The organism is Chromobacterium sp. ASV23 (assembly GCF_016428945.1).
GTDB classification, from domain to species: domain Bacteria; phylum Pseudomonadota; class Gammaproteobacteria; order Burkholderiales; family Chromobacteriaceae; genus Chromobacterium; species Chromobacterium sinusclupearum.
Genome location: NZ_JAELTR010000027.1, coordinates 1 through 54353, shown reverse-complemented (window position 1 = coordinate 54353; position 54353 = coordinate 1). Strand labels below are relative to the sequence as shown.

At 62.3% G+C, this 54353-nt stretch carries 49 protein-coding genes; 19 read left to right on the top strand and 30 right to left on the bottom strand.

The genetic code is table 11. The annotated features are described in order from the left end of the window. The 4 genes from trpB to JHD59_RS12555 all read left to right on the top strand — a co-directional run. A partial coding sequence (trpB, locus tag JHD59_RS12570; protein WP_199154498.1) for a tryptophan synthase subunit beta occupies positions 1 to 913 on the top strand: 913 nt, incomplete at its 5' end. Between the two features lie 12 nt (positions 914 to 925). Continuing rightward, complete coding sequence (trpA, locus tag JHD59_RS12565; protein ID WP_199154497.1) at positions 926 to 1714, top strand: tryptophan synthase subunit alpha; 789 nt, start codon at positions 926 to 928, stop codon at positions 1712 to 1714. A 73-nt stretch (positions 1715 to 1787) separates the two neighbouring features. Further along, positions 1788 to 2657: an acetyl-CoA carboxylase, carboxyltransferase subunit beta gene (gene accD, locus JHD59_RS12560; protein WP_103321585.1), complete on the top strand. Its 870-nt coding sequence runs from the start codon at positions 1788 to 1790 to the stop codon at positions 2655 to 2657. A 452-nt stretch (positions 2658 to 3109) separates the two neighbouring features. Further along, a complete protein-coding gene (locus JHD59_RS12555) occupies positions 3110 to 3661 on the top strand; it encodes a GNAT family N-acetyltransferase (RefSeq protein WP_199154496.1) in 552 nt (183 codons plus the stop codon). A gap of 134 nt (positions 3662 to 3795) precedes the next feature. Here the strand turns inward: JHD59_RS12555 and JHD59_RS12550 are convergent, their stop codons facing one another. The 7 genes from JHD59_RS12550 to JHD59_RS12520 form a co-directional block, all read right to left on the bottom strand. Beyond that, positions 3796 to 6318, bottom strand: coding sequence for a S9 family peptidase (locus tag JHD59_RS12550; RefSeq protein WP_233164059.1), 2523 nt, complete (start codon positions 6316 to 6318; stop codon positions 3796 to 3798). Positions 6319 to 6461: 143 nt separating this feature from the next. Then, entirely contained in the window at positions 6462 to 7352 is an 891-nt protein-coding gene (mmsB, locus tag JHD59_RS12545; protein WP_199154494.1) for a 3-hydroxyisobutyrate dehydrogenase, read from the bottom strand. 30 nt (positions 7353 to 7382) lie between these two features. Continuing rightward, the gene (locus JHD59_RS12540) at positions 7383 to 8501 is read right to left on the bottom strand and encodes an enoyl-CoA hydratase/isomerase family protein (RefSeq protein ID WP_199154493.1); all 1119 of its coding nucleotides are present in this window, start codon (positions 8499 to 8501) and stop codon (positions 7383 to 7385) included. 131 nt (positions 8502 to 8632) lie between these two features. Beyond that, positions 8633 to 9415, bottom strand: a complete 783-nt coding sequence (locus tag JHD59_RS12535) for an enoyl-CoA hydratase (RefSeq protein ID WP_199154492.1) — start codon at positions 9413 to 9415, stop codon at positions 8633 to 8635. Between the two features lie 141 nt (positions 9416 to 9556). Then, positions 9557 to 10717 (bottom strand): acyl-CoA dehydrogenase family protein, encoded by a 1161-nt coding sequence (locus JHD59_RS12530; protein WP_199154491.1) that lies wholly within the window; start codon positions 10715 to 10717, stop codon positions 9557 to 9559. Between the two features lie 117 nt (positions 10718 to 10834). After that, the gene (locus JHD59_RS12525; protein ID WP_199154490.1) at positions 10835 to 12337 is read right to left on the bottom strand and encodes a CoA-acylating methylmalonate-semialdehyde dehydrogenase; all 1503 of its coding nucleotides are present in this window, start codon (positions 12335 to 12337) and stop codon (positions 10835 to 10837) included. 39 nt (positions 12338 to 12376) lie between these two features. Further along, positions 12377 to 13225 carry a 3-hydroxybutyryl-CoA dehydrogenase gene (locus JHD59_RS12520; RefSeq protein WP_199154489.1) on the bottom strand — a complete coding sequence of 283 codons (849 nt, stop codon included), beginning with the start codon at positions 13223 to 13225 and terminating at the stop codon, positions 12377 to 12379. Between the two features lie 136 nt (positions 13226 to 13361). Here JHD59_RS12520 and JHD59_RS12515 point away from each other — a divergent pair, with 136 nt between their 5' ends. The 3 genes from JHD59_RS12515 (at position 13362) to JHD59_RS12505 (ending at position 17090) form a co-directional block, all read left to right on the top strand. Beyond that, complete coding sequence (locus JHD59_RS12515; protein ID WP_199154488.1) at positions 13362 to 13769, top strand: MerR family DNA-binding transcriptional regulator; 408 nt, start codon at positions 13362 to 13364, stop codon at positions 13767 to 13769. Next, on the top strand, positions 13769 to 14953 hold the full coding sequence (locus JHD59_RS12510) for an acetyl-CoA C-acyltransferase (protein WP_199154487.1): 1185 nt from the start codon (positions 13769 to 13771) through the stop codon (positions 14951 to 14953). Before JHD59_RS12515 ends, JHD59_RS12510 begins: the two co-directional genes overlap by 1 nt. A gap of 187 nt (positions 14954 to 15140) precedes the next feature. Further along, positions 15141 to 17090, top strand: coding sequence for a helicase-related protein (locus JHD59_RS12505; RefSeq protein ID WP_233164058.1), 1950 nt, complete (start codon positions 15141 to 15143; stop codon positions 17088 to 17090). A gap of 66 nt (positions 17091 to 17156) precedes the next feature. Here the strand turns inward: JHD59_RS12505 and JHD59_RS12500 are convergent, their stop codons facing one another. The 6 genes from JHD59_RS12500 to glnE all read right to left on the bottom strand — a co-directional run bounded on the left by JHD59_RS12500 (position 17157) and on the right by glnE (position 23724). Further along, positions 17157 to 17870: a hypothetical protein gene (locus JHD59_RS12500; RefSeq protein ID WP_199154486.1), complete on the bottom strand. Its 714-nt coding sequence runs from the start codon at positions 17868 to 17870 to the stop codon at positions 17157 to 17159. 73 nt (positions 17871 to 17943) lie between these two features. Further along, on the bottom strand, positions 17944 to 18534 hold the full coding sequence (locus tag JHD59_RS12495; RefSeq protein WP_199154485.1) for a TetR/AcrR family transcriptional regulator: 591 nt from the start codon (positions 18532 to 18534) through the stop codon (positions 17944 to 17946). 1 nt (position 18535) lies between these two features. Beyond that, positions 18536 to 19570 carry a lipopolysaccharide heptosyltransferase II gene (gene waaF, locus JHD59_RS12490; protein WP_199154484.1) on the bottom strand — a complete coding sequence of 345 codons (1035 nt, stop codon included), beginning with the start codon at positions 19568 to 19570 and terminating at the stop codon, positions 18536 to 18538. A 120-nt stretch (positions 19571 to 19690) separates the two neighbouring features. After that, a complete protein-coding gene (locus JHD59_RS12485) occupies positions 19691 to 19891 on the bottom strand; it encodes a zinc-finger domain-containing protein (RefSeq protein WP_043624705.1) in 201 nt (66 codons plus the stop codon). Positions 19892 to 19993: 102 nt separating this feature from the next. Next, a complete protein-coding gene (locus JHD59_RS12480) occupies positions 19994 to 20917 on the bottom strand; it encodes a branched-chain amino acid transaminase (protein WP_199154483.1) in 924 nt (307 codons plus the stop codon). A gap of 122 nt (positions 20918 to 21039) precedes the next feature. Continuing rightward, complete coding sequence (gene glnE / locus JHD59_RS12475) at positions 21040 to 23724, bottom strand: bifunctional [glutamate--ammonia ligase]-adenylyl-L-tyrosine phosphorylase/[glutamate--ammonia-ligase] adenylyltransferase (RefSeq protein ID WP_199154482.1); 2685 nt, start codon at positions 23722 to 23724, stop codon at positions 21040 to 21042. A 122-nt stretch (positions 23725 to 23846) separates the two neighbouring features. Between glnE and JHD59_RS12470 the strand changes: the two genes are divergently transcribed. The 3 genes from JHD59_RS12470 to tldD are packed head-to-tail and all read left to right on the top strand — an operon-like array spanning position 23847 to position 29935. Further along, complete coding sequence (locus JHD59_RS12470; protein ID WP_199154481.1) at positions 23847 to 27677, top strand: YhdP family protein; 3831 nt, start codon at positions 23847 to 23849, stop codon at positions 27675 to 27677. Then, positions 27674 to 28483, top strand: a complete 810-nt coding sequence (locus JHD59_RS12465) for a carbon-nitrogen hydrolase family protein (RefSeq protein WP_199154480.1) — start codon at positions 27674 to 27676, stop codon at positions 28481 to 28483. The genes JHD59_RS12470 and JHD59_RS12465 overlap by 4 nt, the downstream gene beginning before the upstream one ends. A gap of 9 nt (positions 28484 to 28492) precedes the next feature. Beyond that, entirely contained in the window at positions 28493 to 29935 is a 1443-nt protein-coding gene (gene tldD, locus JHD59_RS12460) for a metalloprotease TldD (protein WP_199154479.1), read from the top strand. 42 nt (positions 29936 to 29977) lie between these two features. Here tldD and JHD59_RS12455 read toward each other — a convergent pair whose 3' ends face one another. Next, positions 29978 to 30508, bottom strand: coding sequence for an ATP phosphoribosyltransferase regulatory subunit (locus JHD59_RS12455; RefSeq protein WP_255521394.1), 531 nt, complete (start codon positions 30506 to 30508; stop codon positions 29978 to 29980). A gap of 496 nt (positions 30509 to 31004) precedes the next feature. Here JHD59_RS12455 and JHD59_RS12450 point away from each other — a divergent pair, with 496 nt between their 5' ends. Beyond that, positions 31005 to 31517 (top strand): hypothetical protein, encoded by a 513-nt coding sequence (locus JHD59_RS12450; RefSeq protein WP_199154477.1) that lies wholly within the window; start codon positions 31005 to 31007, stop codon positions 31515 to 31517. Here the strand turns inward: JHD59_RS12450 and JHD59_RS12445 are convergent. Beyond that, positions 31514 to 32569: a GlxA family transcriptional regulator gene (locus JHD59_RS12445; protein WP_199154476.1), complete on the bottom strand. Its 1056-nt coding sequence runs from the start codon at positions 32567 to 32569 to the stop codon at positions 31514 to 31516. The genes JHD59_RS12450 and JHD59_RS12445 overlap by 4 nt on opposite strands. A gap of 275 nt (positions 32570 to 32844) precedes the next feature. On the opposite strand from JHD59_RS12445, the gene JHD59_RS12440 reads away from it, so the two are divergent. From JHD59_RS12440 to JHD59_RS12425, 4 genes are all read left to right on the top strand, one after another. Continuing rightward, a complete protein-coding gene (locus JHD59_RS12440; RefSeq protein ID WP_199154475.1) occupies positions 32845 to 34026 on the top strand; it encodes a M20 aminoacylase family protein in 1182 nt (393 codons plus the stop codon). Positions 34027 to 34082: 56 nt separating this feature from the next. After that, positions 34083 to 35894 carry a DUF1302 domain-containing protein gene (locus JHD59_RS12435; RefSeq protein WP_199154474.1) on the top strand — a complete coding sequence of 604 codons (1812 nt, stop codon included), beginning with the start codon at positions 34083 to 34085 and terminating at the stop codon, positions 35892 to 35894. A 289-nt stretch (positions 35895 to 36183) separates the two neighbouring features. Then, positions 36184 to 36843: an adenylyl-sulfate kinase gene (gene cysC / locus JHD59_RS12430; RefSeq protein WP_199154473.1), complete on the top strand. Its 660-nt coding sequence runs from the start codon at positions 36184 to 36186 to the stop codon at positions 36841 to 36843. Continuing rightward, complete coding sequence (locus JHD59_RS12425) at positions 36827 to 37894, top strand: sulfotransferase (RefSeq protein ID WP_199154472.1); 1068 nt, start codon at positions 36827 to 36829, stop codon at positions 37892 to 37894. The genes cysC and JHD59_RS12425 overlap by 17 nt, the downstream gene beginning before the upstream one ends. 134 nt (positions 37895 to 38028) lie before the next feature. On the opposite strand, the gene JHD59_RS12420 is transcribed toward JHD59_RS12425, so the two are convergent. The 6 genes from JHD59_RS12420 to JHD59_RS12395 form a co-directional block, all read right to left on the bottom strand. Beyond that, positions 38029 to 38202, bottom strand: a complete 174-nt coding sequence (locus JHD59_RS12420; protein ID WP_199154471.1) for a hypothetical protein — start codon at positions 38200 to 38202, stop codon at positions 38029 to 38031. Positions 38203 to 38623: 421 nt separating this feature from the next. Further along, positions 38624 to 40021 (bottom strand): acyltransferase, encoded by a 1398-nt coding sequence (locus JHD59_RS12415; RefSeq protein ID WP_199154470.1) that lies wholly within the window; start codon positions 40019 to 40021, stop codon positions 38624 to 38626. A 173-nt stretch (positions 40022 to 40194) separates the two neighbouring features. After that, a complete protein-coding gene (locus tag JHD59_RS12410) occupies positions 40195 to 40794 on the bottom strand; it encodes a cupin domain-containing protein (protein WP_199154469.1) in 600 nt (199 codons plus the stop codon). Between the two features lie 62 nt (positions 40795 to 40856). Continuing rightward, positions 40857 to 41891 (bottom strand): aldo/keto reductase, encoded by a 1035-nt coding sequence (locus JHD59_RS12405; RefSeq protein ID WP_199154468.1) that lies wholly within the window; start codon positions 41889 to 41891, stop codon positions 40857 to 40859. Positions 41892 to 41931: 40 nt separating this feature from the next. Next, positions 41932 to 43317, bottom strand: coding sequence for an MFS transporter (locus tag JHD59_RS12400; RefSeq protein WP_199154467.1), 1386 nt, complete (start codon positions 43315 to 43317; stop codon positions 41932 to 41934). 95 nt (positions 43318 to 43412) lie between these two features. Further along, on the bottom strand, positions 43413 to 44030 hold the full coding sequence (locus JHD59_RS12395; protein ID WP_199154466.1) for a TetR/AcrR family transcriptional regulator: 618 nt from the start codon (positions 44028 to 44030) through the stop codon (positions 43413 to 43415). Positions 44031 to 44452: 422 nt separating this feature from the next. Between JHD59_RS12395 and JHD59_RS12390 the strand changes: the two genes are divergently transcribed. Then, the gene (locus tag JHD59_RS12390) at positions 44453 to 45211 is read left to right on the top strand and encodes an ABC transporter substrate-binding protein (protein ID WP_199154465.1); all 759 of its coding nucleotides are present in this window, start codon (positions 44453 to 44455) and stop codon (positions 45209 to 45211) included. A gap of 19 nt (positions 45212 to 45230) precedes the next feature. On the opposite strand, the gene JHD59_RS12385 is transcribed toward JHD59_RS12390, so the two are convergent. The 9 genes from JHD59_RS12385 to JHD59_RS12345 form a co-directional block, all read right to left on the bottom strand. Next, on the bottom strand, positions 45231 to 46238 hold the full coding sequence (locus JHD59_RS12385) for a substrate-binding domain-containing protein (RefSeq protein ID WP_368671581.1): 1008 nt from the start codon (positions 46236 to 46238) through the stop codon (positions 45231 to 45233). A gap of 563 nt (positions 46239 to 46801) precedes the next feature. After that, positions 46802 to 47074: an AlpA family transcriptional regulator gene (locus tag JHD59_RS12380; RefSeq protein ID WP_083339090.1), complete on the bottom strand. Its 273-nt coding sequence runs from the start codon at positions 47072 to 47074 to the stop codon at positions 46802 to 46804. 123 nt (positions 47075 to 47197) lie between these two features. Continuing rightward, positions 47198 to 47578, bottom strand: coding sequence for a hypothetical protein (locus JHD59_RS12375; RefSeq protein WP_199154464.1), 381 nt, complete (start codon positions 47576 to 47578; stop codon positions 47198 to 47200). Between the two features lie 273 nt (positions 47579 to 47851). Then, on the bottom strand, positions 47852 to 50107 hold the full coding sequence (locus tag JHD59_RS12370) for a replication endonuclease (RefSeq protein ID WP_199154463.1): 2256 nt from the start codon (positions 50105 to 50107) through the stop codon (positions 47852 to 47854). After that, the gene (locus JHD59_RS12365; protein WP_199154462.1) at positions 50104 to 50571 is read right to left on the bottom strand and encodes a hypothetical protein; all 468 of its coding nucleotides are present in this window, start codon (positions 50569 to 50571) and stop codon (positions 50104 to 50106) included. The genes JHD59_RS12370 and JHD59_RS12365 overlap by 4 nt, the downstream gene beginning before the upstream one ends. Before the next feature lie 16 nt (positions 50572 to 50587). Beyond that, a complete protein-coding gene (locus JHD59_RS12360; RefSeq protein WP_199154461.1) occupies positions 50588 to 50767 on the bottom strand; it encodes a hypothetical protein in 180 nt (59 codons plus the stop codon). Positions 50768 to 50860: 93 nt separating this feature from the next. Continuing rightward, positions 50861 to 51148, bottom strand: coding sequence for an ogr/Delta-like zinc finger family protein (locus tag JHD59_RS12355; RefSeq protein WP_199154460.1), 288 nt, complete (start codon positions 51146 to 51148; stop codon positions 50861 to 50863). 5 nt (positions 51149 to 51153) lie between these two features. Then, a complete protein-coding gene (locus tag JHD59_RS12350) occupies positions 51154 to 51600 on the bottom strand; it encodes a YmfL family putative regulatory protein (RefSeq protein ID WP_081571676.1) in 447 nt (148 codons plus the stop codon). 47 nt (positions 51601 to 51647) lie between these two features. Beyond that, positions 51648 to 51797 carry a hypothetical protein gene (locus JHD59_RS12345; RefSeq protein ID WP_199154459.1) on the bottom strand — a complete coding sequence of 50 codons (150 nt, stop codon included), beginning with the start codon at positions 51795 to 51797 and terminating at the stop codon, positions 51648 to 51650. Between the two features lie 411 nt (positions 51798 to 52208). Between JHD59_RS12345 and JHD59_RS12340 the strand changes: the two genes are divergently transcribed. From JHD59_RS12340 to JHD59_RS12330, 3 genes are all read left to right on the top strand, one after another. Continuing rightward, positions 52209 to 52532: a helix-turn-helix transcriptional regulator gene (locus JHD59_RS12340; protein ID WP_199154458.1), complete on the top strand. Its 324-nt coding sequence runs from the start codon at positions 52209 to 52211 to the stop codon at positions 52530 to 52532. Positions 52533 to 52668: 136 nt separating this feature from the next. Continuing rightward, complete coding sequence (locus tag JHD59_RS12335; RefSeq protein ID WP_199154457.1) at positions 52669 to 53058, top strand: hypothetical protein; 390 nt, start codon at positions 52669 to 52671, stop codon at positions 53056 to 53058. A 162-nt stretch (positions 53059 to 53220) separates the two neighbouring features. Further along, on the top strand, positions 53221 to 53937 hold the full coding sequence (locus tag JHD59_RS12330) for a hypothetical protein (RefSeq protein ID WP_199154456.1): 717 nt from the start codon (positions 53221 to 53223) through the stop codon (positions 53935 to 53937). The last annotated feature ends 416 nt before the right edge of the window (positions 53938 to 54353 follow it).

Here is a 54353-nt window from a genome sequence, read left to right as displayed (position 1 = left end):
CGGCCAGGCGCTGCTGGCGCGCCGCATGGGCAAGAAGCGCGTCATCGCCGAAACCGGCGCCGGCCAGCATGGTGTGGCCACGGCCACCGTGGCGGCGCGCTATGGCATGGAGTGCGTGGTGTACATGGGCGCGGAGGACGTCAAGCGCCAGTCGCCCAATGTGTTCCGCATGAAGCTGCTGGGCACCACCGTGGTGCCGGTGGAGTCTGGCTCCAAGACGCTGAAGGATGCGTTGAACGAAGCGATGCGCGACTGGGTGACCAATGTCGATTCCACTTTCTACATCCTGGGCACGGCTGCCGGCCCGCATCCGTACCCGATGCTGGTGCGCGACTTCGTGTCGGTGATCGGCGAAGAAGCCAAGGTGCAGATGCCGGAAGTGATCGGCCGCCAGCCCGATGTGGTGGTGGCGTGCGTCGGCGGCGGATCCAACGCCATCGGCATGTTCCACCCGTATATCGACGTGCCGGGCGTGCGCATGGTGGGTGTCGAGGCCGGCGGGCACGGCATCGCCAGCGGCAAGCACGCCGCGCCGCTCAGCTCGGATGCCAAGGTGGGCGTGCTGCACGGCGCCAAGAGCTATCTGATGCAAGACGAGGACGGCCAGATCATCGAGACGCATTCGGTGTCGGCAGGCCTCGATTATCCGGGCGTCGGCCCGGAGCACAGCTATCTGAAGGACATTGGCCGCGCGGAATACGTGGCGATCAATGACGACGAGGCGCTGCGCGCCTTCCACGACTGCTGTCATCTGGAAGGCATCATCCCGGCGCTGGAGTCCAGCCACGCGCTGGCCTGGGCCGCCAAGGTGGCGCCGACCCTGGGCAAGGACCAGGTGATCCTGGTCAACCTGTCCGGCCGCGGCGACAAGGACATCAATACTGTTGCCGGCCTCTCCGGCATTACCTTGTAAGGGGGACGCCGCATGTCACGCATAGAAAAACGCTTTGCCGAGCTGGCGGGCAAGAAGGCCCTGATTCCCTTCATCACCGCCGGGGATCCCAATCCCGGCCTGACCGTGTCGCTGATGCACGGCCTGGTGGAAGGCGGCGCCGACATCATCGAGCTGGGCGTGCCATTCTCCGATCCGATGGCCGACGGCCCGGTGATCCAGCGCGCCTCCGAGCGCGCGCTGGTGCACAAGGTGGGTTTGCGCCATGTGCTGGAAATGGTGGCCGAGTTCCGTCGCTCGGATGAAGTGACGCCCGTTGTGCTGATGGGCTACCTGAACCCCTTGTGCGCGATGGGCTATACCGAATTTGCCAAGCGCGCCAAGGCTGCCGGCGTGGACGGCGTGCTGACGGTGGATTGTCCGCCGGAGGAAGCTGTCGATCTGCAGGCGGCGCTGGATGCCCAAGGACTGGACACGGTGTTCCTGATCGCGCCCACCACGCCGCCGGCGCGGGTGGCGGAAATCGCCAAACTGGCGCGCGGATACGTTTATTATGTGTCGCTGAAGGGCGTCACCGGCGCGGGACATCTGGACATTGACGACGTAGCGCGTAAAATTGCTGCCCTCAGACAACAATTGCCGCTGCCGATAGGCGTGGGCTTCGGGATTCGCGACGCCGCGACTGCCAAGGCCATCGCCACCGCTGCCGACGCGGTGGTGGTGGGCAGCAGGCTGGTACAGGAAATTGAGGCGGCGACACCCGAAACTGCCAAAGAGCAGTTAACTCGTCTGGTGGCCGAACTAAAGGCCGCCATCCGCTAGAACACCGACGGGGGCCATCGCCCCCGTTCATGCGCCGGGAACCGTCCCGCGCATTTAGATTCAAGGAGTCAGCATGAGCTGGTTGAATAAGCTCCTCCCGCCGAAGATCAAGCGCGAAAACCGCGCCGACAAACCTTCCGCGGTGCCCGAGGGGCTTTGGAGCAAGTGCCCGGAATGTGAAGCCGTATTGTATTACACCGACCTGGAGAGCAATCTGCAGGTCTGCCCCAAGTGCAGCCATCACCATCCGCTGACGGCGCGTCAGCGCCTGAACCTGCTGCTGGATGAGGAAGGCCGCCGCGAGGTGGGCGAGGAAGTCAAGCCGGTGGACATCCTCAAGTTCAAGGACAGCAAGAAGTATCCCGACCGCCTGAGCGCGGCCAAGAGCGATACCGGCGAGGATGACGCGCTGGTAGTGATGCAAGGCAGCATACACTCCCTGCCAGCCGTGGTGGCCGCGTTCGAATTCCGGTTCATCGGCGGCTCCATGGGCTCGGTGGTGGGCGAACGCTTCGTGCGCGGCGTGCGCGCGGCAGTGGAGGCCAAGGCGCCGTTCATCTGCGTGGCCGCTTCCGGCGGCGCGCGGATGCAGGAGGGCTTGAACTCGCTGATGCAGATGGCCAAGACCAGCGCCGCGCTGCAACTGTTGTCCGACCACAAGCTGCCGTTCATCTCGGTGCTGACCGACCCGACCATGGGCGGCGTATCGGCCTCGTTCGCCTTCCTGGGCGATGTAGTGATGGCCGAACCCAAGGCGCGCATCGGCTTCGCCGGCGCCCGCGTGATCGAGCAGACCGTGCGCGAGACCTTGCCGGAAGGCTTCCAGCGCGCGGAGTTCCTGCTGGATAAGGGCGCCGTGGACATGGTGGTGGACCGCCGCGAGCTGAAGCGCAAAGTGGCCAGTATGATTACCTTGCTGATGAAGGAGCCGTCGGCAGTCTAACGGCGACGCTCTCTTATCGGATTCCAAGCCCGCTCCGTCACATGACGCGGCGGGCTTTTGCTTGCCGTGCACGCCCGGCCTCTGGATTGTCACGATGACTTGAATTTCATATGGCATAATTTTTCATCATTCAAAAGTCATAAGGAGTCCAGCCGATGAGCCAATTCAATCTTTATGCGCAGGAGCAAGGCGGCGGAGTGGTGTTTCAATGGATTTTCGCTTAAAGCATTTTCTTCAGTTGTAATCGGCGCCGTCAGGCAGCCGCTCCCCGCTCTTCCCCTTCCATCGCATCCGCGCGGTGACTTAAGCCTGCTCGTCAGGCGCATTTTCCCTATGCATCTCCTCGCGCTAGCCAGCCAGCTGTTTTCCCGTGTCGGGCGGCATGGCCATGGCTGCGGGTTGCGGGTAGTTTGGCGGGCGCGTGCAGCGTGAATCCCAATCAGGAAGTTTGTATGCAACAACTGGATATTTCGGCAATTGGCACGGCTGTCCTAAGCGAACGACTTTGCCTGGAGCCTTTGCAGGCGGAGCATGCGACGGCATTGTTTCCCTTGTTCCAACATCCGCGCATCTACGACTGGATATCGATACGGCAGCCGGCGTCTGTCGAGGCGCTGGCAAAAGCCTGGCGCGATCTGCCGTTTAAAGCGGCGGGCGAGCCTGATGAGTATGGGTTCGGATGGGCGGTGAGGCGGCTGGAGGACGGCGCATGGCTCGGCAAGATGGATGCCGATGTCCGCGCCGATGGCATCGCCAGCAATGTCGGCTATTGGTTTGCCCCGGATTACTGGGGGCAAGGTTATGCCAGCGAGGCGGTCGCGGCTTTGGCGCGCCATCTGGCCTTGCATGGGGTATATGAGCAACGGGCCACCGTGACGGTGGGCAATGAAGCCTCGCTGAGGGTGCTGGCGCGCGCGGGCTTTGTTCAAACGCGGGTGTTGCCGGATAACGATACCGTGGGCGGACGCCTGGTCGACGATGTCGAGCTCGTTCGTTTCGCTTGAGGGTTGAGCGATGCGTGAGATTCGCGCGGGTGGAAATGGAAACGGATTGCAGCCGGGCGTGAGCCGGCGGCAATCCGTTTGTCTGCGGCTTTGCGCGGAAAGGCGCGTCCCGGGATTGCCGGGACGCGTGGACATCAGGGCTGCGGTGCTGGCGGTCCGGCTTGCGCGGTCTTCTGCGCGCGCGGCGGGGTGTTCTTCACGTACTTGTCGAACCAGTTGAGCATTTCGTACACCAGTTGCTCGTTGGATTCGCGCGCGGCGTACCAGTGCGGCTCGTGCGGCAGCATCACCAGCCGGGTGGTGCCGCCGTTGCCGCGGATGGCCTCGAAGAACTTGGAAGCCTGCAGCGGCGTGGTGCCGGGGTTGGCGTCGTCGGTGCCGTGGACGATCAGAATCGGCGTCTTCAGCTTGTCGGCGTAGAAGAAGGTGGACACTTTGCGGTAGACATCCGGCGCTTCCCATACCGAACGGCGCTCGCTCTGGAAGCCAAACGGCGTCAGCGTCTTGTTGTACGAGCCGCTGGTGGCCGCGCCGGCGCGGAACAGGTCGGTATGCGCCAGCAGGTTGGCCGTCATCAGCGCGCCATGGCTGTGGCCGGTGACGGCCACGCGGTCCGGATCGACTACGCCCAGTTTCACCGCCTCATTCACGGCGGCCTCGGCATCCATCTTCAGCTGGTCCAGATAGCTGTCGTAGGCGGCCTTAGGGTCGCCCACCACCGGGAACGAGGCCTGGTCGATGATGGCGTAGCCTGCCAGCAGCAGGTATTTGTACTGGTACAGGCGGGTGAAAGTCTGTTGCGAACCGCTGACCTGGCCGGCGCTGGCGGCGTCGGCGTAGTCCAGCGGGTAGGCATTGAGGATGGCCGGGATGCGGGTGCCTTCCTTGTAGCCGGGCGGCGTATACAGCGTGAACGACAGTTCCAGCCCATCGGCGCGCTTGTATTTGACCAGCCGTTTCTTGATCTGGCGCAGTTCCGGCGTCGGGTCGACGATGTGGGTGACCACGGCCGGCGTGGACGAGAAAACGGCTTCGCCCTTGTCGGCGCTGATGGGGCTGCCCAGTTTGCGCAGGAAGGCGTTGGGCGCTTCGGCCGGCGTCTGGCGCCAGGTCAGGAAGCTGCCGCTTTGACCGGACAGGCCGATGAAGCGCTCATAGGCGGATTTGTCGCTGCGGAACAGGCGCTGGCTTTCGCCGGTTTTCAGGTTCAGCTTGTCCAGGAAGGGGCGGTTGCCTTGCGGGGAGGCGCCGGCGCCGGCCAGATAGATGGCGTCGCCTTCCAGCTGGATCACCCGTTCGCCATTGGCCAGGGTGCGGTGCACCGGGCTGCCCGGATCGGCGTACTTGTTGTCGAAGGACATGTCCCACAGCAGTTTGCCAGCCTGTTTCGCATCGTCGATGTTGACGATGCGGGTCTGCCGCCAGTGTTTGTTCAGATCGATCTCATGCACCAGCGCGGTGTCGGCGCGCTCGGTCCAGTCTATGCCGGCGAAACGCTGAGTGGTGCGCAGGATTTCCACCGGCGCGGCGGTGAACGGCGCTTTTTGCATCATCACCTTGTCGCGCGCCGGCACGGTGTTCTGCCAGTCGCCGCCATCCAGCGCCTCGGCCCAAAGCAGGGTGGCCGGCTCGGTGGCGCGCCAGAAGAAATCGCGCGGGCCAAGCGGCTCGCCATGCACCGGCACGCGGTCGGCCAGCGGCAGTGAGGCGACGGTATGGATGGCGATGCGGCCAGGCTTGGAAATATTCCATACCTGCACTTCATGCGGGAAGCGTTCGTAAGTGGTGACGTAGGAATAAGGCTTGCGCACGCTGCTGACCAGGATGTGCTTGCCGTCCGGCGCCGGCGCCACGCCATCGTACAGGGCCGCTTGGCCAAGCGGCGTGGCTTTGCCGCTGGCGGCGTCCACCAGCAGCAGCTGCGAGGCGGCATAGTAGTCGAACAGCGCTTCGTCGTGCGGGCTGTTCAGCGTATCGCGGGTTTCATAGGTGCTGCTCTGGCCCTTTTCGCCATCGGCTTCCTGCACATTGGGGCCTTCCGGGCCCGCATCCTTCACCGGCGGCGGTCCGAGTTTGGCCGGCACGGCCTTGACCAGCAAGGTTTTCTGGTCCGGCATCCATTGCAGTTCATCGTTGAGCATCGGGTTCAGGCGGATGCCGGGAAGCTTGCGGATCTGGCCGCTGGCGACATCGCCCACCCAGACTTCTACCGCATTCCTAGTGGTGTTGGCGAAGGCGAAGCGTTTGCCGTCGGCGGACCAGATCGGCGCATCCGGGCAGGCGCCGGCCGGCAGCGCGATCGGCGTTTCCTTGCCGCCGGGGAGGGTTACCAGCTTGAAGCTTTCGGCGCACGGCGCGATGCCGTAGCCGCCTGGCGTGTCGTGCTTGCTGCGATTGGCTGGCTCGACGCGGGTGCCGGCCAGTTTCAGGTAAGGCGCGGCCACGCGGGCGATGGAGGGATACTCCTGCCAGGCAACCAGCAGCATGCTGTCCTTGGTGGGGCTGATGCTGGGGCCGGGCAGCGACGGCGCGCGCATCACTTTGAGGATGTTGGCCGGCGGTTGCTGATAACCGGCAGCGGATGCGGCGGCGGACAGCATGGCGCAGGCCGCCAGCGTGGCGGCGTTGATGCCCTTCAGAGCGTGCAATGGAAACATGGTCATCCTTGTAGACATCTTGTTGTGGTGATTGTCCGTTCATCAAGCGCCAACGGGAGGCTGCTGACACGGCCTCCCGTTGGAAAGACACAATGACAAATTTATCACATGTCATATGTGTTGGGGTGATGGTCTTGACCTGTTCAATTCACCGTATGAAAGTATTTGACGATGCTGGAGAAGTCCAGCTTGCCATGGCCCTGATGCACATGCTCTTCGTACAGATTGCGCGCCAGCGCGCCCAGCGGATTGGCGGCGTGGCTTTGCAGCGCGGTTTCCTCGGCCAGCCCCAGGTCCTTCAGCATCAGCTCGGACATGAAGCCGCCGGCGTAGTTGCGGCTGGCCGGGGCATTTTCCATCACGCCGGGCCAGGGGTTGTAGAGTTCGGTAGCCCAGTTGCGGCCGGAGCTTTTGCTGATGATTTCGGACAAGACTTTCGGGTCCAGGCCGTTTTTCACCCCCAGGGCCAGCGCCTCTGCGGTGCCTGCCATCAGGATGCCCAGCAGCATGTTGTTGCAGATCTTGGCGGTCTGGCCGGCGCCGGCGCCGCCTGCGTGGAAGATGTTCTTGCCCATCGCTTCCAGCACCGGGCGGGCGCGGGAAAGGTCTTCCGCCGCGCCGCCGACGATGAAGGTCAGGGTGCCGGCCGCCGCGCCAGCGGTGCCGCCGGACACCGGCGCGTCCAGCATGGACAGGCCGCGCGCTTGCGCGGCTTCCGCCACTTGGCGCGCCGTGCCGGCGTCTATGGTGCTGCAGTCTATGACCAGCGTGCCCTTGGGCAGCTTGGCGAACAGGCCTTCATCGCCCAGGTACAGGCTGGCTACATGTTTGCCTGCAGGCAGCATGGAGATCACCACCCCCGCGTCCTTGGCCGCGTCGGCGGCGCTGGAAGCGGCCCGGCCGCCGGCCGCGGCTACCTTGGACAAGGCTTCGGCCGACAGGTCGAAGGCGTCGACCTTGAAGCCCTTGTTCAGCAGATTGACGGCCATCGGGCCGCCCATATTGCCCAGGCCGATGAAGGCGATGTTTTCCATGCTGCTCTCCTCTGTTTGGTTCTGTTTGTTTTATTTCAGCGCGGCCAGGGGGTGGTCCCCATCACGCCATGGCGATTCGAAGTGCCCATCCACCCAGGCCTGGTCGATGTCCGGCAACTGGCGGCTCCAATGCGGATTGCGGTCCTTGTCCACCAGCAGCGCGCGTACGCCTTCCGGGAAATCCGAGCGGGCGCAGAAGTTCACCGACAGCACCAGCTCCATCCGCAAGGCCTCGGCCAGCGACATGTGTTTGGAGCGGTTCAGGATTTCCCAGCTGACGGCGGCGGAGGTGGGGCAGCCGTGGGCGAAATTCTTGGCGGCGTCGGCGAGCCACGGGTCTTCGAACGCCGTTTCGGTCAGCGCGGAGGCGACGGCGGCCAGGTCGCCCTTGTTCATCAGCCGGTGCACAGCCAGCAGATTGCGCTCGACGTTGGAGGCGGGCAGGGCATCGCCCAACTGGCCTTCCAGCTGGTTCAGCAGCGCGCTGGCTACCGCCGGGTGACTATGCGCGTCGCCGCTCCAGTCGGCCTGCTGCAGCGCTTGCAGCAGCGCCGGATAGGCATCTGCGGCCAGCACATGATCGGCCAGATTGGCGATCAGCGCGTCGTGGGCGTTCAGCGGCGCGCCGGTCAAGGCCAGGAACAGGCCCAGGTGCGCCGGCATGCGTTGCAGGAACCAGCTGCCGCCCACGTCCGGGTACAGGCCGATGGTGATTTCCGGCATGGCGATGCGAGTGGCGGGCGTGACCACGCGGTGGCTGGCGCCGGCCATCAGGCCCAGGCCGCCGCCCATGACGATGCCGCCGCCCCATACAATCAAGGGTTTCCTGTAGCGGTGGATGCGGTAGTCGAGCGTGTACTCCTCGGTGAAGAAAGCCACCGCGTGCGGATGCGGGTAGTGCGACTCGGCTACCAGTTTTTCGCGCAGGCTGCGTACGTCGCCGCCGGCGCAGAAGGCGCGCTCGCCGGCGCCGCGCAGCACCACGGCGACGATGCCTGCATCGCGCTCCCAGATGGTGAGGCGCGAATCCAGCAGCCGGATCATGTCCAGCGTCAGCGCGTTCAGCGATTTTTCGGCATTGAGGGTGGCGATGGCGATGCGATGGCCGTCGCCGGTAGGTAGTTCGTCAAACAGTACCACGTCATGCATGGGGAGGCTCCGGAAAGGCTGTTGTTAACCACGAAAGACTGCAGGAAGGCGGCGAGCCGCCGCCATTGATCCGGGGCCGCGGCTCGCCGCTTTCGCGGTTTTCGTGGGGTTTGTGGCCATGTGTTTTGAGCTCAGGCGTTCTTCCAGTTCGGCGCGCGCTTTTCCAGGAAGGCGCGCGTGCCTTCGCCCTGGTCGTGGGTGTCGAACAGCTTGATGAAGGCCTCGCGTTCCTTGATCAAATTCCAAGCCGGCGGCTGGGTGCGGGCGGCCTGCACCAGCTGCTTGCACACGCCGACCGACGACGGCGACTGCTTGGCCACGCCCTCGGCCAGCTTGATGGCGGTTTCCAGCGCCTCGCCCTTGGCCACCACCTGCTCCACCAGGCCGATGCGCTCGGCGGTGGCGGCATTGACGCGCTCGCCGCACAGGATCATGCGCTTGGCCCAGCCTTCGCCCACCAGCCAGGGCAGGTTCTGGGTGCCGCCGGCGCAAGGCAGCAGGCCGACGCCGGCTTCCGGCAGCGCCATCTGGCTTTGTTCTTCGGCGATGCGGATGTCGCAGGCCAGGGCGCACTCCAGGCCGCCGCCCATGGCGTAGCCGTTGATGGCGGCGATGCTGACGCCGCGGAAGCCGGACAGCGCCTCAAAGGCTTCGCCGAACAGCATGGTCATCTCGGTGGCCACCTTCTTGTCGCCGTCGGCGAACATATTCAGGTCCGCGCCGGCGGAGAAGAACTTCTCGCCCTGGCCGGTGATGACTAGCGCGTAGATGTCGCGGTCGGCGTTGAGATCGGCCACCAGCTGCTTCAGCGCGGTCAGGCTGGCGCGATTCCAGGTGTTGGCCGGCGGATTGTCTATCGTCACCACGGCGGTGTGGCCGCGTTTTTCCACGTTCAGGTGGGCGTAGTTTTGCATCTGAATTCCTTTTCTTCAGCCACGAAAACCACGAAAAGACACGAAAGAGACCGCTCTTGCCTTGGCCGCAAGCAGGAGGCGTGATCCGAAAGCGCGATAGTTCGTGTTCTTTCGTGGTTTTCGTGGCGGTCAAATAAGCTGTTAACGCAGCGTTTCCAGCGCGCCGTCCTGCAGCATCTTGCGCGCGACTATCATCCGCATCACCTCGTTGGTGCCTTCCAGTATCTGGTGCACACGCAGGTCGCGCACATGGCGTTCCAGCGGGAAGTCTTGCAGGTAGCCGTAGCCGCCGAACAGTTGCAGCGCGTTGTTGGCAATATTGAAACTCAAATCGGTGGCCAGCCGCTTTGCCATCGCGCAATAGGCGGTGGCGTCGGCGCTGGCGTTGTCCAGTTTCCAGGCGGCCAAACGCACCATCTGGCGGGCGGCCACCAGTTCGGTCAGCATGTCGGCCAGTCGGAACTGCACGGTTTGCAATTCCGCCAGCGGATGGCCGAATTGCTGGCGCTCCTGCACATAGCGCTGCGCGGCGTTCAGCGCGGCCTGGGCGGTGCCGACGGCGCAGGTGGCGATATTGATGCGGCCGCCATCCAGCCCCTTCATGGCGAAGGTGAAGCCCTGGCCTTCTTCGCCCAGGCGATTGGCTACCGGGATTTCCACGTTGTCGAACGTGATGGCGCGGGTGGGCTGGCTGTTCCAGCCCATTTTCTTTTCCTTCTTGCCGTAGCTGACGCCAGGCGCGTCGGCCGGCACCACGAAGGCGGAAATGCCCTTGGGGCCGGGGCCGCCGGTGCGGGCCATGACCACCAGCACCTGAGTGCTGCCGGCGCCGGAGATGAACATCTTGCCGCCGTTCAGCACGTAGACTTCGCCCTTGCGTTCGGCGCGTGTTTTCAGCGAGGCGGCGTCGGAGCCGGCGCCTGGCTCGGTCAGACAGTAGCTGCCCAGCACCTCGCCAGTCACCATCTTGGGCACCCACTGCTCGGCCAGCGCTTTGCCGCCAAAGCTGGCGATCATCCAGCTGACCATATTGTGGATGGTCAGGTAGGCGGCAGTGGAGGTGCAGCCGGCGGCCAGCTCCTCGAACACGATGGCGGAGTCGAGCCGCGACAGGCCCAGGCCGCCGTAGGCTTCCGGCGTGTAGAGGCCCAGAAAGCCCATGTCGCCGCTCTTGCGGATCACGTCCAGCGGGAAGATGGACTCGGCGTCCCATTCGGCCGCGTGCGGCGCCAGTTCGCGCTCAGCGAAATCGCGGGCGCTTTGTTGGAAGGCGACCTGATCTTCGTTCAGTTCGAAATTCATTTACAACTCCTGTTTGCCACGAAACCCACGAACAACACGAAACCAAGGCGTCGATCATTCAAGGGCCGGCGCTCGGCCGTCATTCTTTTGTGTCATCCCGTGGCCAGTAAAACCGGTTTAACGCAGCGAGATGGTGGTGTGTACCTTGCCGCTGCTGGCCTCGTCGTCGAACCAGCGGCTGGTGACGGTCTTGGTCTGGGTGTAGAAGGCCACCACCTGCTTGCCGTAAGGGCCGAGGTCGCCCAGTTTGGACGCGCGGCTACCGGTAAAGCTGAACAGCGGCACCGGCACCGGAATCGGCACATTGATGCCGACCTGGCCGACGTCGATTTCCTCCTGGAACTTGCGCGCCGCCGCGCCGCTCTGCGTGAACACGGCGGTGCCGTTGCCGTTGGGGTTGGCATTGATGATGGCGATGGCTTCGTCCAGCGTGTCGGCCGCCATCAGGCACAGCACCGGGCCGAAAATTTCCTGATGATAGATCGCCATCTCGGGTTTGACGCCGGAGAAGATGGTCGGGCCGACGAAGTTGCCATGTTCGAAACCGGCGACTTTGACATCGCGGCCGTCCAGCTCCAGCTTGGCGCCTTCCTCCACGCCGCGGGCGATCAGGCTCTTGACGCGGTCCAGCGCGGCGCAGGAGATCACCGGGCCGAGGTCCGGATTGTCCTTGCCGGGGCCGATTTTCAGGCCCTTGGCCTTGGCCACCAGTTCCGGAATCCATTGCTGCGCCTCGCCCACCAGCACCGCGACGGATAGCGCCATGCAGCGTTGGCCGGCCGCGCCGAAAGCTGCGCCGGTCAATTGGTTCAATGCCTGCTCCTTGTTGGCGTCCGGCAGCACGATGGCGTGGTTCTTGGCGCCCATCATGCACTGCGCGCGCTTGCCGCTGAGGGTGGCGCGCTGGTAGACGTGGGTGCCTACCTTGGTGGAGCCGACGAAGGACACGGCCTTGATGTCCGGGTGGTCGCAGATGGCATCGACGACGGAGGCCGCGCCGTGCACCACGTTCAGCACGCCCTTGGGGATGCCGGCTTCCAGCGCCAGTTCCACCAGGCGCATCGTCACCATCGGATCTTGCTCGGATGGCTTCAGCACAAAGGTATTGCCGGTGGCGATGGCCATCGGGAACATCCACAGCGGAATCATGGCCGGGAAGTTGAACGGCGTGATGCCGGCGCACACGCCCAACGGTTGCTGCACGGTGTAGGTGTCCACGCCTCCGGCAACGTTTTCGGCGTATTCGCCCATCTGCAGGGTGCCGATATTGGCGGCGTGCTCCACCACTTCCAGGCCGCGGAAGACGTCGCCTTCGGCGTCGGCCAGGGTCTTGCCTTGCTCGGCGGTGAGGATGGCCGCCAGCTCTTTCATGTTTTCGCGGATCAGTTGCTGGTATTTCAGAAAGATGCGGGCGCGGGCGCCGATCGGCGTCTTCTTCCAGGTTTTGAACGCGTCCTTGGCGGCGGCGACGGCGGCGTTGACCTCGTCGGCGGTGGCCATCGGCACGCGCGCCAGCACTTCCTGGGTGGCCGGGTTGACGATGTCGCGCCATTCCGTGGTTTTGGACTCGACGAATTCGCCGCCTATCAACAGCTTGATATTTGGTACTGACTGGCTCATGGCACTGCCTCCTCTATTTGTTCGGGCTGATGGCGCTGCTCAGTTGTAGCTGTAGAAACCCTTGCCGCTCTTGCGGCCAAGATGGCCGGCCTGCACCAGTTGGGCCAAGAGCGGGCAGGCGCGGTATTTGCTGTCGCGGAATTCGTGGTACAGGATGTCCATGATGGACAGGCAGGTGTCCAGGCCGATCAGGTCGGCCAGCGCCAAGGGGCCGATCGGGTGGTTCATGCCCAGCTTCATCACGGTGTCGATGTCCTCGGCCGTGGCCAGATTTTCATACAGCGCGAAGGCGGCCTCGTTGATCATCGGCATCAGTACGCGGTTGGAGACGAAACCGGCGGCATCCTTCACCGTGACCGGCGTCTTGCCCAGCGCTTGGGATAGGTGGAAGACGGTCTGGTAGGCTTCGTCGCCGGTTTGGAGCGCGCGGATGATCTCCACCAGTTGCATCACCGGCACCGGGTTCATGAAGTGCATGCCCACCACGCGCTCCGGGTGGCTGACCCAGCTGGCGATGCGGGTAAGGGAGATGGACGAGGTGTTGGAGGCGAGGATGCACTTTTCGCCGACGGCGGCGTCCAGGTCGCGGAAGATCTGTTCCTTGATGGCGCCGTTCTCGGTGGCGGCTTCGATCACCACGTCGCAGCCGGCCAGGTCGGCCAGCTTGGTGGTGGCGCGGATGTGGGCGACGATGCCAGGGATGTTGGCCTCGGCGATCAGCTCCTTCTTGGCCATGCGCTGCAGGCTGATATTGATATTGGCCATGCCCTTGACCAGGGCCGCGTCGTTGACGTCGGCCAGCACCACCTCGAAGCCCTTCATTGCAAAGACCTGGGCGATGCCGTTGCCCATGGTGCCTGCGCCCACCACGCCGATTTTCTGGCTCATCTGTTTCTCCTGGACTGTTTGCTCTAACTTTTGATCACGATAACTTGACGTTTACGTCAACGTCAACAGACAATGGTCACAAATGCAGGCGACTGTGGCGCGCGTGGCCGCAGCGGGAGAATCGGGGTACAGACATATGGGCGAGCAGGTTTTCAATATCACGGAATTGGCGCAGGAATTCGACGTCACCACCCGCGCCATCCGCTTCTACGAGGATCAGGGCTTGCTGGAGCCGGCCAGGGCCGGGCAGCGCCGCATCTACAACCGGCGCGACCGCGTACGGCTGATGCTGATCCTGCGAGGCAAACGCATAGGCCTGTCCCTGCAGGAGATCCGCGAGCTATTCGCGCTGTACGACGCGGCGCACGACGATGCGCCGCAGTTGCAGGAATTCATCCGCATCCTGGCGCGCAAGGAGCAGCAGCTATTGGAGCAGATGGAAGACATCAAGGTGGTGCTGACCGAAATCGGCCAGCTGCGCGCCCAGTGCGAAAAATCGCTGGGCAAGCGCAGCAACGGCCACAATCGAGCAAAGGAGTTGTGATGCAACAACAGGAAATCGTGATTGTGGGCATGGCCCGCACCGCCATGGGCGGCTTCCAGGGCGCGTTGTCCGGCCTGACCGCCAGCCAATTGGGCGCCGCGGCCATCCGCGCCGCCGTGGAGCGCGCCGGGGTAACCGCCGGCGAGGTGGACGAGGTGATCATGGGTTGCGTGCTGCCGGCCGGCCAGGGACAGGCGCCGGCGCGCCAGGCTGCGCTGGGCGGCGGCTTGCCGCTGGCTACGCCGTGCACCACCATCAACAAGATGTGCGGCTCCGGCATGAAGGCCATCATGCTGGCGCACGATCAACTGTTGGCCGGCAACGGCAATGTGGTGGTGGCCGGCGGCATGGAAAGCATGAGCAATGCGCCGTATCTGGTGCCCAAGGCGCGCGGCGGACTGCGCCTGGGTCATGGAGAGATCAAGGACCACATGTTCCTGGACGGCCTGGAGGACGCGTACCAGAAGGGCACGCTGATGGGCGTGTTCGCCGAGCAGTGCGCCGAGAAATACGGCTTCAGCCGCCAGGACCAGGACGAGTTCGCCATCGCTTCGCTGACGCGCGCGCAGCAGGCGATCAAGGGCGGCCAGTTCAAGGACGAAATCGCGGCGGTGACGGTGCCGGGCCGCGGCAGCGACACCGTGGTGGATACCGACGAGCAACCGCTGAAAGCCAACCTGGACAAGATCCCCACGCTGAAGCCGGCGTTCAAGAAAGACGGCACGGTCACGCCGGCCAATTCCAGTTCCATTTCCGATGGCGGTGCCGCGCTGGTGCTGATGACGGCGGCCGAAGCGGCCAAGCGCGGCCTGAAGCCCATCGCCCGCGTCGTCGGCCACAGCAGCCATGCTCAGGAGCCGGGCTGGTTCACCACCGCGCCGGTGGGCGCGATGCAGAAGTTGTTGGCCAAGACCGGCTGGAAGGCAGAGGACGTCGATCTGTTCGAGATCAACGAGGCATTCGCCGTGGTGACGATGGCGGCGATGCACGACCTGAAGCTGCCGCACGACAAGGTAAATGTGCACGGCGGCGCCTGCGCGCTGGGCCACCCCATCGGCGCGTCCGGCGCCCGCATCGTCATCACGCTGCTGTCGGCATTGAAGCAGCGCGGCGGCAAGCGCGGCGTGGCCAGTCTGTGCATAGGCGGCGGCGAAGCGACCGCGCTGGCGGTTGAACTGGTGTAAGACGTAGTCGAAAACCGCAATTGCAGGCCGCCGGCATGTGCCGGCGGTCTGTTTTTTTGCAGCGCATCAAGCCGCGCTTGCATTGCCCGGAATCTTGATGGATGGTGATAGCAAGCCTGGGCGGCTGGCGCATCTTCGCCGGCTGCTTTATCATCGCCCGCCTTTAGCCCTGCAAACGAATGCCGCCATGACCGATACCATCGAAGCGCTGCCGCCCGAGATCCAACTCGACGATTATCTGGCGGAACACAACGCCACCATCGTCACCACCGAGGGCAGCCATGCGGTTTCGGTGCATGGCGAACTGGAGCTGGAAGGCCACCGCATCCCCTATCACTTGGTGCCGGACGAGGGTTTCCTCGGCAAGAGCGGCAAATGGCGCAAATTGGATGCAGAAGCGCGGCTGGCGCTGGTGAAAGAACGCTGGAACGACGCGGCGCGGCAGAAGTTGGAAGCGCAGTTGATGGCCTGCGCGCGCGATGTCTTCGCGGTGGAGGGCATCGAGCCGCTGCGCGTGCTCAGCGCCTTCATGGCCAAGTACGAGCGCGCCAAGGTGCGTTGCACCATCGCCCAGGACCGGGTGGCCGCAGCGCGCAGCCGGCAAAGCGCCGACAAGGCCGCCGCCAAGACGCGCGACGCGGTCAACCTGTCGCGCTATCCCGAGTCGTTCGCCACGGCTTATGCGATGCAGCGCCATTTCATCGCAGTATTGGGGCCCACCAACTCCGGCAAGACCCATGCGGCGATGGAGCACTTGCAAAAGGCCAAAAGCGGCGTCTATCTGGCCCCGCTGCGCCTGCTGGCGCTGGAGAACTATACCCGGCTGCAAGAGGCCGGCATTGCCGTCAGCTTGATCACGGGCGAGCAGCGCAAGCTGCACCCGGATGCGACCCATGTCGCCAGCACGGTGGAAATGCTCAATCCGGAGCGGCAGGTGGAGGTGGCGGTGATAGACGAAATTCAACTGCTGGATGATCCGGACCGCGGCGCGGCCTGGACTGCCGCCGTGTGCGGCGTGCCGGCGCAGACCGTTTACCTGGTGGGCGCGCCGGAGGCGCGCGAGGCGATTGAGTCGCTGGTGGCGCGCGTGGGCGGCACGCTGGAAGTGCGCACGCTGGAGCGCAAGACCGCGCTGCAAATGGACAAGGCGCCGCTGCTGTCCTTGAAGAATCTGAAGCCGGGCGACGTGCTGATCGCCTTCTCCCGCCGCGAGGTGCTGAACTGGCGCGACAAGGTGATAGAGCAGGGCTTGAGCGTATCGGCCATCTACGGCAACCTGTCGCCGGAAGTGCGCCAGGCGCAGGCCGAACGCTTCGTTTCCGGCGAAACCCAGGTGGTGGTGGCCACCGACGCCATCGGCATGGGGCTGAACACGCCGGCGCGACGCATCATTTTCACCACCGCCAGCAAGTGGGACGGCTACGCCGAGGGCATCATCGCCGCCCCGCTGGCCAAGCAGATCGCCGGCCGCGCCGGCCGTTTCGGCAAGCATGAAACCGGCTATGTGGCCGGCTTCGACGGCCTCACCCACAAGACCATAGGCGCGTTGCTGCGGCAAAAGGCCGAGCCGCTGCCGAATAACGGCTTCTTCGTCGCGCCCAGTTTGAAGTATCTGGAGGCCATCTCTCAGGCGACCGGCGAGGTTAAACTCAAGGCCTTGCTGGGCTTGTTCGCCAAGCATATCAATGTGCACGACGAATTCTTCCTGCCTGCCAATTTGTCCGACCAAATGGAAAAGGCCGAGTGGTTGGACGCTTTGCCCCTGAGCCTGGCCGATCGCTACACCTTCAGCCTGTGCCCGATCTCGACCAAGATTCCGATGCTGGAGAGCGCGCTGCATGACTGGGCCGAGCACCGGGCCCGCGGCAAGGCCGCGCCGCTGTTGCGGATGATGGGCACCGGGGGGCGCAACGAGCTGCAATACCTGGAAGACAGCTGCAAGCTGTATGCCGCTTACGCTTGGCTGGGCTATCGCATGCCGGACACCTTCCCAGATGGCGAGATGGCGCAGCTGCTGATGCAAAGCACCTCGGAACGCATCGATGCCTTGCTGCAAGTGCAGAACGCGCAGAAGCGCAAGAGCGGCAAGGGAAATGGCTTCGAGAGGCGCAAGCCGGGCGTCCGTCGCCGCAGTTGATGCTGCGCAATAAAGCCAAATCCCCGCGTGCTGCGCGGGGATTTTTATTTCACATCGCCAGAGGCGTTAGGCCTTGGTGGAGATATGGGTGGTGGAGACGCTGGGTTCCAGCAAAGACTGGGTAGCCTGATACTGCGCCAAATCTTGCCTGCCGCTGCCAATCAGCTGTTGAGCCCGGCTGACGCTCTGCGTGGCCAGGGTGGCTGGCGCGGTAGCAGTCTGCGCCGGAGTGGGCGGCGTAGCGGCCTGTTGCGTCTGGGCCGGTTGGTTGGCGGCGCGGGTGGTTTGCGTAGCGGCGGCGGTTGCGCCATTGTTGTTGGCCGCATTGTTCTGGGCCGGCGCAGCAGTCGGAGCGGTATTGCCGTTGACCGCAGGCGCGATGGCGGCGGCGGTGGCCGGCTGCGGATTGGTCGCCAGAACGGCCGCAGTGTTATTCACCTGGGTGGGGTTAACCTGAGGCGCAGCTGGGGCCCTGGCTTGCGCGGTGTTGGCATTCGCCGCCTGTGCCGTTTGCGCCGCCTGGTTTTGTTGAGCGCGTTGCGTTTGCTGAGCGCTCTGCAGCGCCTGCTGGCTGCGGCTATTGGTCAGCTGTTGTTGCAGTTGCTGTTCCACGCGGGCGGTGTCCGGGTTCTGCCGGACCGCGCTCTGAGTTTGCGGTTGGGTGGTGGCTTGCTGGACAGCGGGCTGGGCAGTGTCCAGCGACGACTGCACCTGCCGCGTGTTCGACACGGCATAGAGCGGTTGCGTCGTCGTGTTGCCAACGCTGGCGATGTTTGCCATGGCTACAGTCCCAATGTTCCTATATCGCTGATATTAGTACATTTTTCGACTGATGGCGTGATTTCTTTACTGTCTATTCGGTTAGCACCAGCTGCAGCATGTGCCGAGCCAGATCGTCGACGCTGAGTTCGCCATCGCGGCGATACCATTGCACGGTCCAGTGCAAGCTGCCCAACAGCGTGCGGCGCAGCAGGCGGGTATCTTGCTTGATCAGTCCGACGGCAGCAGCCTCGTCCAGCACTTGTTGCCATAGCGCTTCGTAGCGGTCGCGCAACACTATCAGTCCGGGTTTGGCGGTTTCCGATACGCTGCGCCATTCGTACAGCATCACCTCCAGCGCGGCCTGGTTGTCGCCCAGCAGGGAGTTCAGGTGCACACGGAACAGGGCGGCCAGCTTGTCGCGCAGAGAGGCGGCCTCTGCCAGCGCCGCGGCCAGTTGCTCGGTGGTGCTGGTAATGCCCAGCGCCATCACCGCCACCAGAATCTCTTCCTTGGTGCGAAAATGGTAGAACAGGCTGCCGGATTGCATGCCGACGGCGCTGCCCAGGTCGCGCACGGTGGTGCGCTCGTAGCCCTGGTCGCGAAACAGCACGGCGGCGGCGCGCACCAGCGCCATGCGGCGGTTGTTTTCTTCGGGCGGTCTTGGGGGTTCCACTACGCTCATATCATTCCTGGGGGGCGGTCAAAGCCGGCAGTAGAGTCTGTGACGCCTGCCAGACCATATCGGGTTGCATTTTTTCCAGACAGTCGGTGTGTCCGTACGGACAGCTGCGCTCGAAACAGGGGCTGCAGTCCAGATTCAGCGACACGATGGCGGCGCGGTCGGACAGCGGCGGAGTGAAGTCCGGGCTGGACGAGCCGTACAGCGCCACCAGGGGCTTGTCGAGCGCCGCGGCGACATGCATCAGGCCGGAATCGTTGCAGACGGCTAGCGTGGTCAGCCCGATCAGGTCGATCGCTTCCTCCAGGCCTGTGGCGCCGCACAGGTTGATGGCGCTGCCGGCGGACAGGCGGGCGATTTCGTCGCCGATCTCCTTGTCTTTGCCGGAGCCGAACAGCCATACCGCGTAGCCGGCGGCATCGAAGCGGCGCGCCAGTTCGGCGAAGTGGCGAGCGGGCCAGCGCTTGGCCGGGCCGTATTCCGCGCCGGGGCAGAAGGCGATGGCCGGGCGCGTCAGGTCGAGACCCAGGCGCGCCGCGACCTGGCGCTGGATGGCTGGATCGGTGCTCAGCTGCGGATTGGGAATGGGGCGCGGCAGCCCCGAGCGCTTGTCTTCGGCCAGCGCGCAGAAGCGCTCCACCATCATCGGCAGCGCCTGCTCGTCCAGCTCGCGCGCGTCGTTCAAGAGGCCGTAGCGCGATTCGCCGAGAAAGCCGGTGCGCAGCGGAATGCCGGCAAACAAGGGGATGAGCGCGGATTTCAGCGAGTTGGGCAGCACGATGACCTGGTCGAAGCCTTCCTTCGCCAGCTGTCGCGCCACTTTCCAGCGCTCGGCCAGCCGCAGCGCGCCGTGGCCGAACGGATTCAGATGCGACTTGGCCACTTCCGGCATCCGCGCCAAGAGCGGCAGGGTCCAGGATGGCGCGAACACATGCAGTTCCAGCTGCGGGTGGCGCTGGTGCAGGCGGCGGTACAACGGTTGAGCCATCACGCTGTCGCCGACCCAGGACGGGCCGATGACGAGGATTTTCTTTTTCATGCGGGGTGCTTCCGGTTCCAAACGCAAGCCGGCTGGGGCAGCGCGGCTTGCGTTTGGCGGCGGCAAGCAAAAAAGGGGTGGCCCGCGCCACACCCTTTGCCGTCGATGCGGGCGATGGCCTCAGTGGTGATGGCCTGCAGGGCCGATCAGCTTGTACTGGGTGCCGCAGTAGGGACAGAGCGCCTCGCCGGTCTTGGCCACCGGCAGGTAGACGCGGGGGTGGGAGTTCCAGGCCTTCATGTCCGGCATCGGGCAGTGCAGCGGCAGGTCGTGCTGGGTGACTTCGATGTAGCGTGCGGTGTTTTCTTTCAGTTCTGCCATGGTCGTTCCTTGTTGCAGCGAGCGGGCTTCCGACAAAAGCGCCGCCAGCAGGACGGCCGGAGGGCCGCTCGCTGCTGGCGCGCGAGATGCGGATTCTACCGCTTATTTTACGTAAGTGAGCCAGTGCCGGTGTTCGGCATCCTGGCCCTTGACGATGCTGAAGTAGCGCTTCTGGATTTCGGCGGTGATCGGGCCGCGGCCGCCGTCGCCTATCGGGCGGCGGTCCAGTTCGCGGATCGGGGTCACTTCGGCGGCGGTGCCGGTGAAGAAGGCTTCGTCCGCGCTGTAGACTTCGTCGCGGGTGATGCGCTTTTCCACCAGTTGCAGGCCCATTTCACTGGCAATTTGCACCACGGTGTCGCGGGTGATGCCTTCCAGCGCGCTGGTCAGGTCCGGAGTATATAGCTTGCCCTTGCGAACGATGAAGATGTTTTCGCCGGAGCCTTCGGCCACGAAGCCATCCACATCCAGCAGCAGGGCTTCGTCGTAGCCGTCCGCCGTGGCTTCGTTATTGGCCAGGATGGAGTTCATGTAATTGCCGTTGGCCTTGGCCTTGCACATGGTGATGTTGACGTGGTGGCGGGTGAAGGAGCTGGTCTTCACGCGGATGCCTTTTTCCAGGCCCTCGTCGCCCAGATAGGCGCCCCACGGCCAGGCGGCCACGATCACCTGCACGTCGTTCTTCATCGGCGCCACGCCCAGCTTGCCGGAGCCGTAGAAGGCCATCGGACGGAAATAGCAGGATTTCAGGCCATTGGCCTTCACCACGTCCAGGTGGGCCTGGTTGATCTGTTCCGGAGTGAATGGCAGGTCCATGCCCAGGATCTTGGCGGAGCGGAACAGACGGGCGGTGTGATCCTGCAGGCGGAAGATCGCCGGACCGTCAGCGGTTTCGTAGGCGCGCACGCCCTCAAATACGCCCATGCCGTAATGCAGCGTGTGGGTCAGGACGTGGGTGGTGGCGTCGCGCCAGTCCACCAGTTTGCCGTCATACCAAATATATCCGTCGCGATCAGCCATCGACATCTCGGTTCTCTCCTGTGTTGTGCTTTGTCCGGGCGCGCGGCCCGCGTCTTGCCATGGCGGCCTGTCGCCGCCTGTTTAATGGATCAGTGTATACCGCAGCGCGCGGCTTTGTGAACCGACTGTCAGGAAAAATCGAGCGCTTGCTCGAAAACCTGTTGCCAAAGCTGCTTGCCGCAGTGGTAGGCGGCAAGCAAGGCGGCGTCCACGTCCACATTCTGCCTGTCGTTGAGGCGGGCCGCGTGCTGCAGGCGGCGGAACAGGCGGTAGGCGTCGCGCGCTTGTTCCGCCTGCGCCGGGTCTATCAGTCCGGCCTGCGCCGCCACGGCCAGCAGGGCGATATTGCCGGTATTGCCGGTGAAGGCAGGCAGATGGTGGGCGTGGGCCAGGATCAAGTACTGCACGATGAACTCGATGTCTATGATGCCGCCGCGGGCGTTCTTGACGTCGTCGTCGCGCGCGGGATGGCTCTCCAGCATGCGCTGGCGCATGGCCAGGACTTCATCGCGCAGCTTGGCCGGCTCGCGCCGCAACGTCAGGATGGCGTGGCGCTCGGCCTCGAACTGCGCGCCGATGTCCGTATCGCCGGCGACGAAGCGGGCGCGCGTCAGCGCCTGATGTTCCCATACCCAGGCCTGGTTTTCCTGGTACTGGCGGAAGGCGGCGATAGAGCTGACCAGCAAGCCGCTGGCGCCGTTGGGGCGCAGCCGCAGGTCGATGTCGTACAGCACGCCGGCTGCGGTGGCGCTGGTCAGCCAGGTGGAGAGCTTGCGCGCCAGGCGGGAGTACAGGTCAGGCGCATCGGGGTGCGGGTCGTCGTACAGGAAAATGATGTCGAGGTCCGAGGCGTAGCCGAGTTCCTTACCGCCCAGCTTGCCGTAGCCGATCACCGCGAAGCGCGGCGTGTCGATGTGGCGGGCCGGAATGTCGCGCCAGGCGTGGCGCACCGCCGCGTCCAGCACCAGGTCGGCCAGCCGCGACAGCTCGTCGGACAGCGCTTCCAAGGTCCACATGCCGGCCAGGTCCTGCGCCACCAGGCGGAAGGTCTGGGCATGCTGGAAGTGGCGCAGCGCGTCCATTTTGGCTTCGACGTCGCCCTCGGCCTGGTCCAGCTGCGTTTCCAGCTGGGCGGCCAATTGCGGCCAGTCCGGCGCGGCGTACAGCACGCGCACGTCGAGCAACTCGTCCAGCAAGATGGGGTGGCGGCTGAGGTAGGCCGATACCCAGGCGCTGGCGGAATACAGCGAGGCCAGCCTTTGCAGCGTCTGTGGGTATTCGGTCAGCAGCGCCAGGTAGGAAGCGCGGCGGCTGATGGCTTCCATCAAGCCGATGATGCGCGCCAGCGTGTCGTCGGCGTTGGGGAAGCGCGAGGCCACCTCGATCAGCGCCGGCATCAGCGCGTCCAGCTTCTTGCGCCCCGACAGCGGCATTTGCAGATAGCGCTGGCTCTGCGCCAGGCCCTTGAGCTGGCGGGAGACCGCTTGGGGATCGGCATAGCCGAGTTCGGCCAGCTTCTGTTCCGGCGCCTGCTCCGACACGTCCAGCCATAGCTCGGACAGCGGATGGTCCGGGCTGTCCTCGCTGGGGAGGATGAACACCTGCTCAAAGTGGCGGCTGACCTTGGCGCGGACCGCAGCCAGCGCCTCCTCAAAGGCTGGCCAATCGGCAAAGCCCATGCTGGCGGCGATCTTCTGCCGGGTGTCGGGCGCGGTGGGCAGGGTCTGCGTCTGCTGGTCGTCCAGATACTGCAGGCGATGCTCCAGATTGCGCAGGAAGGCGTAAGCAGCCTGCAGCTCCTCCACGGCGTCCGGCTCCAGCAGCCGCAACGCGGCCAGCCGGTCCAGCGTGGCGCGGGTGCCGCGCAGCTGCAGGGTGCGGTCGCGGCCGCCGCGGATCAGCTGGAACACCTGGGCGATGAATTCGGCTTCGCGGATGCCGCCGGGTCCGAGCTTGATGTTGTCCGCCATATCGCGCCGCGCCACTTCGCGGCGAATCTGCGCGTGCAGTTCGCGCATCGCGCCGTAGGCGTTGTAGTCCAGATATTTGCGGTAGACGAAGGGCCGCACCAGCTGGTTCAACGCCTCGGCGTCGCCCGTCAGCGCCTTGGCCTTGATCCAGGCGTAGCGCTCCCACTCGCGGCCCTGGCTGAGCAGATAGTTCTCCAGCGCAGCGAAACTCATCACCAGCGGGCCGGAGTCGCCGTAGGGACGCAGGCGCATGTCGACGCGGAAAACCTGGCCGTCCGGCGTGATGTCGTTGAGCAGCGCGATCAGCCGCTTGCCCAGCTGGGTGAAGTACTCATGGTTGCTGATGCGGCGCGCGCCGTCGGTTTCGCCGCCTTCCGGGTAGATGAAGATCAGGTCGATGTCCGAGCTGACGTTCAGTTCGCCGCCGCCCAGCTTGCCCATGCCGATGACGATGAGTTGCTGCGGCTCTCCGCTGTCTTCGCCTATCGGCTGGCCATATTGCGTCAGCGCGGCCGCGGCGCAGGCCAGCGCCTGGCGCACGGCGAATTCCGCCAGCTGGCTGATGGTGCTCATGACTTCATCCAGCGAGGCCAGGCCGTTCAGGTCGCGGCAGATCAGCCGCGCCATGACCGCCTGGCGCAGCTGGCGCAACGCCGGCCCCTGCTGCTCCGGCGCGGTCAGCGCCGGCCAGTCGACGAAAGTCTGCATTTCGTCCAGGGTGAAGGGCTGCTGCCATTTCTGCCGCAGGCGCTGGGCTTGCTCGGGGCGGGCGCTCAGCAGACGGTGTAAATACTGGGAAAACTCGCAACTGCGGGCAATGGCATCACTCGTGTTTGCTGGCATAATAGCTCCGACGGCTTGGCGCGTGGCCGGGTGACGGCGGCGCCAGGGGCGGGCTGCAGCCGGTTTCGCGCCGTATCTCTCACTCATGCCATTGTAACGGTTTGCCATCGTTGAAAAAGCCCTTGTCGCCGTTGTCTCATATTCATGTGCTGCGCCTGTTGAAGCGCGGCCTTTTGCTGTTCGCGGCGGCGCTGGCTGTCGCCGGCAGTTTGCTGTGCGCGGCTTTTGCCATCTTTACCTTCTGGCTGCTGCCGCGTCTGGATCAATACCGTCCGCAGCTGGAGAGCAGCCTGTCCGCTTCGCTCGGGCATAAGGTCGGCATCGCCAGGCTGTCCGGCCAATGGGACGGCGTGGCGCCGCGGTTTGAATTGAATGGCGTGTCCATCGCCAATCCGGTTTCCGGCCAGGCGCTGACCTTGAGCGCCGTGACGGTGCAACCATCCTGGACCTCTTTGCTGGCGGGGGAGCCGCGGCTGTCGGTGTTGGCCGATGGGCCGTCGGTGGAGTTGCGCCGTGATCCTAACGGCGTCATCTATCTGAACGGCTTCGATCTGAGCAGCGGGCCGTCGCACGACAACGCTCTGGGCAACTGGTTGCTGCGCCAGCCTTCGCTGGAAATCCGCAATGCCCGCCTGAGCTGGGTGGATGAGCGCCTGGGCCTGCCGCGGCTGGATCTGCAGCAGGGCCGGCTGTTGCTGGAGCGCACGCTGCTGGGGCACAAGCTGCAATTGTCCGGTTTGCCGGCCGCCACGCTGGGCAAGGGCTTCGAGCTGAGTGCCGGCTGGCGCGGCGACGACATCGACCACTGGCAGGATTGGTCCGGCACGCTGCGCGTGGCCCTGAACGGCGCGCGCGCCAGCGTCTGGTCGCGTTATATGCGCGATCTGGGCGTGCTGCGCAGCGGCGAGGGCGACGGCACCTTGGAAATGGCGTTTTCCGATGGCTCCATCAGCAGCCTGCAGGCCGATGTCAGCGTGCGAGACGCGGCCTACACGCCGCCCAGCGCGCGCGAGCTGGTGTTGCCGCAATTGCAGGGCAAGCTGCAGCTGGATCGGCAGTCGGGCGGCAGCTACCGCATCGCGGCCAGTGATTTAACCTTGGCCAGCGCCACAGGGCTGGCCTTCGACAAGTCTTCCATCAAGGGCGAGTGGCGTCCCGGCGCGCAAGGCGGCGGCGAATTGACGCTGGATAATGTCGATGTCGGCAATCTGAACCCCTTCATCCATGCCCTCGGGCTGGACCGCAATCCCTTGTTCGCCCGCTTCGCGCCGCGCGGCGCGCTGCATGACCTGACCGTGGGCTGGCAAGGCCCGGTGGAGGCGCCGCACAGTTTCAAGCTGAAGTCCCGTTTTGAAAAGCTGGCTTGGCAGCCATTTGCCGACGTGCCGGGCGTGTCCGGCGTCAGCGGCAAGGTGGCGTTCGACGAGCATGGCGGCCGCCTGCAATTGGATACCGGCCAGTCCGAAGTGGTGTATCCGGAATTGTTCGGGCACAGCCTGCCGTTTGACAAGCTGGTGGCAGACGTTGAGTGGACGCAGAAGGGCGCAGGGCTGGATATCGCGTTGCGCAAAGTAGTCTTCGCCAATGACGACCTGAACGGCCAAGTGAGCGGTAGCTACCATTATCCCGGCAACAGCGCCGGCCTGATCGACCTGAGCGGGACGATAGACGCGGTCAAGGCGACGCGCATTCCCTCCTATTTGCCGCATCAGGTGGGCGAGCGCACCACAAGCTGGCTGAGCAAGGCGCTGCTGGATGGGACGGCGAAAAACCTGACGTTGAAGCTGAAGGGCGATCTGGAAAAATTTCCGTTTGCCGGCGGCAATGGAGGCGAGTTTTTGGTGGAGGCCGATGTCGAAAAAGCCAAGCTGCTGTATGAAACCGGCTGGCCGACGATAGACGATATCGACGCCAAGCTGCGCTTCCACAACGAATCGATGCTGGTGGAAGGCAAGCGCGCGTCCACGGTGGGCGTGCCGCTGCAGAGCGTGACGGTGGCCATCGAGCAACTCGGCGCCGACGTGCCGTGGCTGAAGATCAATGGCCGGGCGGAAGACCGGCTCGACCGCATGCTGGCTTTCACCACCAAGAGTCCGGTCGATGGCTGGCTGGGAGGCTTTACCGGCCAGATCAAGGCGGAAGGGCCGGTCGGCCTGAAGCTGCAACTGGCCGTGCCGTTGGATGGAGATGAATCCACCCGAGTGCGCGGCGACCTCGAGTTCAAGCATAACGCATTGCAGTTCAAGCGATTGCCGCTGCCGGCGCTGGAGGCGGCGCAAGGCGTGCTGACCTTCACCGAGCGCGGCGTGGACAGCAAAGGCCTGACCCTGCATGCCTTTGGCGGACCGCTGAAGCTGACGGCGCATACCGGAGCCGACAAGCGCATGCGCTTCGCGCTGAGCGGCGAGGCGGACGGCAAGGCGCTGATGCAGCAATATCTGCCGCTGGCGGCGCCGCTGGTGTCCGGCCGTATGCAGGTTGATGGACGCTTCGTCGTGCACGATGGGCTGGAGAGCCTGCAGCTGGACAGTACCTTGCAAGGCGTGGCGCTGGACGCGCCCGCGCCGTTGGGCAAAACGGCGAATAGCGCCATGCCGCTGCAACTGCAGTTGCAGCCGGCGCCGGCCCGTTTTGGCGGCGGGATGCGGCTGGAATTCGACCTGGGCGGCGCGCTCGCCGGCAAACTGCGGCTGAATGATGATGGCGATTTGCAGACCGGCGCGCTGGGTTTGGGCCGCCGGCCGGGCGAGTGGCCGTCTTCCGGACTGGCTGTGCGGGCGCAGTTGCCCAAGGTGGCGCTGGACGAATGGTGGAGCGGTTTGTCGCGGCTGGACGCGCATGGCGGCGACAAACCGCTCGGCATGCCCTTGCAGCTGCAACTGAATACACAGGAATTGAGCTTCGCCGGCTTCGTGCTGCACCAAGCCGATGCCCAGGTTTCGAACAATGGACAGAACGGCCTGTGGAACGTGGGTTTGCGCTCGCGCGAGGCGGATGGCGCCGCCAGCTATCAGTTGGGGGACGGCGCCGGCCTGCTGCAGGCCAATCTGGAGCGCCTGGCCTTGAGCTGGCCTTTGCGCGCCGAGGGAACGGCAAGCGCCGCCAGCGCGCAGCAGCAGTTGCCGGCGATGAAGGTGCATATCGGCGAACTATCCTTGCAGAACCGCAAGATCGGCCAACTGGACATGACGGCGCGGCGCAACGGCAGCGTCTGGTTGATGGACCCCTTGCGCCTGAGCGCGCCGGAAGGCACGCTATCCGGCAGCGCGCGGGTGGATGAGCAGGGCGTAGGCCGGGTGGAGACGCGTTTCCAGCTGGACGTATCGAATGCCGGCAAATTGTTGGAGCGCTTTGGCCAAGTCGATGTGTTCCGCAATGGCCAGGGCAGTTTGTCGGGGCAGTTGAGCTGGCCGGGCGGCTTGAGCGATTTGGACGCCGCACATCTGTCCGGCCAGATGGCGCTGGATTTCAAGAACGGACGCTTTGCCAAGGTGGATCCCGGCGTGGCGCGTTTGCTCGGGGTGCTGAGCCTGCAATCGCTGCCGCGGCGGATTCGGCTGGACTTTACTGATGTCTTCAGCGACGGTTTCGCCTTCGATGCGCTGCAAGGCAAGGCCAGCGTGCGCGATGGCGTGTTCCGCTCCGACAAGGTGGAGATGCGAAGCCCTGCGGCCGAGGTCGGCATCGCCGGCAGCGTGGACCTGGGCCGCGAGACGCAGACCCTGCAAGTCAAGGTGGTGCCGCACGTCGCCGAAAGCGTGGCCCTGGCGGCCGGCGCCGCCTTGCTGAACCCGGTGGTGGGCATCGCCACCCTGGCGGCGCAAAAGGTTTTGCAGGATCCGGTGGGCAAGATACTCACGCTGGAATATTCTGTGACAGGATCGCTGAAGGACCCGCAGGTGAAGCGGGTGAATGTCGGCGAGCCGGTCAAGTTCAGAGGAAACCAACCATGATGCAGAAATTCATCGCCGCGGCGGTGCAAATGGTGTCCGGCCTCAATGTAGAGGCCAATCTGGCCAAGGCTGACCAGCTGCTGGCCGAGGCGGCCGCGCGCGGCGCGCAACTGGCGGTGCTGCCGGAATATTTTTGCCTGATGGGCGCCAAGGATACCGATAAAGTGGCGCTGCGCGAGGCCTTTGGCGATGGCCCGATTCAGCGGGCGCTGTCCGCCATGGCGCGCCGCCATGGCCTGTGGCTGCTGGGCGGCACGGTGCCGCTGCGCTGCGAAGAGGCGGACAAGGTATACAACAGCAGCCTGCTGTTCAGCCCTCAGGGAGAAGTGGCGGCGCGTTACGACAAAATCCACCTGTTCGGCTTTACCGGCCAGGGCGAGAGCTATTGCGAATCCAACACCATCCGTCCCGGCCAGACCCCGATCAAGGCCGAGACGCCGCTGGCCGACATCGCCCTCGGCATCTGTTACGACCTGCGTTTCCCAGAGCTATTCCGCCTGCTGGCGCCGTTCGATCTGCTGATCCTGCCAGCGGCCTTCACCGCCACGACCGGGCAAGCCCATTGGGAGGCTTTGCTCAGAGCGCGGGCGATAGAGAATCAATGCTACCTGATGGCTTCGGCCCAGGGCGGCACGCATGAAAACGGCCGGCATACCCATGGCCACACCATGATCATCGACCCCTGGGGGCGCATCCTCGCCGAGTTGCCACGCGGCGAAGGCGTGGTCACCGCGGAGCTCGATCCCGAATTGATCCACTCGGTGCGCAGCGGCTTGCCTGCGTTGGCGCACCGGGTCATACGCTGAAAGAACACCATGCAAGACGCCTTCACCATCGCAAACGATCTGCTGCTCAAGCCCTACGGCCTGGATGAGGCCGCGCTGGAGCGCACGCTGTCGCATATGCGCCATCACGCCATCGACTATGCCGACCTCTACTTTCAGTACACCCGCAACGAGGGGTGGCATCTGGAAGAGGGCATCGTCAAGTCCGGCAGCTTCAGCATCGACCAAGGCGTCGGCGTGCGCGCCGTCGCCGGCGACAAGACGGCCTTCGCCTATTCCGACGCGATCCATCAGGACGCGCTGACCCGCGCCGCAGAAGCGGTGCGCGCCATCGGCAGTGCCGGCGGCGATGGCAGCGCCGGCGCGGTAGAGAAGCGCAAGCCGCAGTCCCTGTATCCGTCCATCGATCCGTGCCACAGCCTGGAGGCCGCGGCCAAGGTGGCGTTGCTGGAAAAGGTGGAGAAGCTGGCCAAGGCCATCGACCCGCGAGTGATCCAGGTGATGGCCGGCCTCGCCATGGAGTACGACGTGGTGTACGTCGCGCGCCATGACGGCGTGCGCGCCGCCGACGTGCGTCCGCTGGTCAGGCTGTCCGTCATGGTGATCGCCGAGCAGAACGGCCGGCGCGAGCAGGGCTCGTCCGGTGGCGGCGGCCGTTTCGATCTGGCCTATTTCGACGACGCCGTGGTGGAGCGTTATGTGCGCGAGGCGGTGAAGCAGGCGCTGGTGAATCTTGACGCCCGGCCGGCGCCGGCAGGCCAAATGACGGTGGTGCTGGGGCCCGGCTGGCCCGGCGTGCTGCTGCACGAGGCGATCGGCCACGGTCTGGAAGGCGATTTCAATCGCAAGGGTACTTCGGCCTTCTCCGGCATGGTGGGCCAACGGGTGGCCGCCCAAGGCGTCACCGTGGTGGACGACGGCGTGATGGGCGGGCGCCGCGGCGCGCTGGCCATCGACGACGAGGGCAATGCCACGCAGCGCACGGTGTTGATCGAGGACGGCATCCTCAAGGGCTATATGCAGGACGCGATGAATTCGCGCTTGATGCAGGTGGCGCCCACCGGCAATGGCCGCCGCGAATCGTATGCCAGCATTCCGATGCCGCGCATGACCAATACCTATATGCTGGCCGGCCAGCGCGATCCGCAGGAAATCATCGCCTCGGTCAAGGATGGCCTGTACGCGGTGAATTTCGGCGGCGGCCAGGTGGACATCACCAGCGGCAAGTTCGTGTTCTCCGCGTCCGAAGCGTGGCGCATCGAGAACGGCAAGCTCAGCTACCCGGTCAAGGGCGCCACCTTGATTGGCAGCGGCCCGGAAGTGCTGAATTACGTCTCTATGATAGGCAACGACCTGGCGCTGGATCAGGGCGTCGGCGTGTGCGGCAAGGAGGGCCAAAGCGTGCCGGTCGGCGTGGGCCAGCCGACGCTGCGCATAGACGGCGGGCTGACCGTCGGCGGCACCGGCGGCTGATCGTTTGATGACGCGGCCGGGCAGCAACCCGGCCGTTGCACATCAAAGCGGGATGCCTTGCGCCTCAAGCGCGAGCGCCAGCCTGTCCAGGCCAACGCCGAAGCCCGCTCCCTCGCGGTAGGCGCCGCCGCCCACCACTTGTTTTTGCGCGCCCAGCTCAGGCACGCGCATTTCGAATCCCTCGCCATTCAGGTAGTAGCTGAGTCCGCGCCGCGCCGCGCTGTCGAGCTGATAACGCAGCCCCAGGCTGTCCAGGAAGCCCTGGCAGAGCTGCCGGCTCATGCGGCTGGCTGCAGCCGGGTCGGCACTCAGATACTCGAAGCCCAGTTGGGTGAATTCCCGATAGCGGCCGCCTTGCGGCCGCTCATAACGGTAACAACGCGCGACATAGAAGAATTTGGCTTCGCGCCGGCCGTCCAGAAATTCCTTGCTTCTTTCCTGAAACAGCGCGGTGGCCTCCGGTATCAGGCAGCAAGGCCTGCCTTTGCGATCCGGGAAGGCCCACATTTGTTCGAGTATTTCGCTGCCGCCGGCTTTAGCGATGAAGGTGTCCTGTCCCCACAAGGCGGGCAGGATGGCTTCTTCCGCGCCTGCGTCAATGAAGCCAGCTCCGGAAACGGTTTTCCAGTTGGCGAAGGGTGGCGGCCTGTCGGCCGCAGACGATGCGGGTGCCTCTGATCATGGTCATGATGTTTTCCTTTGCATGCGCGATAGTCGCGGGAAATAAAAAAGACGCCTTGCGGCGCCTGTCTGGTGGTGGCTGACGGATGGGATGAGTCAGCTAATGCGTCTCCTCCCAATCGACATGCACCCACCCGGCGCGCTTGAGCTGGCCGTGATGGTGGTGGCGATGGCGGAGAGAGGTTTTCATGTCTTTATCATGTTGTCGCTGGTTCCGCATGTCAAGGCCCTGATAAGGCTGGCCTTAAAGCCAGGCGCTTTGAATGGCTGGGCCGCAGGCTGATCCAGGTCAATCATCTCATGCCTTCATCATGACATTTTATGTTTCGAAGTCGGGGCCGGGCGGCCGCGATTTCGCTTCTGACAAACATAAGATGGGAATTCCGAGATGAGCAAGATCAGCAAGATTCAGGCCGGCGCGGCATTGGCGCTGGCATTGGGCTGTGTCGCATCCGCAGGCGCCGTGACCATTACGCCGCCAGGCGCCGGCGGCGCGGCCATTCCGTTTTCCGCAGTGGGGCCGGCCACGGTCAGCAAGGGCGGGGTGGATGTCGATTGCAACGCCGTGTTCAGCGGCACGGTGGATGGTGCTGGCAATATCCGGATCACCAGCGCCGCGTTCAAGGGCATTCCGGTATGCCGGATGATCAAGGCCAGCGCCACCGCCGCCACGCCGTGGGTGGGGCGAGTGACGGCGCAGAATCAGCTGGCCATCGTCGGCGTGATGGTGGACGTCCAGGCGCCTATTCTGGGCGGGCAATGCGGGCCAAGCCAGATCGCGGGAACGATAGGCGATAACGGCAGCGAAACCACCATAGGCCTCTCCTCCGCGCCCTTGGCCGGCGGCTGCGCGATTTCCGCCAAGCTGAACACCACGCCGTACATGCATGTAACGCCTTAGCGGTCTGTCCGGAGCGGGGACGGCGTAGAGGGCATCTCGTCCTCTGCCCGCCACCAGCGCCGGGCGGCACGCAAGGCGTAGGCGCGGCGGTAGGCGGTGGGAGTAAGGCCGGTCAGCCGGCGAAACAGGCGGCGAAAGGCGCTGGCATCCTCATAGCCGCATTGTTCGACGATGCCGGGCAGGTCTACCGTCGTGACTTCCAGCAATAGCTTGGCGCGTTCCACGCGCAACTGGTGCAGGTAGTCCAGCGGCGTCATGTCCGCCACTTCGCGGAAGTGGCGCAGCAGGGTGCGGCTGCTGACCGCGGCGGCGGCGGCCACCTTTTCCAGATCGTAGGGTTCCGACACATGTTGTTCCAGCCAGCGGCGGGCCTTGAAAACCGCGCTGTCGCGGGTGGAAGTATTCAGCAGCGACAGCGCCTGGCCGGATTGCTCGAAGCGGGCGGCTTGATATAGCAGGCCGTTGGCGCAGCTTTGCGCCAAGGTCTCGCCGGCGAAGTGGCGCACCAGCTCCACAGCCAATTCGATGATGGAAGCTGGCGCGCCGCTGCAGATGATATTGCCGTCCACCGTCACCGGGCGGTCCATCAGCAGCTTCACCTTGGGGTGGCTGTTGGAGAACCAGCCTGCTATCAGCCAGGTGATGGTGGCGTCGCGGCCGTTCAGCACGCCGGCGCGCGCCAGCATGGCGGCGCCGTTGTAGTTGGTGGCGATGATGTCGCCGGCGGCGTGACGACGGGCGATCAGCGCCAGGGCATCAGCCGACTGATCCAGCTGCTGTTTCAGATGAGGGACGCTGTGCATGTCCAGCCCGGGCACCAGCAAGGCCGTTTTGCAATTTGCCGGTACCGGACCGGGCTGGTGCGTCAGCCATGGCGGCAGCGCCATCTCGGCGCCGGAGGCATCCAGCAGGCGCCAGCCAAACAGCGGTTTCTGTTGCCGCGGGTGGTGCAGGTGCCACAGTTTGTTGGCGGCATGCAGCACATCGATCACCGAAAACAGTGTGCCGCTGAGGCAATTCGGCAGATAAAGCAGGTCTATGCATGCGTTCATAATGGTCTGCCATGGCGATTTCAGCTTTAAATTTGGCGAAATCTGCCGGTAAAGTCCATGTCAAATTTCTGTCATTTCCTTAGTCATCGCTGAAAACTTAAGGTTTCCATCACTTTCATGCCATGAAGCTAGCTGGCGAAAACGGCTTGTTTAATGGCGGTTTTCGCCGATCAGGATTGCGATAATCCATCTCTAGACTGGTGCTCAAGGCGGCAGGTTTGCGCTATCCAGCCCGCTTCGCCTGTTTCTTCCCCCTTTTGGAAACGGAGCCTCTTATGTCCCAGCCGCAAGGAATCATCGCCGCCATCCGTGACGGCGAGCCAGAGTTCATCGCCATCCGCCATACCATTCACGCCCATCCGGAGCTGGGTTTCGAGGAGGAAGCCACCAGCCGGCTGGTGGCCGAGTCGCTGCGCAGCTGGGGCTATAGCGTGACCACCGGCCTGGGCGGCACCGGCGTCGTCGGCCAGTTGCAATGCGGCAGCGGATCCCGTCGCCTGGGCATCCGCGCCGACATGGATGCCTTGCCCATCCACGAAGAGACGGGTCTGCCTTACGCCAGCAGATTGCCCGGCAAGATGCATGCCTGCGGCCACGACGGCCACACCGCCATCCTGCTGGCGGCGGCGCGTTATCTGGCGCAGTCCCGCAACTTCGACGGCACGCTGAATTTGATTTTCCAGCCGGCCGAGGAGGGGCAGGGCGGCGCGGCGCGCATGATGGCGGAAGGCTTGTTCGATCGTTTCCCTTGCGACGCAGTGTTCGCGCTGCATAACGGCCCCACGCTGCCGGCCGGCAGTTTTGTCGTGCAGCCGGGGGTGCTGGCGGCCTCCGCCGATTCGGTGACCATCACGCTGACCGGCAAAGGCGGCCATGGCGGCATGCCGCACACCTGCGTCGATCCCGTCGTGGCGATGGCCTCCGTCATCCTGTCGCTGCAGACCATTGTGTCGCGCAATCTGGCGCCGGATCAGCCGGCGGTGGTGACGATAGGCGCGGCACTGGCCGGTTCCGCCTGCAATGTGATTCCGGACAGCGCGCGGCTGGAGTTGACGGTGCGCACTTTCAGCCCCTCCGTGCAGCAGCAGATCGAGCAGCGCCTGCGCGAGCTCGTGACGCTGCAGGCGCAGAGCTTCGGCGTGACGGCCGAGATTGTCTGGCAGCCGGTGACGCGGGTGCTGATCAACTCCCCGGCGGAAACCCGCATCGCGCGCGAGGTGGCCGAAGCGATGGTCGGCCCGCAGGGAATCGTGCCGTTGCCGGCCGGCGCGATGGGCGGGGACGACTTCTCCTGGATGCTGGAGCAGGTGCCCGGCTGCTACGTGGTGCTGGGCAACGGCATAGGCAGCAAGGGCGGCTGCATGATCCACAACCCTGGTTACGACTTCAACGACGAGATTCTCAGCGTAGGCGCCAGTTACTGGGCCAGATTGGCCGAGGCATTCCTGCGCGGATAGCAGCATGCACCGCGCCGTTGTCGGCGCGGTGACGACAACAAACAAAGGAGAGCGATATGAGGAGAACCATCATCTGTCTGAGCCTGCTGCTGTGGGCGGGCGCCAGCCGGGCGGGGGACATCACGGTCAGCACGCTGCCTTCCGGCCTGGGCGAGGGGAGCCGCTTTGATCTGGGCGGGGCGAAGTTGGTCGTGAAGGGGGCGATGTCGATCGGCAGCGTCTATCGAATGGATAATCCTGATCCGACCTTCACCGGTCACGCCAATGCGATGGACACGCTGAACGACGGCGATTTGAACTACCGCAAGGGCGATGTGATTTCCGAAGCCTGGCAGGGCTATCTGCAGGGCGATCTGAGCTATCGCGACGTGGGCGTGTTTGTCAGCGCCAAGGCCTGGTACGACTATGGCCTGAGTCACAACGGCGTGCCGCATGGCCATTCGCCCAACGGCTATCAGCCAGGCGCGCAGTTGAATGACGGTGGTTTTACCCAGCTGGACCGTTTCGGCGGCGTGGCGCTGGATGACGCCTACGTTTATGGACGCGCGCAGATGGGGCAGTCGTCGCTGTCGCTTAGGCTGGGGCAGCAGGTCATCCCTTGGGTGACGCCCACCACCATTCTGGGGGGCATCCAGCGCGTCAATGCGATGGATTTCAACGCGCTGGGCCGCGCTGGCACCATTCCAGAAATGGTCAGCATCCCGGCGCCATCGTTGTACGCCAAGTTGGATGTGACGCCCAAACTGGCTGTGGACGGCTATTACCAGTTCCAGTTCAAGCCGAATGCTTACCCTGCCTGCGGCACGTTCTACTCCGGCAATGACTATGCCCAGCTTGGCTGCGACAAGCTGACGCTGAACGGCAGCCTGCTGAGCTTGTTGCGGAGGCGGAACATCGTCACCAGCGATCAGCAATCGGCCGCCAATTCTCTGGATTACATTGCGCGCGTCGCCGACGACAAGCCTTATGGCGGCGAGTACGGCCTGAGCTTGAGCTATCTGCTGGACAATATCGGCCAGCTGGGATTGTTTTATTCCAATCAGACCAGCCCGGAGAGCGTCACCCAGATGATACGCACCGGCCCCGGCGTGCTGTTGCCGGCTGCGGCCAATCTGGGCCTGGCCCAACCGACCGGCATTGCGGGGGTGTATCGCCGCAGCTTCCCGGACGACATCCATATGTTCGCCATCAATTTCAAGACCCGCCTGCCCAGCGGCACCGGCATCTACAGCGAGCTCAGCTATCGTCCCAATCAACCGGTGGCCTGGAACGGAGCCGATTTCCTGTATGGCGTGCTAAGCGGCAGCGGCCCGCTTGGCTACTTGGCGCACACGCAGACCGGCTATGTGGCGCGCGGCTACGATACCTTCCATAGCAGCCAGTTCAATTTGGGAGCGACGCAGCCGCTAGGGCGGCTGCTGGGCGGCGATGCGACGCTGTCCGGCGAAGTGGGCGTGAAATACCTGGCGGGCTTGCCTGATCCCTATGTGATGCGCTATGGCCGCGTGGGTTTTGGCCAGGCGCCCAGCGCCGCCACACCGTCCTGTGGCGGGACCGGCCCGAGCTGCGCGCTGGATGGCTTTGTCACGCCTATGGCGTGGGGCGTGCGCGGCAAACTGGAGGAGCGCTATGGTGGCGTGCTGCCAGGCTGGGAGCTGATGCCGTCGCTGCTGCTGGCGTATGACGTGAAGGGCTATTCGCATGACGGCCAGTTCATCGAAGGGCGGCACAGCATGTTGTGGCGGGTCCAGGCGGAGTACCGCAAACGCTATCAGTTTGAGCTGCTGTATCTGGCCACGGCCGGCGGCCAATACAACACACAGTCAGATCGCAGCCTGGCGATGGTGAGCGCAGGGATCAAATTTTAATGGCGGCGGCGCGGCTAGGGGCCGCGCCGCTTTTTTACTGCAGGGGATGGGCCGGTTTTGGCGCATGCTGTCGCAGCATGATTTCAGCGTGGATGATTTGAAAATAATACATATGAATGGCAGTCTGATCTTAAATATGAATCGAATGATCCGTGCAAATACTGATCTGGACTTTTTCATTGGTATTTTCCGCTGGGTTCGCGCTATGACCAATATATCTAGCGCGTGACTGCTGCAAAGCTCTTGTCCTTTCCCTTGGTTTGCATCTGCTCACGGCAAGGGTGGGATCATGACTACGCTTTCTCCTAACGCAGGCCTTCCGGCCAATATTTTCAGGGCTCGCGGCCGCATCCGGCTGGTGGACCGGCAGCGCTTGTTCGGCCATGCGGCTTTAACCCTTTGGCTGACAGGTCTTAGCGGCGCGGGCAAATCCACCATCGCCTATGCGCTGGAAGACCGGCTGGTGCATGCCGGCATTTCGTCGACCGTGCTGGATGGAGACAATCTGCGCCATGGCTTGAATCGCGACTTGGGGTTTTCCGCCGTGGACCGGCGGGAGAACATCCGCCGCATGGCAGAGGTGGCGCGGCTGATGAACGATGCCGGGATGATCGTGGTGTGCGCCTGCATTTCTCCTTTCCGCAGCGACAGGGAAATGGCGCGCGAAATCATCGGCGAGCGGTGTTTTGCCGAGATTTATGTCAGCACTGCGCTGAACGTTTGTGAGGCACGGGACTGCAAGGGTCTGTACGCCAAGGCCAGGGCGGGGCAGGTCGCCCATTTCACCGGTATTTCCGCGCCGTACGAGCCGCCATCGCATCCAGCCTTGGCGCTGGATGCCGGCTCGCTCAGGCTGGAAGAATCGGTGAACAGCCTGTTTGGCTTGGTGCTGAGCTGTTGTGGACCTGCGAGCTTGGGAGAAGGGGCTGAACATGACTACTTCATCTGAAACGCGCCGGCCGTTGCCGGTATTGATGATTCCATTGCGGCGCTGCGGCAGCCACGCGCTGCGGCTGCGGCTGAATTTCAGCCGAGAGTTCTATTCGCCGTATCCGCTGCATGTCGTTGATCTGATGCCATTGCTGCCGCTGTACGGCGATCTGTCCGAGGATCGCAACTACTTCCAGCTGGTGGTGGATGTGGTGGGCTTGCAGGCGGCGAGCATGGTGAAGTGGCCGGATATCGCGTTCGATCCGGTAGGGATTTTCGAATCCCTGGCCGAGCAGCCGCGCAGCGTGCATCGCATCGCGTGGGAATTGCTGTTGCGCGCCGGCGAGAAGCAGCAGGCCAGGGTGGTTATGGATAAGTCGTTGGATTGCGTCTGCTACGCTGATGAGCTATTGCGCCTGTTTCCGAATATGCGCTTTTTGAACGTGGTGCGCGATCCGCGCGCCCAGGTGGCGTCGATCAATCGGGCGATCATTCACGATTTCGACACCGAGCTGAATGTGCGTATCTGGTTATCGGCGTACAAAGCGGCGGATCGCCTATTGGCTGAGCATCCGGAAAAGGTGCTGACGATACGCTATGAGGATTTTCTGCTGGATCAGCAGACGGTGCTGCGTCAGGTGTGCGATTTCTTCGGCATCGCCTTTTTGCCGCAGATGCTGGACATCGGCAGCTCGACCGAGGCCGCGAAGATTGCCCAGCTATCATCGTTGTGGTCATCCAACCATTTCCCGCCGATTGCCGCGCATGCCGACAAGTTCAAGCAGCAACTATCGATGCGCGAGATCGAAATCATCGAAACAGCATGCAGAGACTATATGGAACGCTACGGCTATACCTTGCTGACCGCCGCGCAACTGCCCTTGAACGATGAGTTGATCAAGGCGGCGGAAATCCGCTCGTTGAAAGCCCGCGCGCAAGCCTGGGGCGATTTGCGCCGCAACAATTACCGTGATTACATGCTGCGGCAGTGCCGGGCCGATTATTTGGCTGGAATCCGGCGGCGGCTGCAGCGCGACCGCCAACTGGAGCAGTCTTCCCTGGAGATGTGATCGGATTTGGCTGGCGCTAAGTCTAAAGCACGTAGGAATCCCATTGATAGCCAGCGTTTGCGGTCGGCTCAGATCTCAGTCTTTGCCAAATCTTCGCACGTTAGAGAAAAACAAAGCCTCGCCGCTCTGCGTTTTCATCCACATGAAGGATAGGGTGGAGAGCATTCTTCCACCATTTCGCGGTCGTGGCTGATTTCCACCATCAGCCCGCCGCGCTCTTTCAGGAAATCCGCCGCGCGGCGCAGGATTTCGCGGACGGCGTCCGGGCCTTCCTCGTCGGAGCCAAGGGCAATTCCCGATTCGTGCAAGTACTCTTCCAGCTGCGCATCCACTGATTCGGCGTCGATATAAGAATGACCAGACCGCCCGAGCCGGGATGGTGACCGAGTTGATCCGATCCATGGGAAGGCTGGTTCGCCGCTGCTGTAGGGCTTTGCACTTGAATGCCCAGCAGGTGATCCCGGTCTTGCTCATGAGGGTGGCGCAGACCGCCAACAGGTTGGCCTGGACCTCTTCAATCAGCGACACGACTTCGTCAGCATTTCATTGCCAGTAATGCAGCACGTCGGCCAGCAAGATTTCGTCTTTGTTGAGGGAGTAGGCTCGCGGCAGTTCCTCACCGCACTCCGCCAATTGATAGGCCTCCGGGCTGGAAGTGCACTACGGTAGCAACGGCTGGTCGTTTCAAGCAGTTTTTCAAATCACTCAATGAATGGGAGTCGTCACCTTCTACCCAGTTTTATGGGATAGCACTCTCAAGTTGCGCGATCTGAAATGATGCAAAATTTTTCTCATCATCGGGGCTTCTACATATCGATACATGAAAGACGCGCACGTGACTGACAAGATCAGCGCCATGGCGATCAGCGCGATGCCTGCCGGCAAACTGAACTTCTTGCCCGATATCAGGTTCAAGAAGCAGAACAGCACCAGAAAATGAACCATGTAAAACGCGTAGGAAATCTCCCCCAGCCATACCGAGGTTTTTGCGCTCAGAAAGCTTTTCCTGGCTTCGAGATCATCGTGGGCGATCGAGACGATCAGCAGACTCACGGGAACGATATAAACCACGCTCATGCTGAACTGGAATGGGATGAACATCGCCCCAACATAGCTTGTTAGCAACAAGGCGAGCGCGGCGGATTTTGGCATGACGGGCGCCCGGCCATCCTGCAGCAGGCGCGCGATGAACATCCCGGCAAGAAACTCAAACAAACGAGTAGGCGGGAAGATGTACGAGGCCCAGAACTGTTGTTGTGAGATCGGGAAGGCACGCATCATCTGATTCGGTTCTACCCATATATAAATATATCCTTGCACCAATAGGGCACCTATCGTCACTAGCCCCCATGCCGGCAAGTCGAACCGCCTGGGTATCGCCTGCATCAGATTCAACAGGAAAGGAAACAGCAGATAGAAGAAGGCCTCGATACACAGAGACCAGCTAGGCCGATTGGCCACAAAGAAGAATTTGACGTCGTTTACCCAGGTATTCGCCAGCAGGAGGTTCGATGACCAAAGTTTATACCCTCCCACTGTCACTGCGCCGATGACAAATGCCATCGCCCAGGTCAGGCAATGAGTCGGGTAGATCTTTGCGAACCGCCGCAGATAAAAGTCGCCAACGGTGTCATGGTCCTTGGCGGACCATACCATGATGAACCCGCTGAGAATGAAGAAATACGAAACGCCCAGCCAGCCGCCCTTGCTGACGATCAGGGCGAACACACTTTGGGTGGTTGGATCGGCAAACGGGGCGAGGTCGCTTGGCAAAGAGGCGTGGAATAGGAAAACCAGAAGCGCCGCCCAGAATCGAGTGCCTGTGAGCGAGGGCAGTTTCGGGCGAACCGGCGGCTTGCCTCCCTGGATGGCCTGATCGACCTCGTGCTTGCCGAGCCCCTTATCTTCTGCGCCGACCGTTGTTTCACTGATCGTTTCCGAACTCATCGTTTTCCTTTGCTGCCGTGCGTTATATTTTGTATCCGGGTAGAAATCGGTGGGGTTTGTATTCGTATTGAGCGCGCCTGCCGACGGTCGCTTGAAGAGAACGCCAGTTGCCAGCGCACGTTGCTTGGCGCTGCGATATTGCGTTATGGAGAAGTCCTGGTCGAGTCTGCGCGTGGACAAGGCATAGCGCTAGCCATGCGCTTGGGCGATCAATGCCGCTCGTGGCAAAGTCGCCGCTCGCATGTCTAAATAGCCGACAAGGCATTGCCATCGGACGCGGTCGAGACATCCGTCCGGGGCAGTGGGGCGGCGCGGCATATCCGCCTCCCCGCCGCGCGGATGTGGAACAGGTGTCAATGCAAGACGATTTGGTTGCCTGCGCTGGTTGGGTAACTGGAGCCGGACGGGGCTTGCAGTTCGATATGGTCCTGATATTTGCTGCGGATTTCGGCCAGTTCGGTGGGCTTCAGCGGCGTCACCGGCTGTCCGGCTGGGACGGACGTGGCGCGAACGTAATCCTCAAATCCCGGTTGGGGGAAAATCCAGATGACGGTTGCCGTGCTGTTGGATTTGTTGGCGATATTCATCCAGGTGTTGGCGGGCGCGTAAATGATGCTGCCGGCCGGCACTTTGCGTGTTTGATCGCCAATGCGGGCTTCGACCACGCCGGATTGAACGATGACGACCTCTTCCGAGTGATGGTGGCGGTGCGGCGGTATCGCATTGCCGGGAGCGATATCTTCGGTGCCGATGGAGAAATTCTTTGAGCCCGTGGTGGCCGGGGAGACTTTGATCGTCATCGGATAGCCCCAGCGTCGAGTCAGCTGTTCGCCTTCATCAGGAGCCAGGATGGCGATGGTGGGTTCCATCGCGCTGGCTTTTTGGATGCTGGTGGCGAATGCGAACATCAGGCTCAGGCCCTGCAGGGCCAGACATACGAGAGATTTTTTCATTTGATCATCCTTGTTTCATCATTGTCGTGGCGTAGGTCGCCATCTGGGTTTGGGGAGCGTGGTCAGCGGCCTATCATGCGGTCGTGGAAGTCGCTGTAAACTTGGCTGCGGCCGAGAGGTGACTGCAGATAGGAGTAGGGGAATATCGGGTCGGGCTGGTTAATGGAGTCAACCTGCCGCAAAATCTCGGCCGTAATGTCTGTTTGCAGGCACGCCAGATTCTGTTCCAACTGCGCCGCGCTTCTCGATCCGACAATAGGAATGGCGGTGGGGAAGCGGAATTGAATCCAGGCGAGTGCGAGGTGGGGCATGGGGATCGAGGCGGCTTGGGCGATGTCGGCAAGGCGCTGACTGATGGTTAGGTTGCTTGCATCGGCCTGCTGCAGCCATTTGAAAGTATCCAGGCGCCGCGGCGCCGAATCGGATGCTGGCTGATTGTATTTTCCAGTCAGAAGGCCTCCGCCCAAAGGACTCCAGACGACAGGGGTCAGCCCCAATTGTGCTGCCATGGGCAGCAACTCAAGCTCGGCGCTGCGCTCGATCAGGGAGTATTCGAACTGGACGCCGGCGAACACGGTCCAGTTGCGCAGTTCTGCGATGGCATTGGCGCGCGCGATCCACCATGCCGGCGCATTGGATATGCCGAGGTGTAGAACCTTGCCAGCGCGAACCAGATCGTCGAGCGCCCGTAACGTCTCTTCGGGCCGGGTATGAGCGTCCCAGGCATGCAGCCATAGCAGGTCTAGGTAGTCGGTATCCAGGCGCCTCAGCGAGTTTTCCACCGATTGGACGAGGTTTTTCCGGGCGCTGCCAGACGCGTTGATGTTGGCGCGATCCGTCGTCAGGCCATATTTGCTCGCCAAGACCAGAGACTGTCGCCGAGACTTGGCGAACCGACCGATAAAGCGCTCGCTGCTGCCGTCGGTATAGGTATTGGCGGTATCGATGAAATTCCCGCCCAGATCGATATAACGTTGGAAAATCCTTTCGCTCTCTTCCTCAGTCGCGCCTACGCCTCGTTCTATGCCAAAGGTCATCGTGCCCAGCGCAAACTGGGAAACTTTCAGACCTGTTTCTGCTAGATTGACGTATTTCATTTAGCGTTCACGTCCTTTTCTACGTTTTTGCCATCGCCACTTAATGGCTGGGGCGCAGTACGGTGTCGTCGCTGATTGCGGCCCGCCAAGTCATCACGCTGGCGATGGCTAGGAAAACGACGACGATGCCCAGCGCCAGGCCGAGTTGTGGTTGATTGGGATGCGATGTGGCGATGGCGCCTAGTATCGATGTGCCCAATACACCGCCGGCCTGTCTGGAGGTATTGATCAAGCTGCTGGCGGCGTTATGGTCCTGCTTGTCGCTATGGCTGAGCACCATATTGGTCATGGCTGGCACGCACAGGCCGTTGCCTAGCGCAAAGACGACAAATCCCAGCGCGGCATAAAAATAGGGGGAGCTGGCCTGATAAGTCATCAATGGAATCGCCCCCAAAGCAGACCATGAGGTCGCTGCAATCACCACGGCAGCTGCGCCATACTTGGCCATCACTTTGCCCGCGACGAGTCCGCTCATCATCGCGCCGACTACCGTCAACGGCATGAAGGCCAAGCCAGTCGCCAAGGCGCTGTAATGGCGCGTGTTCTGGAACAGCAAGGTGAAGACCAGCAACAAGCCGTATAGGCAGAAGTTACAACTAAAGGCAGTGAACAGGCCGGCCCGAACCAGTCCCTGGGTCAGCAGGGCGGGGGGGATAACGGTCTCTCGCCGCTGGGCGACGGCTTGGCGCTCATGCGCGATGAACAGCGCAGCGCTGATCAGGGCGATCAGGAAGCCCGCAATCACGTTCGGTTGCTGCCAGCTGGTTTCGCTGCTGGCGATGATCGAATACGTTGCCGCGGCCAGGGCCATCATGGCCGCGAATTGGCCTTTTAGGTTCCAGCTGCGCGGGTGCCTCTCCATCTTGGGAATGTTGGGCGCGCTGAGCAGCAGCGACAGCGCGCAAGTCGGCAGATTGATGAAGAATATGCTGTGCCATCCCGCCAGGGCGATCAGCGCGCCGCCCACCACCGGCCCACCGGCAAAGGCGATGCCAGTGACGCCGGCCCACATGCCAAAGGCGCGCGCCCGCTCTTTCGGTTCGGTATAAATGTGGCTGACGATGGACAGGCTGCTGGTGGCGACCAGCGCGGCACCCAGACCCTGCAAGGCACGCGCGGCGATCAGCCATGTCGTTTCGTTGGCGAAGGCGCAGCCGGACGATGCCAGCGCGAACAGAACCACGCCCCAAATGAAGGCGTTACGCCGTCCAATCCGGTCGGCGAGCGTGCCGCATAGGATCAGCAGACAGGCCAATGCCAGCGTGTAGGCATTGAGAATCCACAACAGGGAGTCAAACGAGGCATGGATGCTGGCGCGGATATTGGGCAGCGCCACATTCAACACGCTGGCATCCAGTACAATCAGCGCAGCCCCGATGTAGACGCCCGCTACAGCGCGTCGTCTTTGGCGGTCTGGAATGGTCATGTCTCTCATCTTTATTAATTGGAACCAATTGATTCCAAAATATCGAAAAAAATGGAGCGCGCGCAGCAAGGCGTGTCTCCCTGCGTTATGGAAAGCTATTTCAGCGCCGCCGCGGCGATGGCCGCCACCTCGACCATCTCATGCTCCTGGCAGCCCGTCTTGCCTAAGACTCTCATGCCCTCAATGGTGCAGAGCAAGAAGCGCGACAATTGGTCGGGGTCCTTTTCGATGGCTACGCAGCCTTCCGCTTGCCCCCGGCGGATGGCTTCCGCCAGTAATTGGCGCATGCGCTCGAACATCTGCCTGACCCGGAGCGTCACTTCTTCATCGTGAGGCGCCATCTCGCAAGCTGCCGACACGACAAAACAGCCTTTACGGCCCTGCTGTCCACTGGACAGCGCGGCATATTGCCTTAGTGCGTCGTGTATGGCTTCCGCAGCGGGCAGTCGGTCCAACTCCGCCTTCAGGCGGGAAAGGCCGTCTTGCATATATTTGTCCAGGGCTGCCACATACATGGCGTGTTTGTTGGAGAATGCCTTGTAGAGGCTGCCCCGCGAAAGCCCCATGCCGTGTATCAAGTCTGGAAGCGAGGTGGCGGCATAACCACGCTCGTTGAACACGGCAAGGGCAACCCCAATCGCCTCGTCGACGTCAAACTCGCGCGGACGCCCGGGAGGGATGTAGCCAGGATTTTTTTTTGCGGGACTGTTCATGTGCAGATAGTAGACTGATCAGTTCCAAAATGTCAATGGGATCGCTATGCGAGTCCAGTAAATGCACGATAGTGGATCGGTAGGAAAATCTCTTGTATCAGATTATCTACATCCTGTCCTGAGAATGAGCGCCCGGGCTTTTTAGTGGCGCAGACATAAAAATGTCCTCCAAACTTGGAGACCATCCTTCTCATATCGACTCGAACCCGTCGCGGCAGTAGTGGAGATGATGGCTACAATTGACAGAAAAGGTCATTGCAATGGGCGACACGATTGGACATCGATATCGCCATGTGCGGGGTTGACGGGTTGCGGGTACGCATTGCGTTGTTAACACGGTGAATTCAGGCAGGGGCAAAGGGGATATGTGGCGCGCACAGCTGGGTCGGGGGCGAAAGGGTAAGGAACGATGCTGGCCGGCCATGGGGATGCTGGTGGCGCTTGCCATGGCTTCCGCGGCGGCCCAAGGCTCGCCGCTGCGCGCTTGCGCCTCCGATGCGGACTTGCCCCCCTTCGTATTTACGTCGTTGGCGGGTTTTGCGGGCGGGGCGCAGAACACAGGCTTGGCCATCAATGTATTGCAGCGTAGCCTCATGCGTGCCGGGCGCGAACCCGCAGTCGTCGAGCGGCTGCCCTGGCGTCGCTGCCTGGAAACCGTTGCCTACGGCCAGCGCGATATTGCCATCAACGTTCCAAGCTGGGAATTGGATGCCAAGAGGTTTCTGGCTACCGATGCGTACGCTGAGATTCACCACGTGTATTTTTACTCTGCGCAGAAGCATCCAGGCGGAGCCTTGCTGCACTCGTCGGCGGATCTTAAGCGCTACATGGTGTGCGGGCTGTTTGGCAGTCGTCTGGACGCCTTCGGAATCGCGCAGAATCGCCAGGATACCGGTTCAAAAAATGAACGCAATGCCATCAGCAAGATCGCCGAGGGGCGCTGCGATGTTTTCATTGATATCCGAGAGGTGGTAGACAGCCTTTCCGCGCACGACGCGGGGCTGAGAGACCTGTTTGCCATGCCAAGCATTCGCCGCTTGGACTTGCCTGACGACGTCCCTACAGGCCTTCATTTCGAACTCAGCCGCGCGCTGCCCGATGGCCGCTACCTGCAACGGTCGTTCAATGCCACCATTCGTGACTTGATTCGTAATGATGAGATGACGCGCATGACCCCGTAAGTGGCCATGTCGGCGCGGCTTATTTGGCTGATTTTCCAAAAACCGTTTTTGCTGCCACCGGCATCAGCTTGTCCACATTCCGGGCGGTTGCCACCAGAATCGGCACCAGGATCTCTTTCGCCGGCTTGTGTCCGTGCAGATACGAAACCAGTGCGCCGGCCGCGGAGCTTCCCATCAGAAAAGGTTGCTGCATGCCGACGGCAACGAGAACATCGTTTTTGAGCAACTGGGCGACTGCGGGCATGGCGTCGAAGGATACGAGCAATATCTGCGTTTCCTTGCCGGCTTCCTTGATGGCGCGTGCTGCGCCATCCACTGGTTGGTCGGTTTCAATGAAAAATCCCCGTATTTTCGGATGGGCCGCCAAGATATCCTTGGTATAGCGATAGGTTTCTTCGGCCGAGTAGTCTTTCATTTGCCGCAGAACCGTTTCAGCTGCAAAGCCGGCGTCTTTCATCGCGTCACGAAAGCCATTGGTTCGATCCTGCCCGTTCTTGCGAGTCAGTTCGATGGTGACCATGCCATAGCTGCCATTGTTCCAGCCGCGTGCTTTCATCGCAGAGGCCAGCTCGACGCCAACGTCGTATGCGCCGCGGTAATTGTCCGATTTGACGAAACTGACATAGTCGCCCCCATTGGTGCCGATGTCCGCGATGGCGATGGGAATATTGGCGCGCTTGGCCAACTGGAGCGCATCCTCGGCCGATTGGCTGTTGGTGGGCGAAATCACGATGCCGATAGCCTTGCGGGCAATGGCCTGGCGTACATTGCTGAGCTGTGTGTCTGCGCTGAGTCTGCTGTCCAGTTCCGAAAAAGTGTAACCATTCGCGTCTGCGACCGATTTGACACCCTTGCCAACGGTATCCCAGAAGGGCAAATCCGCTTTGGCGGTAATGTAGACGAGTTCAGCTGCGTGGCCGCTGCAGGGGCCTAGCCCGAGCCATGCCGTGAAGACGGCTTTGAGGGCGTAGCGGAGCAAGGAAGCCAGGCCCGAGGGGCTGGTTGTTGAAATCGCGTCGCTATTCACCTTGCACTCCCTGCTGGCGATGATCTTCAGTGATGGTTTTTATTCTAGATAGTTTCGTCCAAGATGCCATCACCTGCCCCGGATATGGCAAAGACCGTGTGTACTGCGCGGGGGGATGTCTGGAGCGGTTGGCAGGCGGCGAGCCTCATCTGGTTTTGGTGGGGCACCCTTGAGCGGCGCTTCCGGATAGGCCTCCAGGGACAGATTTTTCCTTGCCTGCGAAATGGTATTTCAGGCGCCGCCCGACTGTCACGGTTCCCAACCCAACCGAAACGGAATGAAAAAAGCCGCCAAACCCTTGGTTTTGGCGGCTTTGCGGTCTATTTAGATTTTGGCTGAAACCAAATCTTCGCGCGTCAGCAGCTTGTGGATTTTGCATTTAATACATTGAAATTTATAAATTTATTTTTTCTTGAAAAATTTATACCCCGTCATATACCCCCATATTTTGGTCACGGAATGGGGACGAAATCGCTGAGGTTGCACATGAAAAAAGCCATCCTGGCGGATGGCTTTGATTCTATGGTGGATGTGGTTTCTTCACCAGGTTCCATGTAGGACCGTCATGCAGCTCTTATTAAACCCGCGCATTCGAAGCGCCACTTTATCCAGATTTCCAGGTGCGATTCCAGGAAACCCACGGACCCACCGCCCAGTGGGATAGACGGAGGGAAGTTGCCGGCCGCAATCCAGTCATAGAGTGTGGTCTTGGTGATGCCTACGCGCTCCAGCACCACATCGCGGCGCAGGTAGCGGTCGCCTTTGATTGGTCCTTGTCCGTGCCAGGGGCGGGCGGGTTTTTCGTCGTCCGGTGCAATTTCAATCTTTGTTGTCATGTTGGTTCTCGCGGTTGTTGGTTGGCGGCCATAGGTGAGCGGCCTTGCCGGTTTTCAGAGGACGGCGCCCAGGTTGATGGGATGGGCTGGCCGCTCGCCTATGGCCGCTGTGCGGCTGGTTGATCAGATGCTTTCCACCACCAGTTCCAGGTTGGTGCGTTCTTCGTTGGCGGCCAGGATCTGGAAGCGGTCCCGGCCTTGGGCGTCTCGGCCGTTGGCGACGAGCCGGCGCTCCAGGGCGTTGCCGGCCAGCGTCACCACGTAGCGCTGCAGCGGCAGCAGGTCGATGGGCAGGCGCAGCACGAGGTAGGGCACGAAGCCGGCGCCGGCCTGGGCGCTGGCGTCCAGCTCGATGTCGCGCAGCCGGCGGGCCATGCGCTCGGCGCGCTCGATGTTGCGCAGCTGGCCGTTTACAGCGTTCAACTCGGCGCGGTAGCGGCCGACGGCGGCTTCCATCAGCCGGGTGTAGAGGTTGGTTTGCGGTTGGATTGCTACGGTGTTCATTGCGTTTGCTCCTGTCCGTTTATTGAGTTCATCCGTGGCGGCGTTAGTCCTGTCAGCTCTTTCATTCGCTCCAGCAGCTCATGAAACCTCTTGTCCGCAGGCTCAAAGTTCCGGCTCAGTACATGCCGGGCATTCTCAATTTCTCCGTCCTGCAGAAAACTACAAACCACTACTGCGCAGCTGGTGCGGTAGCTCTTTGCCTCCTCATAGGCATCCCGTAACGCTGCGAAAAGTTCATTCCTATCCGGCCCACACATACGTCCTCCTCGCCGCTCACGCGCGGCCTGCTTGGTTGATCCACTGCCGCGCCCTGGCGGTTGCCTGGGCCAGCTGTTGAGAAACGGCGATGCCTGGGCCGCCGGCGCTCCAGCGCTCGTCGCGCGGGCGGGTTTGGCGGCGGCGGGGCTTATCGGTGCCCAGCGCCTGGGCGCGGATGGCGTCTAGCACTTCCATGCCTTGGCGGTGCGTCATGCCCAGGTTGGCGGCCAGGCGGCGGTTGATCTTTTGCATGCGGACGCGCTCGCGGCTGGCTTCGCGCTGGCGCTCCGCGGCCAGCTGGTGGGCCTCGATGCCGCGCTGCGCCCACTCATGGACAAACTCCGGGAACATCCGCAGGTAGCGCTGGTGCGCCTCATATTCGCGGCGGGCGGCCAGCTGCTCGGCGGTGAGCAGGTCGCTGTCGTCATCCTGGCTTTCCGCCAGCACGCGGTCCGCCTCGCTGAACAGCCATTCCGGCTTGGGCTCGCCCTGGGGCGGCACTTCCAAAAACGTAGAGTTATTGACACGAGTCCAAGGGGAAGCTGCGCTTCCCTCAACCCCGGCGGCCTTGCGGCTGATCTGCCATTCATGGACGCGGGTTTGCGCCAATTGGCCGCTGGCAAGCTCAACCACGCCAAACACGCGCTTTTGTCCCGGTTCGCCGTAGCGGTTCTCCGCCGGCTGGCTGTCGCGGGCCGTGGTCAAGGGCATCTCGGCGCGCTTGGCCTCATGGCCGCCCATCAGGTACACAAAGCGGCCCCAATTGCCGGTGTCGGCGGCAATGGCGGCATGCATCAGCACGTCCTCGGCGTCGGCCGCTTGATAGTCCCAGCGGCGCAGCTCGCGCCATACGCCCACCGGCGGGCCGCCAATCTGCTGGAACTGGCGGATGCCCCAATGGCTGGCCCAGGCATCCACGCGGATGGCGGTAACGGTGGCATCGGTCGCGGCAGCTTGGTCTTTGCTCGCGCCATCGTCCGGGCCGGCCACGCCGGCGTGGTCCAGCGCTTCAAAGTCCACGCCCACGCTGTCGCCGTTGTGCTTGGCGCCGTCCACGTTCTTGGCGATGTACTTGGCGATGTAGCCGGCGGCGGTGCCGCGCTTCCAGTCGATGGCCTCAAACGCCACGCGGGCCTTGATGCCCTTCCACACCCAGCGCGGCGGGTTAGCCCAAAAATCCGCCTCGTTGCCGATCTTGGCGGCAATGTCCGCCAGCTTGCCCTTGGCGCCGTTGGCGCGCAGGCCGCGCGCCGCCTGCATGGCATCGGCCTTAGTCAGCGCATAGCGCAGGCCCAGCTCTTGGCGGTCTTCACGCACGGCATAGCGCGCCACAATGGCGCGGAAGGCTTTGACCTTGTCCTTGGCCATGAACAGCAGCGCATGCATGTGCGGCGTGCCGTCGTGGTGCGGCTCCGCCACGCGGAAGCCAAACGGGCGGACGCCGATGCGCGCCATGGCGGCGGTAATGCGTGACCACACGGTTTGCAGATAGTCGCGGGTGTCGATGGGCGTGGCGCCGTTGTATTTGGCGTTGCGCTTGCCGCTCTTGGCATGGCGCGGGTGAAATTTGCTGGGCGCGGTAACGGTGATGAACTCGCCGGCGTATTCCAGGCCCACGGCGATATGCTCGAAACCGGCAATCCGCACCATCAGTTCCGCGCGGCGGATTACCGGGTTACTGGTGCTGAGGTCCGCCAGCTGTTGCAAGGTGTATTCCTGGCCTAGCTCATTGATGGCGGCCAGCGCCTCCAGCAAGCCGCGGTTGCGGCGCTTCTGCTCGCGGCGGCGGGTGATGGCGTCGTGGCTGGCGTACAGGCCGTGGCGGCGATGCACCAGCCCCAGCTGGATGGACAGATGCTCGCTGCGGCGGGCATTGGCGCGGCGCAGGGCGCGGCGCCACCACAAGCTGCACGCCACGCGCTTGGCGCGGCCTGCATTGGTTTTACCGGCCGGCGGCTCCACGCCATAGCGGGCGCAGTAGCGTTCCAGCTGCTCCATGTTTGCGCCGCGGCTGAGCAGCTGGTCCGCCTCAAACGCGCGTTGCTTGGCAAACTCCACCAGCTCCATCTCGCACGCGCCCAGCGGCAGCGCGTCGCGCGGCATAAAGCGGGTGAGGTCGCGCAGCCAGGCGTTGGCCTCGGCCTCGCGCGGGTCTGCCTGATCCTGGGCCAGTGCCAGGGGAGCGCCCCGGCGCTGGCGCCACTCGCGGCCAATCGCCCGGCCCAGGTGGCGCGGGAAACGGTCCAGATCAGGCAGGCGGCACGTCTTCATGCGGCGCGCTCCTCGCGGGCGGCCGGCGTGGCTTGTGGCAGATCGGCGCGCAGCGGCAGGCCGCCGCGCAGCAGCTTGGCTTCCGCTATGCGGGCCTCAGGCAGCATGTTCTCAATCGCTTCTATCACCATGCCCGGCTGATGCATGGCCAGCTGGCGCAGCTGTAGGCCATTCAGCAATATCTGCTGATTGATGGCGCGTTCCACTTGCGCCAATACCTGGATGGCGTCCTGAATGTCCGCCAGCGCGTCCAGCTGCGCAGGCGTCAGCACCTTGGCTTGCAGCTCGTCCACCGCCACCAGTTGCGGCCCGGCCACCTCGCGGCGCAGCGGCTCCACCGGCAGATGCACCGGCGCCAGTTTGGCCTGGGCTTTTTTCTGCGCCTCATGGCGCGCCGCATTCTCGCGAGCCATGTTCACGGCGACATCGCGCCAGGGGGATTTAACGGTGGTAGCGGCATTCATGGCGATGGCTCCAGAATCAGGCAGGCAAAACGCACTGCAGCGCGATCAGCAACAGCACCAAGGCGCAGCAGCCCAGGTATTCCAGCCACTCGCCCAGGCCGGCAAACTCGCGGCCGGCGGTGGAATAGCAGGCGGTGCCATTGGCAAAGCGGACATAACGGAGCTTGGCAAGGCGGGGCGCTTTGGGCTGTTGCATGGCGTTTTCTCCTGTGTGCTGCGTTTTTTGGGCGTAAAAAGCCCCCTCGCACGGCGCGGTGCGATTTTTCAATGAGAGGGGGAGGGGGAGGGCTTAGGCGGTCAGGCCTGGCAGCTCTAGCTGGTTTTCCGTGTCGGCCTTCTGGCGGCGCAGCTCCAGCTGCATTTCGATGAGCCGCTGCTTGGTCGCCATCGGAATGTGGATGCCTGCCTTCGGCAGTGCCGGCGGGCTGAGCGTTTCGCGCACGGTGCGGAATAGGGTGAAGTTATGGCCGCAGACAATGTTGGTGCATTGCAAATACTCTTCCTGCGTAAGCGGGGACAAATAGCGACTGGTACGGGTGTAGGCGACGCAGTTGCAGTGGGGGCAGATAAAGGCCATGGTGATTAGCTCCTGCAGAACACTTGAAAGGTCAGATGGTTCATCTGCGTCACCTTGGTGCAGATGGCGTCGCGGATGGCCTCCAGGCGCTGGCGTTCGCGCTTGTCCACCTCGCCGTCGCGGGTGGCTTCGCGCCATTCGCGCGCCAGGCGGCCCACTTCGTCCACCAGCTCCATGTACACGCGCTGGATTTCTTCATCGTCCACCGCTTCCACGTCCGGCAACGGGATGAACACGCCGCCGGCCTCCGCCGCCACGGCCTCGGCAAACAGCGTGGTGCCGCTAAAGGCTTGCATCTGCATGGCCTCATGCACGGAAACCGCTTGGCCCTTGCGTTCGTACACGCGGTTTTCCAGACCGTCCTTGCTAAAGCCCAAGGCCGCCGCCATGGCGGACCAGCCGCCAGCCATGGCCTTGCACATGTCTTGATACGCAATCCTGAGTCTGTCCATCACGGTTTCCTTGCTGTGCCTGTGCGGCTTTTTATGTGGGTGCGGCTTTAATGCTGGTTCAGCGCGGGCGGCAGCTGGCGGTATTCGTCCAGAGCAGCCACGAGCTGAGCTTCGGTTTTGCACTTCAGCATGTACTTGGCGGCATAGGCGCACACGCCGGCAGTCATGCCGTAGTGCATGGCCAAGTGTTGATTCAAAGCCTGATGCTGCTGGGGAAAGGTAGTTGCCACAGTAAGCCCTCCGGTTCGGTGGTTATGCGCTCAGCGCGGCTAGGGTATGGTTTGCCCACTCCGTTAGTCCGCGCTGAGCTAGAAAGGTAGGAAGTCCAACAAGGTAGATTTCACGGCTGAGACTGCTTTCCGACATTGCCAGCAGCTCCTTTAACTTGGTGAACAAGTAGCGCTCCGGCGGCAGTAGGCGCATCTGCACAACCTTGGACTGAGTCACTCCGCGCGGGCCGTAAACCGGCTGGTGCTTCTGTGCGTTCGTGGGCATATGCAGTACCATCTACAGAAATGTGAATATGAAGTGCATCGTACTAAATAAATCTTTAGATTGCAAGCCGTTGCCTAAAGAAAACTGTACCTGTGCGCAGATAGGGAGCTGCTGTGAGCATTGGTGAACGACTGAGAGAAGAAAGAAATAGGCTGGGTCTAATACAGCAAGATGCCCAGAAAATAGCGGGCGTGAGCTATGTCACGTACTTGGCGTATGAGCAGGGCAAGAGCTTTCCCAATGCTGAAACGCTCAGCAGCCTCCACTCTGCCGGCTTTGATGTCCTGTACGTTGTGACAGGTGTTCGCAATAGCTCGACGTTGTCAAACGAGGACAGCAGCCTGCTGGCTGATCTGAATCAAGTGGACGAAAAGGGGCGCACACTGGCCGTTACCACCATTCGCAGCCTGCTGGATACCTACAAACGCTTGTCGTAGGTCAACCCCACCCTCCTAAACAGAAGCCCGGACTTAGCCGGGCTTTGTCATATGTGATTCACATTAATCAATCATGGTATCCTTGCTTTTCAAATGGCATTTTGTGCCAGCAAGAACAAAGCTCCGGACATAAACAGTGAAACGTCTATCATTTTCGCAACTTATTCCGCTTCTCAGCCTCTTGCTGATAATTCCCCCTGCGTTTGCCAACAACACTGCCGAGCGCGTCTTAAAAGCACTGATGGATGCGGGTATCGTCGCCAGTCATCATCCGTATAGCCGCGCCAAGCCCAACAAGCGCCTCTCGCAAGAGGCGATTTTTCATTGCCTTGGCGTCGGCGGTGCTTGGGGTGAGCCACCGCCGAGGGGTAACACAAACACCTCCGTCATGCAGACCAAGTATGAAGCGCCGACGAGCATGATGCGGCGTGGCTTGGTTAGTTGGGACTGGGTGGTACAGCGTCTTTCCTGCCGCGCATTAAAGGCGATGTCCGACACGATCTTGGCCGACTCGAACCAGTTTTAGAACCCTGCACCATGTATTTTTTAATGCACTGTTGCAATTGGTTTTGGCTTCTTCCTTTCGTGGAGAGGTACTATCTACGGATATTTAAATGGGCAGGGGTGAGACTGTAAGGGAGAGCGAATTTGATACTTTATCTTCATTTAAAATTTATAGGTTTGAATAATGGTACATAAAAGAGATTTTATCTCTCATCATGCACCCGCTTTGTTTGATCGTGCGGAAGAGTGTCAGAGGTATAAGCAAGGGGTGGCAACGGTGGTTTTATGTGTTTCTAGTATTGAGGCCATGCTGAATGATCTCTGTGAGTGGTATCGATTCGTAATTAAGCACGAGTCGACTTGCCCAAATTTAAACCCGAATAGTAATAAATTATTTGGGGGGGAATTTAATGAGACATGTGTTGCTTCTTTTCACTATATTACCAAGGAGGAGAAGGGTGTTTTTAATTTGCTGGAAACGTTAGAGAGTGAGCGCAAATCGTTGGAATGTAAAATAGAAGAGATTTTTAAGTTTTCAGGAAATAAAGCACCTAAGGGAGATTTGATTTGGCAGGATTTTAAAACGTTGGTTGAGATTAGAAATGGAATTGTTCATGCAAAAGGAGAGCATCTGTCTCAAGAAAATCCATTGAGTGATGAGAGGCGTTCTGGAATTAATGGGTATCCTGATTTTGTGGGTCGCTTGATGAGACGTGGTTTTATTGGAGGGTCACACTCGCTGGATAGGGGGGGGAGTTGGTTTGAGTTGGTTGAGCGAAATGAAAAATTCTTGTCCTGGTGTCTTGATGCTACTCGGAAATTCGCTACTATTTTGCTTAGAGCCTTACCTGACTCGAATGTGACTGACATTTTTATAAGGGAGGCAGCCTTTTACCGCTGATCATGTATATAAAAATGCTCATAAGGGGGGCTTCCTCAGGGAGGATCCACTGCTTTGTTAGTTGAAAGGTTGGCGGGAAGGGGTGTAGGTTGACAGCGGCATTTTTCATCCACCTTTGGGCCTTTCAAGAAGCGATCTGTCAGAATTTAACAGGAGTTGAGGATGCAAAAGTACAGCAAATTATTGTTGGGCGAGATACAGAGAATTACCGATGATTTTGATAAGGCCCATTATCTGGAAAAAAAATCCAGATCAATTTCCTCTATTCTGTCTCTTATACACATCTGACGCTGCCGACGACAGCACGGAGGTGTTGATGTCGGGGGTGGGGGGGTGAGTGAAAAGGGGGGGGGGGGGGGGGGGGGGGGGGGGGGGGGGGGGGGGGGGGGGGGGGGGGGGGGGGGGGGGGGGGGGGG

Bases quoted from the DNA above. Each gene is read 5' to 3' on its own strand.
- trpA (WP_199154497.1), top strand. From the start codon at position 926: ATGTCACGCATAGAAAAACGCTTTGCCGAGCTGGCGGGCAAGAAGGCC.
- accD (WP_103321585.1), top strand. From the start codon at position 1,788: ATGAGCTGGTTGAATAAGCTCCTCCCGCCGAAGATCAAGCGCGAAAAC.
- JHD59_RS12555 (WP_199154496.1), top strand. From the start codon at position 3,110: ATGCAACAACTGGATATTTCGGCAATTGGCACGGCTGTCCTAAGCGAA.
- JHD59_RS12550 (WP_233164059.1), bottom strand. From the start codon at position 6,318: ATGTTTCCATTGCACGCTCTGAAGGGCATCAACGCCGCCACGCTGGCG.
- mmsB (WP_199154494.1), bottom strand. From the start codon at position 7,352: ATGGAAAACATCGCCTTCATCGGCCTGGGCAATATGGGCGGCCCGATG.
- JHD59_RS12540 (WP_199154493.1), bottom strand. From the start codon at position 8,501: ATGCATGACGTGGTACTGTTTGACGAACTACCTACCGGCGACGGCCAT.
- JHD59_RS12535 (WP_199154492.1), bottom strand. From the start codon at position 9,415: ATGCAAAACTACGCCCACCTGAACGTGGAAAAACGCGGCCACACCGCC.
- JHD59_RS12530 (WP_199154491.1), bottom strand. From the start codon at position 10,717: ATGAATTTCGAACTGAACGAAGATCAGGTCGCCTTCCAACAAAGCGCC.
- JHD59_RS12525 (WP_199154490.1), bottom strand. From the start codon at position 12,337: ATGAGCCAGTCAGTACCAAATATCAAGCTGTTGATAGGCGGCGAATTC.
- JHD59_RS12520 (WP_199154489.1), bottom strand. From the start codon at position 13,225: ATGAGCCAGAAAATCGGCGTGGTGGGCGCAGGCACCATGGGCAACGGC.
- JHD59_RS12515 (WP_199154488.1), top strand. From the start codon at position 13,362: ATGGGCGAGCAGGTTTTCAATATCACGGAATTGGCGCAGGAATTCGAC.
- JHD59_RS12510 (WP_199154487.1), top strand. From the start codon at position 13,769: ATGCAACAACAGGAAATCGTGATTGTGGGCATGGCCCGCACCGCCATG.
- JHD59_RS12505 (WP_233164058.1), top strand. From the start codon at position 15,141: ATGACCGATACCATCGAAGCGCTGCCGCCCGAGATCCAACTCGACGAT.
- JHD59_RS12500 (WP_199154486.1), bottom strand. From the start codon at position 17,870: ATGGCAAACATCGCCAGCGTTGGCAACACGACGACGCAACCGCTCTAT.
- JHD59_RS12495 (WP_199154485.1), bottom strand. From the start codon at position 18,534: ATGAGCGTAGTGGAACCCCCAAGACCGCCCGAAGAAAACAACCGCCGC.
- waaF (WP_199154484.1), bottom strand. From the start codon at position 19,570: ATGAAAAAGAAAATCCTCGTCATCGGCCCGTCCTGGGTCGGCGACAGC.
- JHD59_RS12485 (WP_043624705.1), bottom strand. From the start codon at position 19,891: ATGGCAGAACTGAAAGAAAACACCGCACGCTACATCGAAGTCACCCAG.
- JHD59_RS12480 (WP_199154483.1), bottom strand. From the start codon at position 20,917: ATGTCGATGGCTGATCGCGACGGATATATTTGGTATGACGGCAAACTG.
- glnE (WP_199154482.1), bottom strand. From the start codon at position 23,724: ATGCCAGCAAACACGAGTGATGCCATTGCCCGCAGTTGCGAGTTTTCC.
- JHD59_RS12465 (WP_199154480.1), top strand. From the start codon at position 27,674: ATGATGCAGAAATTCATCGCCGCGGCGGTGCAAATGGTGTCCGGCCTC.
- tldD (WP_199154479.1), top strand. From the start codon at position 28,493: ATGCAAGACGCCTTCACCATCGCAAACGATCTGCTGCTCAAGCCCTAC.
- JHD59_RS12450 (WP_199154477.1), top strand. From the start codon at position 31,005: ATGAGCAAGATCAGCAAGATTCAGGCCGGCGCGGCATTGGCGCTGGCA.
- JHD59_RS12445 (WP_199154476.1), bottom strand. From the start codon at position 32,569: ATGAACGCATGCATAGACCTGCTTTATCTGCCGAATTGCCTCAGCGGC.
- JHD59_RS12440 (WP_199154475.1), top strand. From the start codon at position 32,845: ATGTCCCAGCCGCAAGGAATCATCGCCGCCATCCGTGACGGCGAGCCA.
- JHD59_RS12435 (WP_199154474.1), top strand. From the start codon at position 34,083: ATGAGGAGAACCATCATCTGTCTGAGCCTGCTGCTGTGGGCGGGCGCC.
- cysC (WP_199154473.1), top strand. From the start codon at position 36,184: ATGACTACGCTTTCTCCTAACGCAGGCCTTCCGGCCAATATTTTCAGG.
- JHD59_RS12425 (WP_199154472.1), top strand. From the start codon at position 36,827: ATGACTACTTCATCTGAAACGCGCCGGCCGTTGCCGGTATTGATGATT.
- JHD59_RS12410 (WP_199154469.1), bottom strand. From the start codon at position 40,794: ATGAAAAAATCTCTCGTATGTCTGGCCCTGCAGGGCCTGAGCCTGATG.
- JHD59_RS12405 (WP_199154468.1), bottom strand. From the start codon at position 41,891: ATGAAATACGTCAATCTAGCAGAAACAGGTCTGAAAGTTTCCCAGTTT.
- JHD59_RS12400 (WP_199154467.1), bottom strand. From the start codon at position 43,317: ATGACCATTCCAGACCGCCAAAGACGACGCGCTGTAGCGGGCGTCTAC.
- JHD59_RS12395 (WP_199154466.1), bottom strand. From the start codon at position 44,030: ATGAACAGTCCCGCAAAAAAAAATCCTGGCTACATCCCTCCCGGGCGT.
- JHD59_RS12390 (WP_199154465.1), top strand. From the start codon at position 44,453: ATGGGGATGCTGGTGGCGCTTGCCATGGCTTCCGCGGCGGCCCAAGGC.
- JHD59_RS12380 (WP_083339090.1), bottom strand. From the start codon at position 47,074: ATGACAACAAAGATTGAAATTGCACCGGACGACGAAAAACCCGCCCGC.
- JHD59_RS12375 (WP_199154464.1), bottom strand. From the start codon at position 47,578: ATGAACACCGTAGCAATCCAACCGCAAACCAACCTCTACACCCGGCTG.
- JHD59_RS12370 (WP_199154463.1), bottom strand. From the start codon at position 50,107: ATGAAGACGTGCCGCCTGCCTGATCTGGACCGTTTCCCGCGCCACCTG.
- JHD59_RS12365 (WP_199154462.1), bottom strand. From the start codon at position 50,571: ATGAATGCCGCTACCACCGTTAAATCCCCCTGGCGCGATGTCGCCGTG.
- JHD59_RS12360 (WP_199154461.1), bottom strand. From the start codon at position 50,767: ATGCAACAGCCCAAAGCGCCCCGCCTTGCCAAGCTCCGTTATGTCCGC.
- JHD59_RS12355 (WP_199154460.1), bottom strand. From the start codon at position 51,148: ATGGCCTTTATCTGCCCCCACTGCAACTGCGTCGCCTACACCCGTACC.
- JHD59_RS12350 (WP_081571676.1), bottom strand. From the start codon at position 51,600: ATGGACAGACTCAGGATTGCGTATCAAGACATGTGCAAGGCCATGGCT.
- JHD59_RS12330 (WP_199154456.1), top strand. From the start codon at position 53,221: ATGGTACATAAAAGAGATTTTATCTCTCATCATGCACCCGCTTTGTTT.